Annotated in this window: 57 protein-coding genes, 1 tRNA gene, 1 pseudogene and 2 riboswitches (1 of these 61 running past the window's edge); of the genes and pseudogenes, 28 read left to right on the top strand and 31 right to left on the bottom strand. The window is 47.4% G+C overall.

Annotated elements, in window-relative coordinates; genetic code table 11:
• Positions 1-626: the 3' portion of a menaquinone biosynthesis protein gene (locus O3C58_07500; protein ID MDA0691697.1), read on the top strand. It extends 187 nt beyond the left edge of the window; 626 of the gene's 813 nt are visible here — the last part of the coding sequence; the start codon falls outside the window, past its left edge; it ends in the stop codon at positions 624-626.
• Positions 627-662: 36 nt separating this feature from the next.
• On the opposite strand, the gene O3C58_07495 is transcribed toward O3C58_07500, so the two are convergent.
• The 3 genes from O3C58_07495 to hisI all read right to left on the bottom strand — a co-directional run bounded on the left by O3C58_07495 (position 663) and on the right by hisI (position 3413).
• Positions 663-1991 (bottom strand): hypothetical protein, encoded by a 1329-nt coding sequence (locus O3C58_07495; GenBank protein ID MDA0691696.1) that lies wholly within the window; start codon positions 1989-1991, stop codon positions 663-665.
• A 133-nt stretch (positions 1992-2124) separates the two neighbouring features.
• Positions 2125-3003 (bottom strand): ATP phosphoribosyltransferase, encoded by an 879-nt coding sequence (gene hisG, locus O3C58_07490; protein ID MDA0691695.1) that lies wholly within the window; start codon positions 3001-3003, stop codon positions 2125-2127.
• A 38-nt stretch (positions 3004-3041) separates the two neighbouring features.
• Positions 3042-3413 carry a phosphoribosyl-AMP cyclohydrolase gene (gene hisI, locus O3C58_07485; protein ID MDA0691694.1) on the bottom strand — a complete coding sequence of 124 codons (372 nt, stop codon included), beginning with the start codon at positions 3411-3413 and terminating at the stop codon, positions 3042-3044.
• A 183-nt stretch (positions 3414-3596) separates the two neighbouring features.
• Here hisI and O3C58_07480 point away from each other — a divergent pair, with 183 nt between their 5' ends.
• The 4 genes from O3C58_07480 to dusB all read left to right on the top strand — a co-directional run bounded on the left by O3C58_07480 (position 3597) and on the right by dusB (position 7064).
• Positions 3597-4217 carry a hypothetical protein gene (locus O3C58_07480; protein MDA0691693.1) on the top strand — a complete coding sequence of 207 codons (621 nt, stop codon included), beginning with the start codon at positions 3597-3599 and terminating at the stop codon, positions 4215-4217.
• Between the two features lie 76 nt (positions 4218-4293).
• Complete coding sequence (locus O3C58_07475; protein MDA0691692.1) at positions 4294-4857, top strand: YqgE/AlgH family protein; 564 nt, start codon at positions 4294-4296, stop codon at positions 4855-4857.
• 67 nt (positions 4858-4924) lie between these two features.
• A complete protein-coding gene (locus O3C58_07470) occupies positions 4925-5824 on the top strand; it encodes an RluA family pseudouridine synthase (protein ID MDA0691691.1) in 900 nt (299 codons plus the stop codon).
• Positions 5825-5987: 163 nt separating this feature from the next.
• Positions 5988-7064, top strand: coding sequence for a tRNA dihydrouridine synthase DusB (gene dusB, locus O3C58_07465; GenBank protein MDA0691690.1), 1077 nt, complete (start codon positions 5988-5990; stop codon positions 7062-7064).
• Here dusB and O3C58_07460 read toward each other — a convergent pair.
• Positions 7055-8593: a response regulator gene (locus O3C58_07460; protein MDA0691689.1), complete on the bottom strand. Its 1539-nt coding sequence runs from the start codon at positions 8591-8593 to the stop codon at positions 7055-7057. The genes dusB and O3C58_07460 overlap by 10 nt on opposite strands.
• A 357-nt stretch (positions 8594-8950) precedes the next feature.
• Between O3C58_07460 and rlmB the strand changes: the two genes are divergently transcribed.
• Both rlmB and O3C58_07450 read left to right on the top strand, forming a co-directional pair.
• Positions 8951-9760, top strand: coding sequence for a 23S rRNA (guanosine(2251)-2'-O)-methyltransferase RlmB (rlmB, locus tag O3C58_07455; protein MDA0691688.1), 810 nt, complete (start codon positions 8951-8953; stop codon positions 9758-9760).
• Positions 9761-9784: 24 nt separating this feature from the next.
• Positions 9785-10210 (top strand): hypothetical protein, encoded by a 426-nt coding sequence (locus tag O3C58_07450; GenBank protein MDA0691687.1) that lies wholly within the window; start codon positions 9785-9787, stop codon positions 10208-10210.
• Here the strand turns inward: O3C58_07450 and O3C58_07445 are convergent.
• Both O3C58_07445 and O3C58_07440 read right to left on the bottom strand, forming a co-directional pair.
• Entirely contained in the window at positions 10207-10587 is a 381-nt protein-coding gene (locus tag O3C58_07445) for a hypothetical protein (protein MDA0691686.1), read from the bottom strand. The genes O3C58_07450 and O3C58_07445 overlap by 4 nt on opposite strands.
• A 97-nt stretch (positions 10588-10684) precedes the next feature.
• On the bottom strand, positions 10685-10975 hold the full coding sequence (locus O3C58_07440) for a twin-arginine translocase TatA/TatE family subunit (protein MDA0691685.1): 291 nt from the start codon (positions 10973-10975) through the stop codon (positions 10685-10687).
• A 152-nt stretch (positions 10976-11127) separates the two neighbouring features.
• Here O3C58_07440 and O3C58_07435 point away from each other — a divergent pair, with 152 nt between their 5' ends.
• The 4 genes from O3C58_07435 to O3C58_07420 all read left to right on the top strand — a co-directional run bounded on the left by O3C58_07435 (position 11128) and on the right by O3C58_07420 (position 14322).
• Positions 11128-12057: a bifunctional riboflavin kinase/FAD synthetase gene (locus O3C58_07435; protein MDA0691684.1), complete on the top strand. Its 930-nt coding sequence runs from the start codon at positions 11128-11130 to the stop codon at positions 12055-12057.
• Positions 12054-13109 carry a lysylphosphatidylglycerol synthase transmembrane domain-containing protein gene (locus tag O3C58_07430; GenBank protein MDA0691683.1) on the top strand — a complete coding sequence of 352 codons (1056 nt, stop codon included), beginning with the start codon at positions 12054-12056 and terminating at the stop codon, positions 13107-13109. Before O3C58_07435 ends, O3C58_07430 begins: the two co-directional genes overlap by 4 nt.
• A gap of 60 nt (positions 13110-13169) precedes the next feature.
• A tRNA-Leu gene (locus O3C58_07425) sits at positions 13170-13256 on the top strand.
• Positions 13257-13374: 118 nt separating this feature from the next.
• A complete protein-coding gene (locus O3C58_07420) occupies positions 13375-14322 on the top strand; it encodes a site-specific integrase (GenBank protein MDA0691682.1) in 948 nt (315 codons plus the stop codon).
• 502 nt (positions 14323-14824) lie between these two features.
• On the opposite strand, the gene O3C58_07415 is transcribed toward O3C58_07420, so the two are convergent.
• The gene (locus tag O3C58_07415) at positions 14825-15958 is read right to left on the bottom strand and encodes a cache domain-containing protein (protein MDA0691681.1); all 1134 of its coding nucleotides are present in this window, start codon (positions 15956-15958) and stop codon (positions 14825-14827) included.
• 945 nt (positions 15959-16903) lie between these two features.
• Between O3C58_07415 and O3C58_07410 the strand changes: the two genes are divergently transcribed.
• From O3C58_07410 to thiI, 6 genes are all read left to right on the top strand, one after another.
• Positions 16904-17062: a hypothetical protein gene (locus O3C58_07410; protein ID MDA0691680.1), complete on the top strand. Its 159-nt coding sequence runs from the start codon at positions 16904-16906 to the stop codon at positions 17060-17062.
• Entirely contained in the window at positions 17049-19358 is a 2310-nt protein-coding gene (locus O3C58_07405) for a methyl-accepting chemotaxis protein (protein ID MDA0691679.1), read from the top strand. The genes O3C58_07410 and O3C58_07405 overlap by 14 nt, the downstream gene beginning before the upstream one ends.
• Before the next feature lie 161 nt (positions 19359-19519).
• The gene (gene tmk / locus O3C58_07400; GenBank protein MDA0691678.1) at positions 19520-20140 is read left to right on the top strand and encodes a dTMP kinase; all 621 of its coding nucleotides are present in this window, start codon (positions 19520-19522) and stop codon (positions 20138-20140) included.
• Positions 20137-20691 (top strand): UbiX family flavin prenyltransferase, encoded by a 555-nt coding sequence (locus O3C58_07395; protein ID MDA0691677.1) that lies wholly within the window; start codon positions 20137-20139, stop codon positions 20689-20691. The genes tmk and O3C58_07395 overlap by 4 nt, the downstream gene beginning before the upstream one ends.
• Positions 20692-20696: 5 nt before the next feature.
• The gene (locus O3C58_07390) at positions 20697-21911 is read left to right on the top strand and encodes a cysteine desulfurase family protein (protein ID MDA0691676.1); all 1215 of its coding nucleotides are present in this window, start codon (positions 20697-20699) and stop codon (positions 21909-21911) included.
• Entirely contained in the window at positions 21908-23104 is a 1197-nt protein-coding gene (gene thiI, locus O3C58_07385; GenBank protein MDA0691675.1) for a tRNA 4-thiouridine(8) synthase ThiI, read from the top strand. The genes O3C58_07390 and thiI overlap by 4 nt, the downstream gene beginning before the upstream one ends.
• Here the strand turns inward: thiI and folK are convergent.
• The 21 genes and pseudogenes from folK to O3C58_07280 all read right to left on the bottom strand — a co-directional run bounded on the left by folK (position 23089) and on the right by O3C58_07280 (position 44481).
• Positions 23089-23586 (bottom strand): 2-amino-4-hydroxy-6-hydroxymethyldihydropteridine diphosphokinase, encoded by a 498-nt coding sequence (gene folK, locus O3C58_07380; protein MDA0691674.1) that lies wholly within the window; start codon positions 23584-23586, stop codon positions 23089-23091. The two genes, thiI and folK, sit on opposite strands and share 16 nt — an antisense overlap.
• A 241-nt stretch (positions 23587-23827) precedes the next feature.
• The gene (locus tag O3C58_07375; protein ID MDA0691673.1) at positions 23828-25069 is read right to left on the bottom strand and encodes an LL-diaminopimelate aminotransferase; all 1242 of its coding nucleotides are present in this window, start codon (positions 25067-25069) and stop codon (positions 23828-23830) included.
• A 124-nt stretch (positions 25070-25193) separates the two neighbouring features.
• Positions 25194-26258 carry a nicotinate-nucleotide--dimethylbenzimidazole phosphoribosyltransferase gene (gene cobT, locus O3C58_07370; GenBank protein ID MDA0691672.1) on the bottom strand — a complete coding sequence of 355 codons (1065 nt, stop codon included), beginning with the start codon at positions 26256-26258 and terminating at the stop codon, positions 25194-25196.
• A 3-nt stretch (positions 26259-26261) separates the two neighbouring features.
• The gene (locus O3C58_07365) at positions 26262-26657 is read right to left on the bottom strand and encodes a cytochrome c (protein MDA0691671.1); all 396 of its coding nucleotides are present in this window, start codon (positions 26655-26657) and stop codon (positions 26262-26264) included.
• 12 nt (positions 26658-26669) lie between these two features.
• On the bottom strand, positions 26670-27395 hold the full coding sequence (locus tag O3C58_07360) for a hypothetical protein (GenBank protein MDA0691670.1): 726 nt from the start codon (positions 27393-27395) through the stop codon (positions 26670-26672).
• Complete coding sequence (locus O3C58_07355) at positions 27392-27976, bottom strand: energy transducer TonB (GenBank protein ID MDA0691669.1); 585 nt, start codon at positions 27974-27976, stop codon at positions 27392-27394. Before O3C58_07355 ends, O3C58_07360 begins: the two co-directional genes overlap by 4 nt.
• Positions 27977-28895: 919 nt before the next feature.
• On the bottom strand, positions 28896-29450 hold the full coding sequence (cobO, locus tag O3C58_07350) for a cob(I)yrinic acid a,c-diamide adenosyltransferase (protein MDA0691668.1): 555 nt from the start codon (positions 29448-29450) through the stop codon (positions 28896-28898).
• An 8-nt stretch (positions 29451-29458) separates the two neighbouring features.
• Positions 29459-30868 (bottom strand): cobyrinate a,c-diamide synthase, encoded by a 1410-nt coding sequence (locus O3C58_07345; protein ID MDA0691667.1) that lies wholly within the window; start codon positions 30866-30868, stop codon positions 29459-29461.
• A gap of 10 nt (positions 30869-30878) precedes the next feature.
• Entirely contained in the window at positions 30879-31466 is a 588-nt protein-coding gene (locus O3C58_07340) for a hypothetical protein (protein ID MDA0691666.1), read from the bottom strand.
• A gap of 15 nt (positions 31467-31481) precedes the next feature.
• The gene (locus O3C58_07335; protein MDA0691665.1) at positions 31482-33395 is read right to left on the bottom strand and encodes a TonB-dependent receptor; all 1914 of its coding nucleotides are present in this window, start codon (positions 33393-33395) and stop codon (positions 31482-31484) included.
• Positions 33378-33554, bottom strand: a riboswitch (cobalamin riboswitch). (Overlaps the previous gene by 18 nt.)
• A gap of 13 nt (positions 33555-33567) precedes the next feature.
• Positions 33568-34518, bottom strand: a complete 951-nt coding sequence (cbiB, locus tag O3C58_07330) for an adenosylcobinamide-phosphate synthase CbiB (GenBank protein MDA0691664.1) — start codon at positions 34516-34518, stop codon at positions 33568-33570.
• 15 nt (positions 34519-34533) lie between these two features.
• Entirely contained in the window at positions 34534-35697 is a 1164-nt protein-coding gene (cobD, locus tag O3C58_07325) for a threonine-phosphate decarboxylase CobD (protein ID MDA0691663.1), read from the bottom strand.
• Positions 35694-36449 (bottom strand): 5,6-dimethylbenzimidazole synthase, encoded by a 756-nt coding sequence (bluB, locus tag O3C58_07320; protein ID MDA0691662.1) that lies wholly within the window; start codon positions 36447-36449, stop codon positions 35694-35696. The genes cobD and bluB overlap by 4 nt, the downstream gene beginning before the upstream one ends.
• Positions 36429-36938: pseudogene (gene cobU / locus O3C58_07315) on the bottom strand (bifunctional adenosylcobinamide kinase/adenosylcobinamide-phosphate guanylyltransferase). The gene bluB and the pseudogene cobU overlap by 21 nt, the downstream one beginning before the upstream one ends.
• A gap of 49 nt (positions 36939-36987) precedes the next feature.
• Positions 36988-37716, bottom strand: coding sequence for an adenosylcobinamide-GDP ribazoletransferase (cobS, locus tag O3C58_07310; GenBank protein ID MDA0691661.1), 729 nt, complete (start codon positions 37714-37716; stop codon positions 36988-36990).
• Positions 37713-39224 carry a cobyric acid synthase gene (locus O3C58_07305; protein MDA0691660.1) on the bottom strand — a complete coding sequence of 504 codons (1512 nt, stop codon included), beginning with the start codon at positions 39222-39224 and terminating at the stop codon, positions 37713-37715. Before O3C58_07305 ends, cobS begins: the two co-directional genes overlap by 4 nt.
• Positions 39221-40258, bottom strand: coding sequence for an iron ABC transporter permease (locus tag O3C58_07300; GenBank protein ID MDA0691659.1), 1038 nt, complete (start codon positions 40256-40258; stop codon positions 39221-39223). Before O3C58_07300 ends, O3C58_07305 begins: the two co-directional genes overlap by 4 nt.
• The gene (locus O3C58_07295) at positions 40246-41040 is read right to left on the bottom strand and encodes a heme ABC transporter ATP-binding protein (protein ID MDA0691658.1); all 795 of its coding nucleotides are present in this window, start codon (positions 41038-41040) and stop codon (positions 40246-40248) included. Before O3C58_07295 ends, O3C58_07300 begins: the two co-directional genes overlap by 13 nt.
• Positions 41040-42035, bottom strand: coding sequence for an ABC transporter substrate-binding protein (locus O3C58_07290; protein MDA0691657.1), 996 nt, complete (start codon positions 42033-42035; stop codon positions 41040-41042). The genes O3C58_07295 and O3C58_07290 overlap by 1 nt, the downstream gene beginning before the upstream one ends.
• 101 nt (positions 42036-42136) lie before the next feature.
• Positions 42137-42328: riboswitch (cobalamin riboswitch) on the bottom strand.
• Positions 42329-42428: 100 nt separating this feature from the next.
• Positions 42429-43085 (bottom strand): phospholipase, encoded by a 657-nt coding sequence (locus O3C58_07285; protein ID MDA0691656.1) that lies wholly within the window; start codon positions 43083-43085, stop codon positions 42429-42431.
• Between the two features lie 4 nt (positions 43086-43089).
• Positions 43090-44481, bottom strand: a complete 1392-nt coding sequence (locus O3C58_07280) for a hypothetical protein (GenBank protein ID MDA0691655.1) — start codon at positions 44479-44481, stop codon at positions 43090-43092.
• A gap of 91 nt (positions 44482-44572) precedes the next feature.
• Between O3C58_07280 and O3C58_07275 the strand changes: the two genes are divergently transcribed.
• The 8 genes from O3C58_07275 to O3C58_07240 all read left to right on the top strand — a co-directional run bounded on the left by O3C58_07275 (position 44573) and on the right by O3C58_07240 (position 52858).
• Positions 44573-45502, top strand: a complete 930-nt coding sequence (locus O3C58_07275; GenBank protein ID MDA0691654.1) for a glycosyltransferase family 4 protein — start codon at positions 44573-44575, stop codon at positions 45500-45502.
• Positions 45503-45620: 118 nt separating this feature from the next.
• Positions 45621-46358, top strand: coding sequence for a glycosyltransferase family 2 protein (locus O3C58_07270; GenBank protein MDA0691653.1), 738 nt, complete (start codon positions 45621-45623; stop codon positions 46356-46358).
• A gap of 223 nt (positions 46359-46581) precedes the next feature.
• Positions 46582-47238: a site-2 protease family protein gene (locus O3C58_07265; protein MDA0691652.1), complete on the top strand. Its 657-nt coding sequence runs from the start codon at positions 46582-46584 to the stop codon at positions 47236-47238.
• Between the two features lie 21 nt (positions 47239-47259).
• Positions 47260-48246 (top strand): tryptophan--tRNA ligase, encoded by a 987-nt coding sequence (trpS, locus tag O3C58_07260; GenBank protein MDA0691651.1) that lies wholly within the window; start codon positions 47260-47262, stop codon positions 48244-48246.
• Positions 48247-48329: 83 nt separating this feature from the next.
• Positions 48330-51128, top strand: a complete 2799-nt coding sequence (ileS, locus tag O3C58_07255; GenBank protein MDA0691650.1) for an isoleucine--tRNA ligase — start codon at positions 48330-48332, stop codon at positions 51126-51128.
• Positions 51129-51134: 6 nt separating this feature from the next.
• Positions 51135-51662, top strand: a complete 528-nt coding sequence (gene lspA / locus O3C58_07250) for a signal peptidase II (GenBank protein ID MDA0691649.1) — start codon at positions 51135-51137, stop codon at positions 51660-51662.
• Between the two features lie 33 nt (positions 51663-51695).
• Complete coding sequence (gene lgt / locus O3C58_07245; protein MDA0691648.1) at positions 51696-52478, top strand: prolipoprotein diacylglyceryl transferase; 783 nt, start codon at positions 51696-51698, stop codon at positions 52476-52478.
• A complete protein-coding gene (locus O3C58_07240; GenBank protein ID MDA0691647.1) occupies positions 52475-52858 on the top strand; it encodes a hypothetical protein in 384 nt (127 codons plus the stop codon). The genes lgt and O3C58_07240 overlap by 4 nt, the downstream gene beginning before the upstream one ends.
• A gap of 501 nt (positions 52859-53359) precedes the next feature.
• On the opposite strand, the gene O3C58_07235 is transcribed toward O3C58_07240, so the two are convergent.
• Positions 53360-53986, bottom strand: a complete 627-nt coding sequence (locus tag O3C58_07235; protein ID MDA0691646.1) for a hypothetical protein — start codon at positions 53984-53986, stop codon at positions 53360-53362.
• Positions 53987-54043: 57 nt separating this feature from the next.
• Complete coding sequence (locus O3C58_07230) at positions 54044-54364, bottom strand: antibiotic biosynthesis monooxygenase (GenBank protein MDA0691645.1); 321 nt, start codon at positions 54362-54364, stop codon at positions 54044-54046.
• Between the two features lie 117 nt (positions 54365-54481).
• On the opposite strand from O3C58_07230, the gene O3C58_07225 reads away from it, so the two are divergent.
• Positions 54482-55045, top strand: a complete 564-nt coding sequence (locus O3C58_07225; GenBank protein MDA0691644.1) for a DJ-1/PfpI family protein — start codon at positions 54482-54484, stop codon at positions 55043-55045.
• Here the strand turns inward: O3C58_07225 and O3C58_07220 are convergent.
• Positions 55042-55746 carry a lytic transglycosylase domain-containing protein gene (locus O3C58_07220; GenBank protein ID MDA0691643.1) on the bottom strand — a complete coding sequence of 235 codons (705 nt, stop codon included), beginning with the start codon at positions 55744-55746 and terminating at the stop codon, positions 55042-55044. The genes O3C58_07225 and O3C58_07220 overlap by 4 nt on opposite strands.
• 604 nt (positions 55747-56350) lie before the next feature.
• On the opposite strand from O3C58_07220, the gene O3C58_07215 reads away from it, so the two are divergent.
• Together O3C58_07215 and O3C58_07210 are read left to right on the top strand one after the other, a co-directional pair.
• Positions 56351-56806 carry a pentapeptide repeat-containing protein gene (locus O3C58_07215; protein MDA0691642.1) on the top strand — a complete coding sequence of 152 codons (456 nt, stop codon included), beginning with the start codon at positions 56351-56353 and terminating at the stop codon, positions 56804-56806.
• Positions 56807-56996: 190 nt separating this feature from the next.
• Positions 56997-57443: a hypothetical protein gene (locus O3C58_07210; GenBank protein ID MDA0691641.1), complete on the top strand. Its 447-nt coding sequence runs from the start codon at positions 56997-56999 to the stop codon at positions 57441-57443.
• The last annotated feature ends 228 nt before the right edge of the window (positions 57444-57671 follow it).

Here is a 57671-nt window from a genome sequence, read left to right as displayed (position 1 = left end):
AGGAGGCGGACCGTTACCGCCTGGCGGGTGTCTGTATTGCATCGCGAAATCGAGTGGCGACGGTTTTATTAATTTCAAAAGTTCCTGTTGAGGATATCAAGTCCCTGGCTTTGGACGAGCGTTCCCGGACCTCGGTGGCGCTTCTTAAAATATTATTTGCAAAAAGATTCAGCCCTGAGATTGCGTTTGATCCCTCGCCTCCAGATCCGGCGGCTATGCTCAAGACTCACGATGCGGCGCTTATCATCGGTGACCAGAATTTTTCTCTGCCGACCCTGCCAAATGGAATCGAAATCTATGATCTCAGTGAAGAATGGTTCCAAAAGACGGGAAAAACATTTGTTCACGCCGTTCTTGCGGTTCGGGAAGGGGTGACTTTGGGGAAGAATATTTGCGACGCCATCCAGTCCGCAAGGCGGGAGGGACTCTTAAATCTGGCATTCATTGCGAGCAATTTCGCCGGGTCCAAGGGTTTGGATTCAGCAATATGCGAAGACTATCTGCGGAATAAAATCATTTATGATTTAGGGCAAGAGGAACTGGAAGGGATGACGCTTTTTCAGCAATTGTGTTACGAGCAGGGTTTGATCGCTGAGAAATACCGATGCCAGTTTGTTGGGGATTGAACATCGGGAAACGATGCTGGTATTGCAGGCCTGTTCTTAACCCAGCACATCTTTCAGGGTGTCGCCGGATTTTCTGACTGCTGACTTGATGAATTCCCAAATTGTCTCGGCAGAGGTCTCGATGAAATTCAGATATTTCTGAACCGCCTCCGACCGCTTCGCTTTGGGGGCTTTGTGTTCCTCTTGAGCCGGTTCTACCACTTCAGCGACTTCAACGGGTGCTTCTTCAGTCATTTCCTCTTCGGCAGGCTCCGCAGGAGCTTCATGCACGGGTTCTTCCTCATGAACGTCTTCAGGTTCTTCTGCCGGGGCATGGGCGACTTCCGCTTCAGGTGTTTCTTCAGCATGAGTTTCGGCAGGTTCATCCTCAGCGGCCTCCTTCTCATGAGCGGTCTCTTCCTCTACAGGGGGTTCGACGGGCTCCTCCTGAGCAGCTTCTTCCTCATGATCGGCTTCCGCTTCTTTCGCAGGAGCCTGGGCGATTTTGGAATCGTCAACTTCTGCGGCCATTTCGGTTTCAGCGCCGGCTCCGCTGATATGTTCGCCGGTTGTTTCTTCTTCTTTTGGCTCCCCGGTTCCGCTGACGTGGTTCGCAGGAGCTTCCTCTTCAGTGTCATCCGTAGCGCCACTGACATGATTTTCTTCCGGTGCTTCGCCCTCAGCAGGTTCAGAAGCGGGCTCACTGATGTCTTTTTCCGGTGTTTTTGCATCTTCAGCAGGAGGAGGCTCTGGAGCTTCAGCGATCTCTACAGGAGCGGCAGGTGGAGTCGGTATTTTACTGGGTGTCGTCGCAGTTGTTGGGCGGCTGGAAGGTTGTTTCTCTTGTTGGGTCAGATTAAATATAGCAACTGCGGTGCCTGCGAGTAGCAGGAATAATATAAGGCCGACAAAACGGAAAGCGGATTTTTTCTGCTCCAGGGGCTTCTCTTCTTCGGTGCCAACAGGTTCTATATCGTCCTTGATTGCTTCGGAAGCCTTCGATGCGCTGGTGGTTTGCAACTCTTCGTCGGTCTCTCCCCCATAGGTCTCTTTCTGATAAGAAATCGATGCTCCGACTTTTTGGGCATCAGATTCCTTTTCATCGAGAGTCTTTTCTATCTCAGCGGGTGGAGCGGCTATTTCAGGTGATGCTTCTTCCTGGCTCGTTTCGGGTGTTTCTTCCTGGGCAGGGCTCTTTTCACTATCGTCCGGTTGCGATTCTTTCGCTAGCTGGGCCTGTTCTTCGGCAGTTTCCGCAGGTTCAGGGGATTTTTCCAGGTCGGTTACTTCTTCCAAACCGGGTTTCTCTTGTTCCTGCTGTTGGGAGTCTTTTTTAGGGTCGGCTGGCTTGGCGTTTGATTTGGATTTTTTTCTTTTGTTCGTCATATCAATATCACAGTGGTATGGCAGGCCGAATCAAAGCGGTCCGTTGTCGATAAATCAAGCGGGATTAAACATACAGAGAAACAGCACGCCGAATGTTCCGATGGATTGGGTTCGGGTGGTTTCAGCCCTCTGGTCAGTGAATAATTTTATTGAGAGGGTATTCAACGATATCTTCGGCGCCGGCCCGTTTCAAGTCGGGAGCGATTTCACGCACCATCTTTTCTTCAATAATAATACTCAGGTCCACCCAGTCTTTATCGGTCAATTCCGCGATCGTCGGCTTTTTTCCTTGCGGTAAAATTTTCATAACCGCATCCAGTTGGGATTTTGGGACATTCATCATCAGCCCAACCTGCCCATTGGCCGCCATGGCGCTTTTAAGCATGAGAACCAGCCGGTTGACCTTGTCCTGTTTCCATTCATCCTGATGGGAATCCTTATTCATGATGAATTTGGTGGTGGACTCCATGAGAGTGTCCACGATCCTCAGGTTATTGGCCCTGAGAGAACTTCCGGTTTCGGTGATTTCGACGATGGCGTCCACCAGCTTTGGCGGTTTGACTTCCGTGGCTCCCCAGGAGAATTCAACGTGCGCCGTGACCCCGTGTTTTGTTAGGTAATCGACGGTCATGTTGACCGCCTCCGTGGCGATGCGTTTGCCCTGCAGATCTTTGACCGAGTGAATGTCAGAGTCGTTTGGAACCGCGAGCACCCATCGAACCGGCTTTGAGGATTGTTTGGAATAGATCAGATCGGCGATTTCGACCACATCGGCGCGGTTTTCCATGACCCAGTCTTTACCTGTGAGCCCAGCATCCAGAACCCCATCGGCCACATAGCGGGCAATTTCCTGGGCCCTGATCAGCATGCATTCGATTTCGTCGTCATCGATGCTGGGGAAATAGGACCGGCTTGAGATTGTGATATTATAGCCCGCTTTCGCAAACAGCTTGACGGTGGCTTCTTCCAGGCTTCCTTTGGGTATTCCCAGCTTTAACACTTTGCCGCTCATGGGGGTCGACTCTTTTCTGGTTTGCAGTTGAGTTATGATTATTTTTTGTAAACTTTTTCAGGGTCAAAGACTCGTTCTTCGACCACCTGGACTTCGCCGTCAATTTTCCTGAAAAAACAGCTCGTGTACCCCTTGTGGCAGGCGGCCTTGCCCACTTGTTCTACTTTCAGGAGAACGGTGTCGTCATCGCAGTCTACAAATACTTCCTTGACGATTTGGACATTTCCGCTTTCTTCGCCCTTCATCCATTGCTTGTCGCGGGACCGGCTATAAAACCAGGCTTTTCCGGTCTCCAGGGTTTTTTCCCAGGCAACGGGGTTCATGTAGGCGAGCATCAGCACTTGCCCGGTTTCGGCATCCTGAATGATTGCGGGGACCAACCCCCCCATTTTGTCAAAATCCAACTTCATGATTGCTCCTGGTGAAACTGGGAAATTTAAATTATAATTGATTTTCTGTCAACCTTATAATAGCCTGATACCGCCTATAGTATAGGAAAACCATTTGGGCCGATAATTTTTTTTGGCCTTAATTAATTGATACCAGGGGGTTCGCTGTAGAGGAACCCCTTATTTGCTTTCCAGGGAGGATTTATGCCTTCAATATCCCATTTTGATATTTACAAGCCCGCAGAGCCTTGCAACCTTACCGGGGAGCAGTTGCGTGAAACGATGGACCGAATCGTGGTCGAATGCCTTTCCAAAGATGGAAAAGAGCTGAACCTGAAGGGGTATTGCGTTGGCAGTCAGGGCATGAGCGTAATCACCATGGATGACCGGGTAGCACAGGTCAAGCGCTTGAACCTTGGCGGCAACCGCATTGGCGACGAGGGGGTGAAGCTTCTGGCGGAGGCGTCCTTGTTTTCCAAGGTCACCTGGTTGGAGCTTGGGGGCAATGACATTGGGGCGAGAGGCATCAAGGCTCTGGTCAACTCCAAAGTGCTTGGCAAGGTCAAAACCCTCAATTTGTACCGCAATTTTCTGAAGGATGAAGGCGCTGTTGTTTTGGCCGAGGAGAACAAGTTGGCAAAGATCGAGGAAATGGATCTGGCGCAAAATGAAATCGCTGATAAAGGCCTTCTGGCGCTGGCTCACTCCAAGGCGTTTCCCAATCTGGTGGCGGCTTATTTCGACAATAACTTCACCTCAGCGGAAGCGAATGATGAGGCCCGGCACGCGCCTAATTTTAAAAAGTTGCAGTCCTTGAACCTGTAGCATGTGTTCTTGCACATGAACGGTCAAGAAACTTTAAGGGCAGGTTGCTGGCCCGCGCATTTCAGGGTGAATCGGTATGAATGACGACTACGGCAAGGGATATTTTTTGATTGCCAACCCGGTATTACCGGACCCCAATTTTTCCAGAACGGTGGTCTTGCTTTGCAATCACGACGAGCATGGGTCTTTCGGCCTGGTGGTCAATAAGGCGGCAGAGTTAGACCCGGCTGAGATATTCTCCCGTATGGATTTGCTCAGTTCCTATAAGGGACGGGTCTATATTGGCGGACCCGTTTCTCAGTCGCAGATGTTTTATATTTGCCGGTCCGAGGAACCCATCCCCGAACTGGATCAAATTTGCCAGGGAGTCCACTTGGGAATGGACTGGAATTTTTTAGAAAATATTCTTAATCGCATTACGAACCCGGAAGAGAATATCCGTTTTTTCCTGGGTTATTCCGGCTGGGCGGCGGGGCAGCTGGCAGGTGAGATGGAACAACGCAGTTGGCTGACTTGCGAGGCCACGGAGCATTTTGTGTTTGAAAATAATCTGGACCGGATCTGGCCGGGTGCTGTGAAGTCTTTGGGGAAGGAATACGAGTACCTGATCCATGCGCCTGTGAACCCGCAGTGGAATTGATAGTGGTCCGAAAGGGCTTCATGCTCAGGTTAAGCAAAACTCTTTTCACCGAACCTTTTCTTTTTCAATGACTCGACTACACACATTTCCTCCGTCGGAACAAATATACACGTCCCATGTTCCCGCCAAATATGATGGCTACCCCGTAGAAAAATATTTTGTTTCCCGTTTCAGTTACCAGACCGAACAACAATGGATCGCAGAAATCCGTGCGGGCAAGATCACGGTCAATGGCAAGACGGTACTGCCTGGAGCTGTGCTCCGCGAACAGGATCAAATTATTACCCGTGCCGGAATGCGCACCGAGCCTGCGGCCAACCGTAATCTGGAAGTCCTGTACTTAGACAGGCATCTGAGGATATTCAATAAGGCCGCGCCCATCCCGGTGCATCCGAGCGGTCGATATTTTAAAAACAGCATGACCGAGCTTCTCAAGGAAGTGTATCCAGAAGAAACCCCTCGCCCGGTACAGCGCCTGGATGTTGGAACCACCGGCGTGATCGTCTTTGCCCGCACGCGGCAAGCGGCGGGATTTCTGATGCACGAGTTTAAGGGCAAGACGGTGTTGAAAGAATATATGGCCATCGTTGAAGGCATTCCCGCACAAAAAAAATTTACGATCGACGCTCCTATCGGCAGACTGGATGGTTCCAAACGCGGGGTGGGGGAAACTTTGGCAGGCTCCAAACCGGCGGAAACAGAGGTTGAGTGGGTTCGTTCTTTTCAGGGACGGTCGTTATTGAAAGTTCTTCCGCTGTCCGGGCGCACCAATCAGATTCGAGTTCATCTCGCAAGCCGGGGGCTTCCTATCGTGAACGATGAGATTTATGGGAATGGAAAGCCAACGGATCTGCCGTTTTCGTTGCACGCGCACCGCATGCGCTTTAAATGTTTTGATCTCTCGATAGACGCGACTGCCGCCTGCCCGGATCATTTTCACTCGTATTTTGATAATGGACATTTCTAAAAATTAACAATGGCACCGAATCGCCAATTCAAAGAAGCGTCTTTTGTTTTAGTAGGACAGGCTTTCCTGCCTGTCCGCACGGGCTGGAAAGCCCGTGCCACTGATAAGAAACTTTTGCACATTATTCTATTTTCTGTGAAAACTAATTTTTAGAGACGGCCTAATGCCAGTTGAGAATGTGATGACACACCCTTCCATGTTGAAAAAAGAAGAGGGCAACGCTGAGTCCACCCGTTTGTCGGGTTTGATCTGCCGAGCGAGAAGCCCGTTCTGGCTTGCGCCGATGGCGGGCATCACCGATGTGGCGTTTCGCGAACTGATGGATGAAAATGGGGCGGGTGTCCTGATTTCCGAATTGGTATCGGCAAAGGGCTTGCTTTATAACTCGGGAAAAACTCGACAGATGATGCGTATCCATCCGCATCCGGGAACGCTGGTGGGCATTCAACTGTTTGGTGAGTCGGCGGAGGACATCATCACAGCCGCGCGCGTGGTGCAGGAAGAGGGCGCGGATTTTGTCGATCTCAATATGGGATGTCCTGTTAAAAAAGTTGTGAAAAAAGGCTGTGGCGCGGCGTTGATGCGCGACCCCGGGTACCTGGAAGAATTTCTTTACAAGATCAAACGGGGCATTGAGTTGCCGTTAACGGTCAAGATGCGTACCGGCTGGAGTGATGAGGAGCTGACGATTCATGAATGCACGCAAGCCGCTTATAATGCCGGCTGTGAGTGGGTGGCGATTCATGGCAGAACCCGTACGCAAGGCTATGCGGGCCTTGCCGACTGGGATCTCATCCGGGAAGTGAAAGCCCGTGCGAAGATTCCGATTATCGGTAACGGCGACATCCGCGATGCGGCACGAGCCAGACAGTGCCTTGAAGAGTCCGGTGTGGATGCGGTGATGATCGGTCGTGGCGCTTTGCGCAACCCCTGGATTTTTCTGGAATGCCAGGGAGGCTATGACCGCAAGACTTCAGCTGCAAACGAACTGCTTTTTAGGTACCTTGAAAAACTGCGCAGGTGTTACGACACCCGGATCACCCTGCTTCTGCTGAGAAAGTTTTGCACCTGGCTGGCTTTTGGCTATCCCGGCGCCGCCGCTTTCAGGCGGTCGATGTTTGAATTGATCACGGTTCAGGACGTGCTGGCTTGCGCCGACGCATTTTTCCAGAACGTCGCGCATCTCCCTCCCCCCCGGTTTGAGGAAGCGGAAGCCTTCATGATGGGTGGTCATGGATGAGGTTTTGAGTGGCCGTTTCCATTTGATATTGTTGGGAGCAATATTTTAAAGGTGGAGCCTTTGCCTTCCTCACTGACAACTTCTATCTTTCCCTGATGTTTTTCCACAATTTGCTTCGTTATAGATAAGCCTAGCCCGGTGCCTTTTTCTCCTTCGGTTCCTGATTGCGAGGTTTTTGAAAACATGTCGAAAAGGTAAGGGATTTTTTCCTGGGGGATGCCTATCCCCGAATCGATGATAGACAGGGCGACTTGCTTTTCTCCATAAAGCTCGACCCATACCTCGATGCTTCCGGCTTTGGGGGTGAATTTGATGGCGTTGGACAATAGATTGTTAAAAACGCGAATCAGTGCATTTTCATTGCCATCTACTTTTACCTCAGCGGAGATTTCGCTTTTTATCTGACTGTCGATGTTTTTTATGGAAAACATTTGATTGAAAGACTGTATGCAGGTTTCAATGACCCTGAGAACCGAGAGCGGTTCCATTTCCAGGTCGTCCGTTGCGGATTGCAAGCGCCCCAAATCCAGAATATCGTCGATCAGTGAAAGCAAAAAATTGCCCGAAGACTGGATGATGTCCAGAGACTCATTTTTTTCTTCATCCGTCAAGGATGAGGTCATCAATAGTTGAGTGAAGCCTAAAATACTGTTCAAGGGAGAGCGCAAATCATGGGAACAGATGGCCAGAAACTTGTCCTTCATCTGGCTCAATCTTTTCAGCTCCAGAACTTTGCCGGTGAGCTCTTTGTTCAGAAGGCGATTGTTGAGATGAACCTGCATTCGGGCCAGCAGTTCTTCCTGCGTAAAAGGTTTGATCAGGTAATCGGAGGCACCGGCTTTGAACAATTCCAGTATGTAGGATTGTTCCGAAAGTGTGCTCAGGAAAAGGATGGGAATTTCTTTCTGGTTCAATTGGGTTCTCACCTGCCGACACAATTCTTTCCCATCCATCACCGGCATGAAAAAGTCGGTGATGATGATATCGATTTCATTTAATTTGGAAGCGAGAAGATCCAAAGCTTCCTGACCATTTTCGGCTTCAAAAACCGTCATTCCCTGTTTGTGGAGGCTTTGCTTGACAATATGACGGGTGGTCGAACTGTCATCAACGACCAACGCGTTGAGGCCCTTAAAGCGGTTTTCCGGTTTGAGAATTCTATTGATAGAACTCAGCAGTTCTCCCGGTAAAAACGGTTTGGTGATAAAATCCCCGGCTCCGGCGTGAAATCCTTTTTCCCGTTCCTGCAAGGTGTCGTTGCTGGTAATAAATATGACCGGCAGTACGGAGGCGTCTTTTCTGGGGATGAGGGCGGAAAACTCATCGGAACGGAGTTGTTTGCAGGTTTCGTAGCCATTGAGGTTTGGCATTTCGACATCCAGAGTCACCATGTCAACGGGCATGGCACGGATGACATCCAAAGCCTCCAGACCATCTTTGGCTTCCAAAACTTCAAAGCCCCCTTTTTTCAATTCCTCGCAGGCTATTTTTCTAAATGTGGAACTATCATCGACGACTAAAATTTTCATATGAAAATATAAAGCAAAATACTTGCCAAACAGAAAACCTCTTACAGGCTTATGAAATGCTCTGTGAATTGGGGGCTTTCTATTGGTCCGGTCAAACCGGGGAACCAAAACTGGCGGATTTTCACCCATTCGCTTCGTTTATTTGTGCGGATTTCATGGCAATACTTGCAGGCAACTGTAAGCCGACGACTTCCATTCCATTGGAGTTAGGGGGATTATTTTGTTATTATAAAAAAGTTCCATTAATAGATGGGTTGAGTTTCGGTCCAAGCGGTTGGATGTGATGAACGATCCATTGATGAATATGACCAGACAGGTTGCGGTGTTTTGAATCACTCCGTGGCCGGAAAATTTTTTTTGCTAAAACGAACCGATAATAGAAAAGAAACTCCCGCCCCGAAAACCAGCCCTGGACGGCCCCGCGAGCGGGAATTCACGATTTATGGCTGGAACGCCTGCCTCGCGGCCTTTGAAAACCGGCCGGACGATATCCGGCGGGTATTTTTCAGCAAAGAGCGTTCGCCACGACTGGCGGCTGTGAAACGCTGGTGCCAACAACATAAGCTTCCCTACCGGGAGCTTGACACGGAATCCTTGAATAAAGTGGCGGCCAGCACCCATCATGAGGGTGCGGTGATGGTGGTTCGTCCCAAAACCATGCAACCGGTGCATGGTTTGATCCGCAACTCCCTGCCGCCGAACAGTGTGATAGTGGCTCTGGACCGGGTGGGGGACACGCACAATCTGGGCGCTATTTTACGATCCTGCGCTTTTTTTGGCGTGGCGGGAATGATCATAGGCTCCCACGAAGATCAGGCTCTGGTCACGTCGTCTGCCGCCAGGATGGCTGAGGGCGCCCTGGAAACGGTTCCGGTGCATCAAAGTTCGGATCTGGCTTCGGCGTTGCGGGATTTTAAAAAAAATGATGTTTGTGTCCTGGGCGCGGACATGGATGCCGAGCATTCTATCTACGATGCAAAGATTACTTTTCCCTGTGTGGTGGTTGTGGGGAGCGAAAAGGATGGCCTCTCGGAAAAAGTCAAAAAACGTTGCGATCTTCTGGTAAAAATACCGGGGCAGGGAGCCATGCAATCTCTTAATGTATCTGTCGCGACAGGCGTGATTCTGGCGGAGTTGAATCGCAGAAAGAGCAAGCTCCGAAAATGAAGAAATTAATTTTCGGATAACAGAATGTTTTTTGCCAAACTGCATCCCTTAATCGTTCACTTTCCCGTCGGTTTACTGGTCAGTGGCGCTTTGTTTGAAATCTATGGCAAGGTGGGCAAAGAAGAAGCGGTGCGGGTGGCGGGCAGGTTCAATGTTCGCCTCGGGTTCTGGTGTGCGCTTCCGGTCACGGGCGTGGGTTTTCTGGGGATGCTCGGTTTAGAGGACACGAAAAAATTCGAAGCATTTCTGGGCAACCATATCCTCAGCGTGTTTGCGACGTTGGTCTTCTTTCTCGCGGCGTTGTTGATCTCCCGGTTTGGCAGGGGTTGGTTGCGGGGCGGGTATTATGTCTTTCTGGGTTTGGGACTGGTGAGTGTTCTGGCAACCGGATATTTTGGCGGCGAGATGGTGCATCGCTTTGGTGTCTCCACCCTCAAAGGGATTCCCTAAAAAACCAGAAGATACCCGGAATACAGCGAGGCCCCCATTGCCAGGAGGCCCGAACCGTATAAAATGAAAGCCGTGCGGGAGAAGGGTTTGGTATAAGAATAGCCCACACAAAAGCCGTAAAGGACGGTGAACAGGAAGGCGTAGCCTTGATGCCCTTCAATTTCGACGGTCGATTTCAACCCCAGGTCAGCGGAAAGCATTCCCGAAAAATCAGCCATAACCACCGCCAGCAACCCCAGACTCCAATTGAATGACCCGGCCGCCTTGAATATCGGTTGTTCTTTTTTCCAGGCAAGGAATAACAAAGCCAGGCCCGCCACAAACAACGATGGGGGAAAATGAGATATAAATGGATGAAAGGAGACGGAGCTGATCATGCGCTGAAGGCAGACGCAATAGAAACGACTGCGGCGTCGTTCATGAGTTAGTAACCTCTCGCATGCGGGCTACCGGTTCGTGCCAGGTTGAGAGTTTTCAGAGCTTGTCCCGGTTGACCTGGAAATCTTTTGTGTCAAGGTCGAGGTTGACATCAACATCGACTTTGGTGGCGCTGGTCACATCCTGCTCCAGGGCGTCCATATTGATGCTTTGTTTCAAGCCCTCTGTCTCGTCCATGACTTCCTGCTTGAGGCTACCGAATGTGGTCTGAAATTCTCCCCAGCCTTTGCCAATGGCCTTGGCTAACTTTGGAAGATTTTTCGGGCCGACCACGACCACTGCAATGGCCATAATGATCATCAACTCAAAAAAACCTATGTCGAACATGGGAACGCTCCATGAAATGAAAAGTATTGCAAGGTTGGGATTGATTCTAGCAAACAATAGTCTTTATTTCTACAAGGATCCGAGGTTGACTTTGAGGCAGCACACCAGTTAACCTCTCGCCTTTTTACTCAGACAGGAAACGTCGTTTAAATATGAAAATTGTTCGCGGAACGAAAAATATCGTCAAGCCTGTTTCTTACCCGGTGGTGGCGATTGGCAATTTTGACGGAGTCCATATGGGGCACCAGATCATTTTCCGTAAAACCGCCGAAATAGCGCAAAAAAATACAGGAACTTCGATTGTCTTCACCTTCGAGCCACATCCTTTGAAAATCATCGCTCCAGAACGAGTCCCGCCGCTTCTGACCACCTTTCGCCAGAAAATGGAATTGATCGAAGGCTGTGGGATCGATCAGGTGATCTGCGCCGATTTCACCCGCCAGTTCGCCGACCAGCAACCCAGAGATTTCGCCAAGGATGTCCTCGTGGGCCTCATCGGCGTCCGGGAAATTGTCGTCGGATTCGACTATGCGTTTGGTCGCGGACGCGAGGGAACGATTCCCTATCTCAAAAAGATGGGAGAGGAGTTTGACTTCAAAGTTCACGTGGTGGACCCTATCAAGTTGAACGATCATCTGGTGAGCAGTTCCCATGTTCGCGAATTGATCGAAGAAGGCAATGTGAAAGCGGCCAGGGGGTTTTTGGGCAGGAATTACTCCATTCGCGGTCCGGTGGTGCACGGGCATCACACAGGGCAAGCCATCGGCTTTCCCACCGCCAATCTGGACACCACCAAAATGCAGATTCCCGGAACCGGGGTGTACGCAGTTCATATTCATTTTGAGGGCAACAGCTTTCAGGGGGCGGTGAATATCGGCTTCAACCCGACCTTTAACCGCGACCGGCTGAGCGTCGAGGTGCATATATTTGATTTCGATCAAAATATTTACGGAAAAGAGGTCGAGGTGACGTTTGTGGACCGCATTCGCAGTGAAATGGCTTTTCAGTCTGCGGAGGAACTGGTCGCGCAAATCAAACAGGACATCCAGACCGCCAAAGCCATTTTGGAGGAAGAGCTATGAAAACTGCCAGGAACCTCATCATCGGACTGGCCCTGACAGCGGCGGCGCTGTACTACACTCTGCGCAATGTTGCATTCAAGGACCTGGCCGATTCCTTCAAAACGGTAGACTATATTTACCTCATTCCGGCGGTTGCCATCCTGCTGTTGAGTTTCATGTTTCGCGCGCTGAGATGGCAGCTATTGGTCGCGCCGATGAAAAAAGTGCCGGTTGCCGGGTTGCTCGGTCCTTTGATGGTCGGCTATATGGCCAATATCGTTCCCGCCCGGGCGGGTGAATTCATCCGCGCTTACCTTCTCGGAAAAAAACACGACATCCCTTTCTCTGGAGCTTTTGCCTCCATCGTCGTCGAGCGGTTGTTCGACATCGTTGCCATCCTGCTGTTATTTGCCTGGGTTTTTGGCTTCAATACAGATTTATTGGGTTCCCATGCGGCCATATCCGGGGTTTCCCTGCAAACACTGGCCGTCCGCTTTGGTGAGTTGAGCGCGGTTCTGGTGGCGGCTCTGATCGGCTTTATTTATATGATGGTTGCCCACAAGCAAAAATTAATGACCTTCATCCACTGGTTCACCCGCCACCTTCCTGCAAAATGGCATGACAAGGTCGAGTATCTGGTCGAAGAGTTCAGCCTCGGGTGCAGGGTCACCAAGGATGTTTCCGCCTTGTTCAGGATCACCCTTTACACGGTTCTGGTGTGGGCTTCGATTGTTGCGAGCTATTATCCGTTTTACTTTGCTTATGATCTGGCCAACAAATCCCTGGAATCGGTGCTGGTGGTCACGGTGCTGGTGTGTATATTGATCGTGGTTCTGCCGACACCGGCTTTTTTGGGTTCTTTCAATGCGGCGATACTGATCGGACTGCACGACATCATGCATGAGCCGGAGTTGACGGCAGTGAGTTTCGGCATGGTGGTCTGGGCGGTGAATTTCGGAGTTATTCTGATTGCCGGGTTTTATTTTGTCCTGCACGATCATTTGTCGGTAAAAACTCTGGTCAAGGTGGAGGAAGGGGAAGAAATCGTCGAGGGATCGGGGCCGCCGCGTTAATATGGCTTGAAATTTTAAGAGATAGAATTCATAATGCTCCAAAAGATCAAACCCCGATATGCCGAAGTGGCGGAATTGGTAGACGCGCATGATTCAGGTTCATGTATCCGCAAGGATGTGGAAGTTCGAGTCTTCTCTTCGGCACCATCTCTAAGGAGCTTTATAACAAGCTCTTAGCCTAGATCTATTTTTCATCAAATTTTCAGTTATCAGTTTATTAAATCCTTCATGGTGCACTCTTGGTACATTTGTGGAGGATTTTCTTTTGGCTGCAATACAGAAGCGCACGACAGCAACCGGCAAGGTTCGCTACAGAGCCATTGTCAGGATCAAAGGTCACCCTTCCCAGTTCGCTACTTTCCACAAGAAATCTGATGCAGTCCTATGGGCACAGCAGAGGGAAGCCGGGCTCAAGTTAGGTAAGACTTTCACAGACGTCCTTCCTAACAATCACACACTCTCCAACCTCATTGATAAATACATTCTAGAAGTTCTTCCCCAGAAAAAGGATCAATGTCCGTTAAAGCAACTCAGGTGGTGGAACAGGGAGATGGGGAATCTGCCCCTAGATCAAATTACACCCGCTATGATTGTTGAGTGCCGAACCAAGCTGGCCCAAGGGAAGACACATTATGGAACCAAACGACTCCCATCAACGGTCAACCGATACCTAGCAATACTTAGTCATGCATTTACTGTCGCTTGGAAAGAGTGGCAGTGGACAGACCGAAATCCCGTGATGCAAATAAGGAAGCTTAAGGAACCGAGAGGGCGTGTGAGGTTTCTGGATGATGAGGAAAGAGCGCGACTGCTGGAGGCTTGCAGAGAGAGCCGAAGTCCCCACCTCTTCACCATAGTGGTTCTTGCGTTGTCGACAGGGATGAGAAAAGGGGAGATACTGGGGCTTATGCGAAAAGATGTCGACCTTAGGGGGAAAAGGATCGTTATACAAGAGACCAAGAACGGGGAGAGGAGGGTGGTCCCGCTTGTGGGCCCTGCCATGGAACTTGTGAGGCGTATCGTTGAACGTGGTTTCCAAGAATCAGATTCTTTTATCTTCCACCATTTCGGCCAACCAGATAAATCGATCTGCATCCGTACCGCCTGGGTGAACGCTGTTAAGAGGGCAGAAGTCGAAGATTTTACATTTCATGACCTGAGACATTCAGCCGCATCCTACCTAGTGTCCCGTGCGGTTAGTCATTTAGTCTAATTAGAGGATGCTTTATAATGGTTTTATGTCACGAACCATTGCAGAGTTTACAACGTCGAACAAAGAAAAAAGTTTACTGAGAGCTCTTCTCCGAAGGCAACGGCTTCCTCAAAACCTTGTTTTTCGCGCCCGCATAATCCTCTTGAGCGGATCGGGTTACTCTGCCCAGGAAGTGGCCGAATCGGAATGTTGTTGTGTCCCAACTGTTTACCATTGGCGCAAACGGTTTCGAATGGAGGGGGTTGAGGGCTTGGAAGACCGGCCTCGTTCCGGGCAACCTAAAAAGTTGTCGGAGAAAAAGGTTCTCGAAGTTTTGAGGATGACGGTGGAGAGAATCCCCAAAGAAGCCACTCAAGGGATATTCACTTCGACCCAGGACTTGCGAGATAAAATCAAGAGGTTTATCAAAGTTCACAATGCGCATTCAGCGAAACCTTTTATTTGGAAGAAGACCGCAAGATCGATTTTGCAATCTGTATCAAGGGCAAAAAAAAACAAGAAATTAACTAAGCCCATTAACCGCACGGGACACTAGAAGACCAAATAACAATCCAAACCACAGAGTCAGCGACCGCAAAGGTTTGAAAGCTTCTGCGGCATCCACTTCCGTGGCGATGGCAAAGTGATATTTCGGCACCCATTTCCAGGCGCCAACCACCGGAATTCCTCGATAATCGTTGTACCCTTCGACATTGAATCCGCTCTCCCCTTTGATGGCGCTGGCGGCCATCAAGGTGAACGGTTGCTGATGGCTGGGCAGGGCGGGAGATAGTCCCTCGGTCAGGTTGACTCCCGGATCACGGATCTCTATATTAAGAATGGCATGCCTGTCGGGTTGGTTTGGAATGAGACCAACCTGTCTCAGCTGATGTTCGAATCTGCTGGAAGATATCAGGAGTCCGTCTCGGTTAAAGAGATAGGTTTCTCCTGTTTCCCCAATTCGGCCTGTTTCCAATATCCGGGAAAAATTGTTCTCGGGTCGAATCCGAAGCCCCAGGACACCTGCGATCTCGCCATCATCATTGCGGATGGGAGTTGAGGAAAATATCGTCGAGGAATTGGACCGCCAGTTTCCGTTATCATCAGGAAGAGGGACCTCGCTGATAAAGGGATGAGACAGGACGGTGTCTCCCTGCATGGATCGGTAAAAGAAATCCGACAGCCCCACCAACTGTCGCTTCCCGACGGGTTCCTCCAGTAAGGCTCCCACCTGAAGCCCGGTATTGTTGAAAAGAACAAATCCGACGTAGTCATATTTTTTACAGGCGGCGCCCAAATGCTCGCGGAGCCATTTTAGCTCCCTGGATTGCTTCAAACTTTCAGCTGACACATTTTTTGAATCGGAAAGTTTAATGAGGGAGAGCATGTTTTTCCGAATTTCGGGTTGGGCGGCTAAAACCTGTGTGTCCAGTTTTTTATCTTCTATCCAGATTTCGAGGGATTGAAGATTGGCTGCCAGTGTGCTTTCGAGTGAATTTTGAATACCTTGTTTAATTTCCAATTCTACGGCGCGAAAACCTAACCACCCGATAACCCCCAAAACCAACAAGGAACTGATAATGTAAACACAGCTTCGACTTTGTCTCAGGTTTTTACAAAAATGAGTGATAGCAGTGAAGAATTTAGATTTTTCCACTTTCGTTATGTCCTTAAGCTGTCCAAGGGGTTTTTGGCTGGGGTTGAAACTAAAACCAATTTAAAAACATATACTTATGGTACCAGTGTCTTACAATAAGCTTCAATGTAATTTTTTATGTCGCGGAAAATCAAGCCTTTTGAGGGGAGAGTTTTTACAGTTTTATCGAAGGTGGGTAAAATTTCGCGGATTTTAATCAAAAGAATTCCTCGTAGCTCTGCTACGGGGTTTCCTTTCACATTCCCCTCCTTGCAAAGGAGACCTTTGCATAAGCACTGGTCATCTTTGTTAATGCCGAGAGTTTATAAATCCCCCCGGCCCCCTTCATGGAAGGGGGAGCACAGGTTCCCCCCTTTTTAAAGGGGGTTAGGGGGATTTTCCTGAAACTTCTTTTCCACCAAAAACCAATGGCATCCTCTGGATGTCAATAGCCTTCTTGCAAATATCCACTTATGCAAAGCTCTTCTTGCAAAGGAGGGGAATGTGAAAGGAAACCCCGTAGCAGAGCTACGAGGAATTCTTTTGATTAAATTATTGATATTATTACCTTAAAATTTAGGAAGGGTCTATAAAAAAATGGTTTTTAAATATTCGGAATGCCAATTTTTAAGTTGAAAATATCGGCGATCGGTAAATCATTCCCGAACGGTTAAAACTACCGAAATATGGCGGGTTGGTCGATAAGATTGACAGGTTAATATTATTGACTGGAGAAAGATTTATTGGGAAATTTGGAAGTCCTTTAAAATCTTATTAACCCAAAAACGTGTAATACCCTTATAAAACAATAATTTATATTTACAGAATTACATTGGTCGAATATTATATAAGTGTTCGGTATGGTCATTTGAACTGTTGCTATCGTTTGTACAAAAATCGTCTTTAGGTGATTCTATATACTTTTAAAATGGTTTCCGGCAAGTTCTATCAAAATGGAGAAGAGTAATGAGCGAAGAGTTTTTAAAGAAGCACATGGCAAAAATGATGTTTTCGGTCGTGGGTGTTCTGGCCTTCAGTATTGTTGGGCCTTATTATCTACATTTCGAATGCGAGCCTCCAAAATACCGAGGAAGGCAGCAAGCTGAATGCCTTGTCAATCATTGATCAGTTCAAAACTCTGAGAGCCTATTACGTTAAAAGCGTCATCAATAAGGTAAAAGGCAATAATACGGGTTTGAAGATCTCCTACGATCATAAAACCATGCCGGATGCGATTCCTCTGCCGGCAACCTTGATCCATGATATGAGCGAGTTGTTGAGCGAAAAGGGCGATGACAAAATCAAATTAAAACTTTATAGCGAATACCCATTTCCAAACCGTGCAAACAGGAAACTGGACGGTTTTGGTCAGGAAGCGCTGGCTTTTTTTAAAACCAATCCCGACCAACCCTTTGTGAAACAGGAAAACCTGGGTGGTCAGGAGGTTGTGCGTGTGGCGGTGGCGGATAAACTGGTTGCCGAGGCCTGTGTCAATTGCCACAATACCCGTGCCGATACCCCGAAAAATGACTGGAAACTCAATGACGTGCGAGGCGTTCTTGAAGTCATATCTCCTATCGATGCGCAACTGGCGGCAAACAGTTCCATGGTGAACAGTGTTATCGGAATCACGGCATTCTGTTTGATTCTGGTGGGTTTGATGGTTGCTGGAGTCTGGATGTTCATGCGTTCGATGAAAAGATCAGAAACTGAAACCGCTAAGATCGTTTCGATGATGGAAAATACGCCGCAAGGGACCATGTTTGCTGACAAGGATTGGAAGGTTCAATACCTGAACGCAGAATCCAAAATAATTATGAAAAAGCTTGAGAAGTACCTGCCGGTGGATGCTGAAGGTATCATCGGAAAATCTATCGATATCTTTCACAAAAATCCGGATCATCAGCGCAGAATTGTATCTGATCCGAAGAACTTACCCGTCAAGACATTGATTGATGTGGGGCCGGAAAAGGTAGATCTTGCCGTTAGCGCTGTCTACGATCAGAATCATGATTATCTTGGGCCAATGGTTTCCTGGGAAATCGTGACGGAGAAAATAGAAGCAGATAACCGAATGTCCCGTGTCGCTGGCATGGTGGAAAACAATCCAGGCAACATGATGTACGCAGATAAGGATCTTAACCTGCAATATGTGAATCCAGCGGGAACCAAAGTCCTTTCCGGGCTGAGCCAGCATCTTTCTGCCCCGGTGAAAGATCTGGTTGGGAAATCCATCGATATTTTTCACAAGAACCCGGCGAATGTACGCAAGATCCTTTCCGACCCGAAAAATCTGCCGCATCAGGCAACAATTCAGGTAGGACCGGAATTGTTTGATTTGTTGATCTCCGGAATTTATGACAAGGATCAAAATTATCTGGGACCGATGGTGACGTGGGAAGTTATAACGGAAAAGGTCGCCAATGAGAAAAAAACTCAGGAAATGGTAGAGCAAGATCAGAAACAGACCCAGGAATTGCGTGAGAAGGTCGACAGCATTCTTGGGGTTGTGAGCCAGGCTTCCCAGGGTGACTTGACCCAGGAGATCTTGGTTAAGGGAGAGGATGCTATCGGTCGGATGGGAGAAGGGTTGTCCGGGTTCTTCAAGAACCTGCGAAACAATATCTCCGAGATTGCGAATATGGCGCAGACGCTGGGCAGTTCTTCAGAAGAATTGACCTCGGTAAGCCAGACCATGGCTGGAAATGCGGAAGAAACGTCCGCCCAGGCCAATGTGGTGTCCGCGGCATCCGAGCAGATCACCAGAAACGTGCAAACGGTGGCAACCGGGGCGGATGAAATGAGCGCCAGTATCAAGGAGATTGCCCAGAACGCCAACGAAGCGGCCCGAGTGGCAAAATCCGCTGTTAGCGTGGCGGAAACCACCAATGCGACTATCGCTAAACTGGGTGCTAGCAGCGCAGAGGTCGGGCAGGTGATCAAGGTCATCACCTCCATTGCGGAGCAGACCAACCTTCTGGCGCTGAACGCCACCATCGAGGCGGCTCGTGCCGGCGAGGCGGGAAAAGGGTTTGCCGTTGTGGCCAATGAGGTCAAGGAACTGGCGAACCAAACCGCCAAAGCCACGGAGGATATCAGTCGAAAAATCCAGGCCATTCAGCAGGATACCAAAAGTTCCGTCGATGCGATTGGTGAAATCACTCAAATCATCAATCAGATCAACGATATTTCCAACACCATCGCCAGTGCCGTGGAAGAGCAGACGGCGACGACAGCGGAAATTGGCCGTAACGTCGATGAGACTGCCAAAGGGAGTGCGGAAATCTCTGAGAATATTTCCGGGGTGGCCAGGGCCGCTCAGGAAACTTCCACTGGAGTGGGTCAAACTCAGGAAGCGGCCACTGAGCTCTCGCGGATGGCTGTGAGTTTGCAGAAGCTGGTCAGTCAGTTTAAATACTGATTATTGGAAGTTTTAGTTTAAAAGATTAACTGGTTTGCAGGCCGTCCACCTTTATGAGGTGGGCGGCTTTTTCTTTGAGCACTCCTTTACCGGTTGTTTCCGTTGAGATTATCTAATAAACTCATTTGAAATAAGCTATTTAATCGATAAATGAGGGTAAATTGAAACTCAGCCGAGGGTATTTGATTGTTTTTGAGGGCATCGACGGCACCGGGAAAAGCACTCATTGCCGTTTGCTGGCAGACTATTTGGTGGCCAGGGGATTGTCCGTTTTAAAACTATTCGAACCCACCAAGGGCCCTTGGGGGCTGAAGATCCGCAAACTCCTGACGGAGGGTAGGGGCGAGGTAAGCCGTGAGGAGGAGTTGGCCTGGTTTATCAATGATCGTAAAGAGGATGTGGAAAAAAATATCCAGCCCGCCCTGCATCAAAATAAAGTCATTATTCTGGATCGCTATTACTATTCGACGGCGGCTTATCAAGGGGCATTAGGGTTGGACCCTGAGCGGATTTGCCGGGAAAATGAAGCCTTTGCCCCCAAGCCCGATCTGGTGTTTTTGTTCAGCGCCTCCCCGGAGCAATGTTTGCAAAGGATCGAGGCGTCACGATCGCAGAAATCTTCATTTGAAAAACTGGACTATCTGCAAAAGGTCCAGGAAATCTTTGATTCTTTTTCTGATCCCATCATCCGCCGCATCGATACAGCACCGCCTCCAGACGAGGTGCATGCCAAATTACGCACCGAGGTGGATGATTTGCTACTTTTGAAAGGTAAAGAATGAAACGGTTTGTGCTGGGAATAACAGGAGCGAGCGGGGCATGCTACGCCAAACGTTTGTTCGATTGTCTGCAACCGAAGGCGGAATTGCATGTCATCGTTTCCGGGCGGGGAGCGGAGCTATTGAACCTGGAGCTGGGTTTGAAAGTTTCTTATTTTGAAAAGGAGAATGTCACCGTTAACAAAAATTCCCGCATCAATACCTCGATCGCCAGTGGTTCGTTCCCGAGCGATGCGATGGTGATTGTTCCCGCCAGCATGGGCACGATTGGCAGAATCGCCTCCGGTGTTTCAGAAACCCTGATCGAGCGGGTGGCGGATGTGACCCTGAAGGAAAAAAGAAAATTGATACTGGTTCCAAGAGAAACTCCTTTCAGCACTATCCATTTGAAAAATCTTCTGGCTTTGGATCAGGCAGGGGCATTGATTTTGCCGGCGTCTCCAGGGTTTTACCAGGGCCAAAAATCCATGGAAGATCTGATCGACTTCATCGTTGCCAGGATCATGGATCAAATAGGCATGCCCCAGGATCTGGTGCGGCCCTACGATTCATAATTTGAATGGATATTTGCGCTGAAATGATTTATCTGGACAACGCCGCCACAACCCCAATGGACCCAGAGGTGATCCAAGCCATCGAAGAATCGATGCGGCTGGATTTTGCCAATTCGGGCGCTGTGTATCGGCTTGGCCTGGACGCTAAAAAACGCATCGAAAGTGCGTCGGAGGAAATTGCCGAGGCGCTTGGGGTGCCTGCAACGCATCGTCTGGTATTCACCAGCGGAGGCACGGAATCGAATAACCTCTTTATCAAGGGGCTTTGCTTCCCCGATAAAAAGGCCGCCTATATGGGATTGGAACATCCCAGCGTTGTGGAGACGTTGAAGTATTTTGAAAATTTTAGTAACGAGCCTCTTTGTTTATTGGAAGCGCAAAAAGAGGGAAGGCTGGATTTGCCCAGGGCAATCCCGCTGCTTAAAACTAACCGCGCTCGGCTTCTTTGTTTGTCGCATGTCAATAATGAACTGGGAACGGTTCATGATCCGGTTAATCTTATTGCGGCCGTGAGAAGCGGCTCACCTCAAACCCGGATTTTTCTGGATGGAGTTCAAGCCGTTGGCAAGCTTGTCCTGTCACCGGATATTTGGCCCGGCCTTTCTGGTTATTCCATCTCGGGTCACAAAATTAACGGACCTAAAGGAATCGGTTTGCTGGTTTACGATTCCCGGGTAGATTTGAAACCCCAGATGCATGGGGGCAAGCAACAGTTTGGTGTGCGCTCGGGAACCTTACCAGTGCCTTTAATTCTGGGGCTGGCGAAAGCCATCCAACTCGCTGTAGAACGCGTCCAGGAAACTCAGTTGCACCTTAAAAAACTACGATGCCATCTGATTGATGGATTGCAGGCATTGTCCGAACGGGTGCCGCATTTAAACATTCGGTTTAATTCCCTGGCTGGTGACGATGTGAGTCGGCAGTCACCGTCAATAGTCAATTTCAGTTTTCTGCCCGTTGAGGGAGAGGTGCTACTGCATCATCTGGAAGAAAAAAATATTTATGTGGGGTTGGGAAGCGCGTGCAGTGCCCACTCCAAAGAGCCTTCAAAAATCCTCACCGGCATTGGCCGGACGAAAGCAGAGGCCCGCTGTAGCCTGAGAATATCCTTTGGTCGCCAGAATACCATTGAAGAGGTCGATCGGTTTCTCGGTGAGTTTGGCGATGCTTATGAACACCTTTATCCAACTTTTAGAATGAAGAGAACGGCGGAAAAATGAATGAAGCCAGAACCCTGCTGATCCGCTACGATGAGATTGGCCTGAAAGGGCGAAATAGAAAATTTTTTGAAAACTGTCTCCTTGACAATATCAAGAAGGCTTTGCAGGGCCTGGAGGGGCTTCGTTTCCGGGTTCCCCGCGGTCGCATCGTGATCGATACGACTGCCGAACTTGCAGAAGAATGTTCTAAATGCCTTGCTTTTGTTCCTGGCATTGCTTCTTTCAGCATTGGCTATCCGGTGAATCCCGATTTTGAAGAGATGGCGGCTTTGGGGATTCAACGGCTCGAGACCCGTATGGAAGCCGGTAAAGGGTTTAAATTTTGTGTGCGGACGCAACGGAACAATAAATTGTTTCCTAAAACCTCTCCAGAAATTAATTTTGAGGTGGGGTCTCGTATCATGGCGGCCCTTTCTGATAAAGGCTTGACTGTCAGTCTAAATGAAGCGGAAGTGGTGATAGAAATTGAAATGGGGCAGAAGGAAACGGTTCTGTTCGACCATCGCATTCCTGGAATCAGGGGACTGCCCGTCGGCTGTTCCGGCGAGGTGTTGAGCTTGCTTTCAGGGGGCATCGACAGTCCGGTAGCCTCATTTTATATGATGCGCCGAGGATGCCGAGTGCATTTTATATTTTTCGACAATCAACCATTTTTGGGCAGGGGAGGGCACGACAAAGTTCTCAAGCTGGGAAAAATTCTCAACCGCTATCAGTCACGGGGGAGAATTTATGTGGTTCCCTTTCAGGATATTCAGGTGGCCATTCGCGGTCATTGTTCTCCGGAGAACCGGGTGGTCCTGTATCGCAGGATGATGTACCGCATCGGTGAGGCAATGGCTGAAAAAATTAAATGTCTTGGACTTGTGACCGGAGAGTCATTGGGGCAGGTGGCTTCCCAGACGTTGGAAAACCTGGCCGCCGTTTCCTCTGTCGTGACCACCAGTGTTTTCAGGCCGCTGATTGGCTTGGACAAGCAGTACATCATTGCTGAGGCGAAAAAAATTGCAACTTATCCGATAAGCATCGAGCAGCATCCGGATTGTTGCTCGGTTTTCATGCCTTCGCGGCCCGCTACCCGAAGCAAGAAAAAAAAACTGGAGAGAGATGAATCTTCTTTCCCCTGGAAGGACCTGATGCAGGAGGCGATGGATAAAACCGAAGTGGTTAAGCTGGACAGTCAGGTTGCGGAGTGAATTTTAAAAACTTTGTTTTCCTCCGGCAACTCGGATAAAAGTTGTTGAATTGTTTTTTTTGAGATGGGATGAATCGTATCAGGAGCCAGTTCACATAAAGGCGACAGCACAAAACGCCTTTGCGTCATTTCGGGGTGGGGGACTTTCAACCGAGGGGTCTTTAAAATCCGGTCTTCATACAGCAAAAGATCCAGATCAATGATTCGCGGTCCCCATTTTTCATTGCGGATTCTGCCCATCGCCGCTTCAATGGCCAATAACGATTGTAGCAGAGCCTCAGGTTTCAGTTCTGTGCTTATCTGGACCACAGCATTGAAAAACCACCCTTGGTCTGTCTTTCCGACGGGCTCTGTTTCGTAAAATGAAGAACGGGCAATGACATGAATGGCTGGATGCTCTGCAAGCCGGGTCGTGGCTTGCAGGCAATTTTCCAAACGCGAACCCAGATTGGACCCCATCCCTATATACGCGATGTTTTTCATGAAAGGGAACCGATACTAACAGGTTGCTGAAAAACTACTTTTGGGACCTTAAAATGTTAATTTCAAGTTTACTGTTAATTTAAGAAAACCAGTAGCACAGGCTTTCCAGCCTGTGCGCACAGCCTGGAAAGGCTGTGCCACTTAAAAGCAAAAACCTGTAAAACTTAACCCGCTGACGGATTTTTCTCTTTTTCAGCAACCTGCTAAAAGATCATCCGCATTACCTACCCTTTGGCCAAAATTAGAAAATAAATTTTACCGATGACAATCGGGTTTTAATTTCATTCATGATGCGGGTTTCGTCTGCCAATTCCTTGGCCGCAAACGTTGCTGAAAAACGCACATAATGTCCGGCGTCATCCCAGGGCACGGTGGAGATCAGCATTTTTTTGATCATAAACTGGGAAAAATCTTCAGCAGTTTTAAACTCCTGCCCGCCTTCGATTCCTTTTGGCGCTTTGACGTAAAGGAAAAAAGAACCCCCAGGAAGTTTTGCGTTGAACCCGACGGAGTTTAAGGCTTCCACCATCAGGGTCAATCGGCGGCGGTATTTTTCCAGGATCTCACGGCTGATCTCGGGATGGTTGAGGGCATAAACTCCCGCTTTCTGGATGGCCGCAAACTGCCCGGAATCGATGTTGTCCTTCACGTGGGCCAAGCCTTTAACGACCAGTTCATTACCGACGATGAATGCAATGCGCCAACCCGTCATGTTGTAAGACTTGGAAAGGGAATGAAACTCGACCCCGACATCCATGGCTCCAGGAACCGAAAGAAAACTCAACGGTTCATTGTTAAAGGACAATGCCGCGTAGGCCGCATCCTGGATAACGACAATCTGATTTCTTTTGGCGAACTCGACCACTTCCTCAAAAAACTCGCGGGTGGCCGTGGCGCCGGTCGGGTTGTTGGGGTAGTTGAGATAAAGCAGTTTCGTCCGTTCGACGATTTTGGGGTCGATATTTTTCAAGTCGGGGAGGAAATTATTTTCCTCCAGCAATGGGAGGTTGACAACTTCGCCACCCAGATAGGAAGCGTGGGTGCCCATGACGGGGTAGCCGGGAACGGTCATCAGGGTGACATCTCCAGGATTGATATAAATTGCAGGAACCATCGCCAGACCGGGTTTGGAACCAATGGTGTGATTGACGTGTTTGTTTGGGTCGAGGCCTTTCACCCCGAAAACGTTTTCCATATAAGTGACGGCGGCATCCTTGAATTCCTGAATCCCATTGTCGGTATAACCTCGATTTTCTGGTTTCTCCGCTTCCAACTGCAATGTCTTGATCACCCCCGGATAAGCCTTTTCGTCCGGCTCGCCGACACCCATGTCGAATAAATCCTTGCCTGGATTTTCATCCAGTGCCGCCCGTTTTGCGCGTTTGATTTTTTCGAATTTATAAATTTTTGTATCTTTGCCAAATTGATCTCCGCCCAGCCTTTGGGCGAAAAGGGATTGAATATAACTTTCATTGTCCGACATGGTGTTGTCTCTCCAGATACAAAAAATTGAAGTGGTGAAATAAAATAGGAAATTTGAATATAACCAACAAATTTAGCTAAAAACGGGGTTGGTGTCAAGGAAAGGCCGAATTATTACCTTGTTATCAAGAATCGACTTTGGAGGAGACCCCCGCTTCCTCAAAGGTAGCCATTTGCGAATAGATTTTGATGGAGGCATCCAGGATGCTCATGGCTAAAACGGCCCCGGTTCCTTCTCCCAGTCTCATGCCGAAATCAAACAATGGCGGTTGATCCAGCAGGTGAAATAAAATCTCGTGGCCGGGTTCCTGGGATCGGTGGGAGGTGAAGATATAGTCTTTAACGATGGGATTCAGCTTATAGGCGATGATGGCGGCGGCTCCTGAAATCAGCCCGTCGATGATGACGGGAGTCCTTTTGGATGCGGCGCCAAGAATGAGTCCGGCGATTCCTGCGATTTCGAATCCGCCCAACTTGGCAAGAACGTCAATGGGGTCCTTTGCATTGGGATGGTTTATTTTGATGGCCTGTTCAATCAGGTGGATCTTTTTTTCAAGGGTCGCCGAATCAATGCCCGTACCGTTTCCGGCAACCTGCCGGGGTGTTTTGTTGCCATAGACGGACATGATGGCGGCGGCGGGGGTGGTGTTGCCGATTCCCATATCCCCAGAAGCGATAACATCCGTTCCTTTGTCCGCCGAATCTTGTGCCAGCTCAATTCCTGTCTGCAATGCCTCTTCCGCCTGCTGGCGGGTCATAGCGGGCCCCGCAGACATGTCTTTCGTGCCGGGAGCGATTTTTTTGTGAGTCAATCCGGGGCAGTTCTGAAAATCGAAGTTCACTCCGATATCGACGACCACAATTTCTGCAGAGACGTGTTTGGCCAGAACATTAATGGCGGCGCCGCCTTGCAAAAAATTCTGTACCATTTGCGCCGTCACTTCAGGCGGATAGGCGCTGACTCCTGCCTTGGCAATGCCATGATCCGCAGCAAAAATAAAAACACATTTCTTTGTAATTGAGGGAGAGTCGATGCCTTTGATGGCGACATATCGACGAGCCAGTTCTTCCAGTCGTCCCAGGCTTCCCGGAGGCTTTGTCAGGGAGTCCAGCCGTCTTTGGGCTTTATCCAGGTCGCTGACGTCAACAGGCAGGATTTGGTCCAGGGTTTTCTGGATCGATGCTGGCATGAATTACTGAGGGCTCTCTTCTTCTAAGGTTTTTTCTTCATCACCTTCGTCCTCAGCAACGAGATTTGCAGCTTTCTGAGAGTAACGAAGGTATTTGATGATTTCTTTTATTTCCTCATCCGATACCTTGCTTCTTTGCGAAGGCATTTTATTGTCACCTGCAACGACGGTTTGGAAAATATCAGCATCGGAAAAACTTTCCTGAATATATTCAACATCAATGAGCCGGGGGGCCTCGGTGTGCTTGCCCATAGCGTCGGGCCCATGACAATTGGAACAAACTTTATGGAAAATTTTCTGCCCTGGTTGAAACTCAGCCGGAACCTCTTTGGTGGCTTGTGGCGCGCAGGAGGCAATGAATAGAATCAAAAAATAGATCAACCCCCGAAAAACTGTCATTATCAACTCCCGTTATTTGCGTTTGATCAAGTCTGTTATGCCGTCGTAATTTCTGTCCAGCTCCACACGCACCAGCCCGCCGTCAGGTTCAAAGTATTCCAAGCGATCAGCCTTCCCGTCAAAGTTGGTGTCATACTCAACCTTTTCCGGTTTCGTGGAATCCTTAAAGTATTGCCATTGATCCTGTTTTCCGTCTTCATTGGAATCGAAAGCGGCGGACTGAAGCAATTTTTCTCCTGCAAAATATTCCCAACGATCGATTTTACCGCTATGGCTGGAATCATACTCTATCCGAACCAAACTTTCGTTATCATTAAAAAATTGAAAAATATCCATATTGCCATCCTGATTTTCATCTATTTCAATGCGGGATATTTTTTGATTTGAATCGAAAAATTCTTTCCTGTCCACCTTACCGTTGAACTTTGAATCTTTTTCGATCCGCTCCAAGGTGAACTCCTTGGTATAAAATTGGAACTGATCCAGCGTTCCATCAAAATTGCGATCCAGTTTGGCAAGGACGGGTTTTTTATGGCCCTCATAAATATCGACCTGATCCAGTTTTCCGTCGCCATTGGTGTCGTATTCAATTTTGACCAATTTCCCTTCCTGGGACATTTCGTGCCATTGGTCCAATTTGCCATCAAAATCACCGTCGATCTGAAGAATTTCGCCATAGGCGCTGGATGTAAAAATCGTCAGCAATAAGAAAAATGTAATCTGTATTTTAGATTTCATCGCTCCTCCAGCATAAAGGAAATCGGTAAGTTGAATTTCATGGAATTTATTTTTAGAAGTTCTGGGATTGGGGGATAGGGGCTCGCGGATTTAACGGCGTCCAGAGCGGCCTCATCCAACAGTTTAAAAGGGGAAGGGTTCACAATAGAAAGTTCCAACAGTTCTCCTCCGTTTCCCAAGGTAAACGCGACCACGGGTTGTCCCTCGAACCCCCGACTGCGGGCAATGCGCGGGTAATATTTTACCTGGGCGATCCGGTTCCTAATCTTTGCGGAAAACCCATTTTTAATTTGGTTCAACAACGCAGACGAAAGGTCACTGATTCCGTCACTGAGGCGGGCCAGCTTTTCAATTGGCCTGGTACTAACCTCTTCATCCTGGTTGAGCTTTTCTTCGGAAAAACCGGGAGGAATGAAGGCTTCCTTTAGAAGACGGGTGCTTTGTAACGGCGAGGAAAAATTGCTTGCGGCGATCGGAATTGAAGGCTGGTAGTGAGCGACTGATTCCGAGTCTAAACTTTTTGAAGCCCGCGCCTGGGTTCCCACTGCTTGCCACGGCTTATTCAAGACTTGCGGTTTCATTACCTTGAGGGCAGTCGATGGGTTTGGTATCCCTGCAATAGACACACTATTTATTCCAGCTACCGGTTGATGGGTTGTTGGCATTCCAACAAGCGTAACAGGTAAAGGTTTTTGGATGGCTGTAGTTTTTAGCAGGAAACTATTTTCAATATTTAATTGGGCTGAAGCGAGGGAAGTGAATTTTTGAGAACTTTCATACTTCACTTCCGTAAAACTTTTCGCTTGAACGGTTGAATTAAGGGAAGCTGCTTTAGTGGAAGCGGAAGACTTTATTAACCTTGGAACGGGCTGAAAAGATTTGTTTTGGAAGTGTTTAATTAATGAATCATTCGTATCCTTCGACTGCATCGCCAGTTGCGTCAAAGGGACGGGTGTGTTCTGGTTCGGATGGGCCTCCCGGATCATGCGGGGAGACGGTAGAATTGCCTGAGAAATCTCGAGCGGGGTCGTCCTCTTATATTCCGCAACCGGGTGATTAACAGGAGTTTGTTTTAGAATCGTATTCACAGGTTGCAATAGTTTCTCTGAGTTGCGAATCGGCACAGGGTTTCTTTTTGCAGAATGGGAGAGTGGAAAAACTTCTGTGCTTTTTATTATAGCAGACTTCGGTATTCGGTTGGGGCTAACCATTGTGTGTGTGGGGGGCGGCGCAACCTTCTTTAGCTCAACTATTTTTTTGGATTCTGGGGAAACTTTCTCCTCAGAGGGTATTTTTTTCTCCAAAACATATTTTATTTTGATCAAATTGTCTTTGTCAAGTTTGGAAGGGCTGTCCCAGGTGGGAAAAAAATAAAAGGCTATTAAATGCACTGTCGCCGAGAGGGCGATGGTGTGTATAAGAGGGTGGGCCTTAAAATATTTTTTAAATACCGTGAGGTTCATAATTTGTTTTAAAAGTGCTTTCTCAGTTCTTGAATTTTTAAAATTCTATACCTTTTTGTGCAGGAATTCCCTGTTCCTTGAAAGGATGCTTTATGCAGCGCATTTCTGTCACCAAATCAGCAATTTCAATCAGCTCCTCCGGTGCGTTTCGTCCTGTACAAACGACATGGACATCGGCGGGTTTATTTTTGAGAGCTTCGATAAATAGCTTGTGGGGAAGAAAATTATAATGCAGGACATAATTGATTTCGTCCAGAATCACCATTTTATACTTCCCGCTATTCAATTTTTCAGAAGCAATTTCCCATGCCTTTCGAGCTGTTTCTCGATCTTGTTCAGGATTTTCAGTGTCCCAGGTGAAGCCATCACCCATTGAAACCATTTCAACGTTGGGTTTCAAAAGGTCGAACGATTTTTTTTCTCCCGCTTTCCATTTCCCCTTCATAAATTGCATGATGAAAACGTTCATTTTGTTGCCTGCGGCTCGAAGAGCAATTCCAAAAGCTGCAGTGGATTTTCCCTTACCATCCCCCGTATTGACGATAATCAATCCTTTTCTTTTTCGTTTGTCTGAAGCAGGCATTTTTCTCATAAATATATCTATAAATTGGGTTCTTTTATTGAGCTGGATTCAACTTTATTTAATATGTATTTCAACCACTCGGTGGAACTTCCCATATAAATATGGGAGTAAAATGCGAAACAATTTTTGTAAACATAGCCATCCTTAACTTCGACATTCTTTTTGCCATTTAAATATTGCATACGAGGCGTTTCGTTATTATTAACGAAACTGGAATAATGAAATTCATGCCCTTTCATGAGCAAATCTTTTTTTATTTCTTTCTTTTGTTTAAAACTTAGAATGCGATAACCCAGGGTCAATTTTTTCGGATTCATGGTTGTTGAAAAATCAAAAAGACCAACCATTGGGAACGAGTGATTTTTTTCATCCAGGATACTTTTTCCCAAATACATCAGGCCGCCGCATTCGCCGACGATTACTTTCCTGGAATTTCCAAAATCCCTTATGCATTGAATCATGGCTTTGTTTGCACTCAGCTTTTTGAGGTGCAGTTCTGGATAGCCACCGGGAAGGTAAACCCAGTCACAATTCTTGGGCAACTGTCTGTCTTTTATGGGGGAAAAAAAATGAATCTCACCTCCATAATGAGAGATAACATCCAATGTATCCTGATAACAGAATGCAAACGCCTCGTCCCTGGCAACGGCGACTTTAAATGTTTTTTTTGCTTGTTTGCCTGTCCAACGGGGAACCGGATTTAAAATTTCTCTAATGGGTTTTTTTTTAGATGCATTAATAGATTTTAGAATTTTTGGGATATTGAAATGTTGTTCTAAATGGTCGGCCCATTTGTCGTACAAACTATCCTGTTGTTCATGACTTTGAAATAGACCTAAATGCCGGGAAGGCAGGGTCAACTCTGGATTATTAGGTAAATATCCCAGGAATTTGGTTGTGGTGTATTTCTCTATGGCGGCCTTTATTATATTTGCGTGTCCGGGGTGGTTGACCCGGTTAGCGATCACTCCTAAAAAATTTAGCGCTGGATCAAAATTGACGAATCCCTGGACCAGAGCCGCCGCAGAACGTGCCGTTGCCTCTCCATTGAAAATCAAAATAATTGGGAGTCCTGTGAGTTTTGCTATTTCGGCGGTGGAGCCTTTGTCCTTAATTGGAGAGGCTCCATCAAACAGTCCCATCACGCCTTCTGCAATCGCAATATCTGATTTTCGGGAAACTTCGGAAAAAAGATTGCGAACGTATTTCGGAGGACACATGACTGAATCCAGGTTGTAGCTGGGTCGTCCGCATGCACGGGAATGATGGCCCGGATCAATATAATCCGGGCCAACTTTAAACGGACTGACGTTAAGCCCTCTACGGGTCAAAAGACGCATCAAGCCTAAGGTAACCGAAGTCTTTCCAATATCGGATTGGGTTCCGGCGATGATGAGGCCTTTAACATTTTGATGAGGGAATGTCATGAAGAAAACCTTATTTAGAAATATCCAAAGAAGTTCGTGCTGAACTTGATTTGATAAACTGCTCCAACCACCCTTTATATAGAAGCGCAGAACCAATGCTCACATAAAGGAAGGGCTTCATCAGATAACCAGGAAACCGGGAAATTTGCCTTTGAGCGTATTCCATGAAATTCATACTTTCATAAACCTCATGACCGGAAAGCGCGTAAAAGCTTCCGTTGGAAATCACGAAAGCTAGAGTGGTGCAAATCGCTAAAGTGATGGCCATTGAAGCCGCCTGGTTCCATTGGGTGATTTCAAGGGTTTGAAATCTCCGTCCTCCAAACCACAACGCCAGATAAGTTGGGATTAAAAAGCCATAGGCCGACGTAATGCACCAGGCGGGCTCTCTCTGGACGGAAAAATAATCGATGAGACCCGCGCAACCTATTAACAATGCCGGGAAAATATATTCCCTCAGATAGATACCGGCAATGAAGAAGATTGCCAACGTCGCACTTGGGAGACCGAGTGGACGAAAATGGATGTAGCGCGTCAAAACCATTAAAACAATCAATCCTAATAGGAGTTTTAGTTTAAAGGATGTATTAGAATTCATGACTTTCCTCATTATTTAATTGTTGGACGCAGGGTTGAAGTACCAGGTGAACCCGCCATAACCGGATATACCGGCAGTTCCAAATCCAAAGTTTTCTTCATATTCCTTGTCAAAAAGATTTTCTCCTCTAGCAGTCAATTTTAAATGTTTGTTGACCTTATAGCTGACTGCGGCACGCATGGTTGTGAAGCCGCCGGTTCTGTTAGTTCCGGTACTGTTTGAATGGGTATTGCTTCGTACCCGTACCCCCAACAATGTTTCCAGCTTTTCTTTCCAAGTGTGGGTCAAGTTAGCGGAAAAATTATGCTCGGCACGGCGGATCAGGGGCGCTCCATCGTCATCTCTTGCTTTCAGCCAGGTGTAATTGGAGGAAAGCCTGAAGTTTTTCGGTAAAATAATATTGAGGTAAGTTTCCACACCTTCTGTCGTGGCTTTAGCAACATTTTGTGCACGGTAAACATATCCTCCCAAATCGACAGTTTGGATGAGGTTTTCAAAATTCACATGAAAGTAGGTAATACCGATTTTTACTTTATCGTCCAGTAGATTTTGATCCAGACCTACTTCCCAACTTTTACTTTTTTCCGGTTTCAATGAAGGCGTTCCAAAGTCAGGAAAGAACAGCTCGTTAAGGGTGGGAGCGCGAAAACCCGTAGCATAAGCACCTCGAATTCTCGTATTTGTTTCAAGAATGCGGTAGGCGGCCTCAAACTTTCTGGTTGTAGGGTCTTCGAATACTGAATTGATATCATGACGGAATCCCGCCGTCGCAGTGATCCGCTTGCCGTACCGACCTTGGAGTTGAAGATAGAACCCATTATTCTTAATGGTTCTACGCAAAGCACTTGACTCATTGACTCCGTTTCGGACTTCATGCTCAAACCCAAAGGTTGTTGAAAAGTACTTGTTCAGTTCTACATTATTTTGAACATCCACCCCGTAAGTTCGATTGAAAATGTGGGAACTTTTTGTAGACCCTCCAGGGTCAAGAGTTTTTAGAAATTCATATGCATATGTGGGGTTAATTTTAAGATCCCATTTGCTGGAAAGCCCTTTTTGAATGGGGAGTGCCATGTAAAAAGAATCGGTTTTACTAAACCCTTTTTCATCTACGAAACCGAATGCATCAAACTCTACAATTCCTCTTGTAAAGCGCCCGATGAAATCCACTCGTCCATCATCCAAAAAGTTGCGGCCAAACCGGGTGGACACGGTGGTATTTTCATAGCCATCGTTTTCTGAGTTTCCCCGGCTTTCATTAGCGGCGGAGAAACCCTCGCTGTCTGTGCGCGAAACGGAAACAGAATAGTCGATAAAATCAAGATCGCCCCCACTGTTTAAGGTTTCCTTGAAAGTGCCGAAACTGCCTCCTTCAAATGAAAACGAATGCGTGGGTTTTCCTTTTCCGCGCTTGGTGATGATATTGACGACACCACCCACGGCGTCCGCCCCCCAAAGGGTGCTTTGAGGTCCTCGAAGAATTTCAATTTTTTCAATATTATCGGTAGTGAGATCGGAAAAACTAAAAGCCCCCGTCGTGTTGCTATTGACTTGCACTCCATCAATGAGAACCAGTGTGGAGTTTGACCCGGCTCCCCGTATGAAAACGCTTGTCGCTGTTCCCAAGGGCCCCGATTGAACCACCTCCATTCCAAGTTCTTCTCTAAGAATGCTCAGTACATTAATATACTGTTTCTTTTTTATTTCTTTCTCCGAAATAATGGTTAAGGAAGAAGGGATATCTTCAACTGCAGTCAATGATTTGGTGGTGGTTACCGATAAAGTTTTTAACTCCACAGTATCGTCTGCCGCATGAACTGTTGCGGTGCCTGAAAAAATTAGTAAAAGACAAAATAATGAGGTAACGCGCAAATATGTGCGATGCAAAAGGATTCCTTTTCTCTCGAAGGATTTTAAAATTACGTTCAAGCAAGGTTTTCTGACTTAGGGCGTCCTACTCACCGCGCCTTCCCCTCCGGCTAGAAAGTGGCACTAATGCGGTTTTCGTTCCCTTTACAGTTGCGGGACAGTGCCGGAATTTCACCGGGCTTCCCTTAAACTGGAACGTGTTTGGTTAAATTTTCTACAACTAAAAATGTTTTTAAATGTTTTCGATAAAACTCCTGAAAATAATTAACGCCAGCAGACTTAAAACGGCAGAGGCAAACATGATCTTGTGACTGTGAATAATATCCATTGCGTTGATTTCGTTTTCTGCGCTGCCTATATAGGGTTTTTCGACCAATTGATTGTTGTAAAAACTGTTTCCCCCCAATTGGATGCCCAAAGCCCCGGCCATTGCCGCCTCCGGTATGCCAGAGTTTGGACTTAAATGGTTGGCCCCATCGCGTTTGACTGTATTCCAGGAACGCTTGCCATTAAAGCCACAGAGTCCAGCTCCGATCGCCATGAACAATCCGCCCAGCCGGGCTGGGAGCCAGTTCGCCGCATCATCCAGCCGGGCCGGAACCTTTCCAAAATGGATATAGGTTTCGTTCCTGTATCCGAACATGGAGTCCAATGTGTTCACCGCTTTGTATGCCAGGGCTAAGGGCGCACCCCCCAGACAGGCAAAAAATAATGGCGCGATGATTCCGTCCACGGTGCTTTCGGCAATGGTTTCAACGGTGGCTCTTGATATTTCCTTATTATTTAAATTCGCCGTGTCCCGTCCGACGATTCTTGCCAGGCTCATTCGCGCAAGATCAATGCAGCCTGTATCTAAATGGCGAAAAATCGGACGACTTTCATCGTATAAACTTCGCACTGAAATACAGGTGTATATTAAAAAAATCGATCCCGCTGTTTCAGCAGTTGGGTGAATGCTTTGTAACCCCCAAAGTAAACTCCATACAAAAATATATGTTCCGCAAACCACGGTTGCTGTCGTCACCGCTCCCGCTGCGATCTGATTTGAAAATATTTCTCGCGTGTGCTCTTCCAGGCGTTTAGCAATGAAACCTATGATCCTGACCGGGTGCGGATAACCCTTGGGGTCTCCAATCAAAAGATCCATGATAAATGCCAAAAGGATCTGGACAGACAAATCCATGAAATTTCATGCCCCTTAGAGTTGAAAGTATTCGTGCACTCGGGATAGTAATAATTGATTGTCCTTTCTATTCCTTACCGCGAGGCGAAAGAAGCTTTGATCCAGCCCGATAAAATTTCCGCAATTTCTTAACACAATCCCTTGAAATAAGAGAGTCTCAAAAAAGTGTTTGGCCTGAGTTTCGTTTTCTCCAGGTAAGCGGAAGAGAATAAAATTTGCGTCTGATGCAAATACTTCGATAGCAGTTATTTCTTTTAAATTTTCATATAAGAAATCATTTTCCAGCTGGATATAATTTCTTGATTGCTCCGAAAATATTTTGTCCTGAGTAAGAGCCGAACCAACCGCCTGGGCCAAGCCGTTGACGGACCATGGAGGCTGGTGCGCCTCAATTTTTCTGACCCGCTCTGGATGCATTATTCCGTATCCCAGGCGAAGGCCGGGAAGCGAATAGAATTTAGTCATCGAGTGTATTAATATTAAATACTTGTTTGCTGCGCTATATTTTAAAAACGACTTGTCTGGAGTGGAAAAATCTATAAACGTTTCATCAATAAATAGAAAAATCCCCTGTCGTGCACAGAACTTACTGAGTGTTTTAAAAGATTCTTCATCCAATAGAGTCCCTGTCGGGTTGTTGGGATGCCCAATGACAATGCCGCCTAAATCAGGATATTGTTTGAGGTGGAAAAGAAATTTGTCTATGGGCAATGAAAACCCATTGGCCGGGTCCAGATTAAAGTGGCGCACTGAAATTCCGGCTTGTTGGAAAGCTCGTTCGTACTCGGAGAAACAGGGAGCCGCTATGAGAACTTCCTTGCCACGGTTTATTAAGTGAGGCAGTAGATAGATCAATTCCGTCGACCCATTTCCCACAGTGATCCAGTCAGGCGATACGCCTGTAGCATCGGCTAAATTTTTTTTCAATTCTCCGTAATGAGGATCTGGATATTCCTTGAGAAAGTCCAGCGATTGAGAACAGATATCCCGCACACAGTTGGGAGGACCCAGAGGGTTGATGTTGACGCTGAAATCGAGAAGATCACTCCGTTCCAAACCTGTCGTCCGGGTCGCTGCTGTCAGGTTGCCCCCATGAGGTGCGTGCATAAAGTGATCCTCAACTCCTGCCGTCTCATCCAAGTTGGCATCTATGGACCGGTTGTTGATTACAGTTTTCATGATTGAGGCGGTATTTGGACAGAGAACCCTTTCGGGCTTCCCTTCCATTTGTTGTAGTAAATGAGGCTGTCAAGAGGCGTTCTATTGGCCCATCCAGCTGTTTCCAGCATGGGTTCTTTATAAAACTCATCCGTATGTCCCAGGCACAGATAGGCGACAGGGAAAACGTGATCGGGAATTTCTAGATCCTTTTTCAACTGTTCCTGAGATAAGATACTAACCCATCCCACCGCCATGCCTTCAGCGCGTGCCGCCAGCCACAGATTTTGAATAGCACAGCAAGTGCTGAAAAGGTCCGTTTCCTTGATGGTGTCCCGCCCTAAAACGTTTGGGCCAAATCGGGTGCTGTCGCAGGTGACGCAGATGTTGATTGGGGAGTCCAGTATCCCATCTAATTTTAAGGACTTGTAAAGTTGTTGCCGGTCTCCAGAAAATTTTTTCGCGGCTGTGGCGCTGGCATTTTTAAAATTGGAAGCGACCTTCTCTTTTAGTTTTTGATCATTAATGATCAAAAAATTCCAGGGTTGCATGAATCCGACCGACCCGGCGTGGTGCGCCGCATCCAGAATTCTTCCCAACACAGCGGGGTCGATGGGACTGGAATTGAAATGGCGGATATCCCTTCTTTTATAAATCGCTTCATACAGACCCTGCTTTTTCTGAGGTGAAAATTCATGGGCTGATTCATCTGCAAGTTTTTCGGCGGTATCGCCCGATGTGGATTTGATGGTCACTGGAATTCCTGAAACCATGTGCACGACCTGATCGAATTTAGATGCGGCGATTTGATTGGCTTCTCCGGCAATGTCGCGAAAACTTCGGCTGAGGTTATTGTCCGGAACGATTCCGGCACCCACTTCATTGGTGATTAGAATGACCGTGCAATGAGCGCGCGTGCATTCTGTAATAAGCTCTTCCATTTTTTCCAGGATGGAGGTCCGATCCATATTTTTCATCATCATATTGCTGACCCATAGAGTCAGACAGTCCATGACGATGATTGCGGCTTTTTTGCCTTCCCGCTTTATAATTGCACCGGGATCGAGGGGGCCTTCCTGGGTGATCCAGTCTTTTCCGCGTTCCTGTTGATGCTTTGTTATACGTTCTTTCATTTCATCGTCCAGCGGCTCAGCGGTGGCAATGAATACTTTACGACCGGAGAACTTATCCGCAATGGACAGAGCCTGCCGGCTTTTGCCGCTCCGACAGCCTCCAGTGATAAGAATATTTTTCTTCAGCATGACTAAACCCTTTAAGGTAGGTACGATTCAATCCTATTTTGTACGTCTGCTAATGTCCAATGACCAATGCGCCTGTTATCAGAATGGCGGATTCTAATAATTCGGTCTGTGCGCCCAAAGTGTCCCCGGTGATGCCGCCAATCGCTTTTTGAAAAAACCAGAGCAGTAGAACTGTTCCTGTAGTGAATAAAAATAAAACCATCAGTCCGGTTTCAATCGAGATCCAAAAGGGCAGGGCGATAGGGAATATCGCGAACCCCAGTAGATGATATTTTCTCTTCTGAAAGAAAATTTGCGATTTACCACCTTCCTCCCGCGCATAATCCATGAAGACCAATCCGATGACCTGGCTGGTCCGCGCCAACGCCGGTGCCACAAACAACCAGATTTCATAACCGGGTCGGTTCAAACTTGCAAATCCTGCCATTTTTAGCAGCAAACAAAAAATGATCGCCAATGCTCCCATGACCCCTATTCTGGAGTCCTGCATGATCTCCAGAATGCGTTGTTTCGGGCGGTGGGAAAATAGCCCGTCGGCACTGTCTGCTAAGCCGTCCAGATGAAGCGCTCCGCTGATAACCGCTAGAAACAGGGCATCTGCGACCATGCGGATTTCCTGAGTCGCATACACAGCGCCCAACTTGTCCACTCCATAAAGGAGTGCTCCGATGAAAAGGCCCACCAGCGGGAAGTACATGATCTGCCGGCCATCGACTTTGAATGCTCTTGCAGGCATGGGGATGATGGTTAAAAACCCCAGAGCCGATAAAAAGTTCACCACGCACCATCGACGATTTCTTTTACTTGTTTCATATCGATGGAATCATTCACCAGTTTCGCCAGCCGGTTGAGATGTTGTTGACGAAACTCCTGGTAATTAAACTTCTTGTGCGGAGTCGGCAGACCTCGGAGAATTCGAACGTGATTGAGAAACGAATTTCTTAACAATTCGTTATCCAGCACCCCGTGTATATAAGTTCCCACTACCGTTCCTTTTTCGTTTGTGACGCCCAGATGGTGGGGATGGTCTCCATTGGAAATGTTGAAGAGAGGTAGATATTCTTCATTGAACTCGGTTACGCCCATGTGGATTTCGTAACCTTCAACAGAAAGACCTTCTTTAAATACAGGGCTTGCTAATGTGGTCTGTCGAACCTGGCGCGTCGTTTTTTCTTTCAATAAGGTTGTTTCAATATTAAATACTGAGAGACCGGAAATTTCTGCTTGGCGACTTTCCATGCTCTCCGGGTCCTTTACTGTCTTCCCCAGGATTTGAAACCCGCCGCAGATTCCTAGAAGTATGGCTCCCGATTCGTAACGTGTGCAAACGGCTTTCGCCAACCCATTGGCTTTTATGAATTTTAAATCGTCCAGGGTGTTCTTGCTTCCCGGCAAGATGATCAAATCGGGATTACCCAACTGTGACGGATTGGACACGTAGCGCAGAGAAACGGAAGGATCGGCGGCAAGCGGTGAAACATCCGTAAAGTTTGAAATTCGTGGGTACCAGATAACGGCGGCGTCCAGTTGGTCCTTTCCATTTTCGGTTGACGGATGATTCCAGGCTGGAATCGCGTCCTCTTCATCGACGAACAGGTCTCGGCAAAACGGGATGACACCGAGTATCGGTTTTTGCACGAGATCTTCAAACTGACGCAGACCGGGTGTCAATAGATCCAGATCGCCGCGAAATTTGTTGACGATGAATCCCGCCACCCGATCCTGCTCCTCTTTTGTTAACAGGTCATATGTCCCCTTCATCCAGGCGAACACGCCGCCTCTGTCGATGTCTCCGACGATGAGCACGGGAGCCTTGGCCATTTTGGCCATGGGCATGTTGACGAGGTCCCATTGTTTCAGGTTGATCTCGGCGGGACTGCCCGCACCCTCCAGAACGACCAGTTCGTATTCGCGGCTTAAATGATTGAAGGCGGTTTGCACTTCCTCTTTATGCTTGTTGTGATGGGAGTAGTAATTTTTGGCGTTGCGGTTTTCGGTAACTTTCCCCATGACGATTACTTGAGACATGTTGTCACCGGAAGGTTTCAATAGAATCGGGTTCATGTTGACGTGTGGTTTGATGCCGCAGGCTTCCGCTTGGTAGGCTTGGGCGCGTCCGAGCTCGCCTCCTTCTTCGGTGACGAAGGAATTCAGCGACATATTCTGTGCTTTGAAGGGGGCCACCTTCCAGCCTTCCAGAAAAAACTGGCGGCAGAATCCTGCGGTGATGATGCTTTTTCCAACGCCGGACCCGGTTCCCTGAATCATTAAAGTTTTTGCTGTCATCTTTTCACACCTGCCGCTTTCTTTTTGAGCAACCAGACAAAGAACGGGCCACCGATCATGGCAGTGATGACCCCTACGGGAATTTCTGTTGGGGCGATTACGGTCCTTGCCACGGTGTCGCATATGATTAGAAAACTCGCCCCGAACAGCATGGAAGCGGGGATCAATAGTCTTTGATCGGGCCCAATGAGCAAACGGACGATGTGCGGGACCACCAGGCCGACAAATCCGATGGGGCCACTGACCGCCACCACAGCGCCAGTAACCAGTGAGGCGCTGACCAACCCGATTTTTTGAATCTTGGGCACGTCCACCCCGCGACTCAGGGCGGACTGAGACCCGGAGCTGATCAAATTCAAATCTCTGGCGATCACCATCAGAATGAAGCTTCCTAATATCACCGGGAGGCTGACCGAAAATACGGTCTGGTAATCGGTGATGTCCAAACCGCCCATCAACCAGCGGACTATTTGGAACGATTGAGTTATATCTGAAAGGTAGTGAATGAGCATGACCATAGCCGCGAAAAAGAAATTAACCGTGACGCCAGCTAAAAGAACGATGGATGTTGGCAATTCCCCTTGCCGGGTTTTCACCAGATTGAAAACCAGAGTGACCGCCAGCATGGCTCCTAAAAAGGCAGCGAATGAAATGCTTGAGAACCCTAATACTGTGAATGATAGGCCCAGACTGATGGCTAACACCGCCCCGAACGCTGCACCGCTGGCAACCCCCAAGGTGATCGGGGCGGCGAGATCGTTGCGCAAAATGGCCTGAAACACGGCACCCGCCACGGAAAGGGATGCGCCGGTTATGGCCGCAAGCAGGATTCTTGGCAAACGTGCAAGAAACAGAATGTGGGCGTCCATGTTGTCGGCAAAATTGATTTCATTTGATAAGGCTTTTTCTAGGCTGATCCGCGTGGCTCCGATCAATGGGGCGATGGCCAGTGTTGCCAGGAAAAATACCGTGAACCATGCCAGGGTCGAAATATATCTTCTACGGTTTAACATGGGCAGGCTCAACGTATGCATGGCGCCTCCGGCGATATCATGATGCTCCCATCCTCAGGGTCGCGGATAACTTTCAATTGCACCCCGTAGACGCTTTCCAGGATTTCCTTTTGAAGGACCTCCTCTGGTGTCCCGTCTTTGACGATGTTTCCCTTGTCGATGAGAATCAACCGGCGGCAATACTTTGATGCCAGATGAAGATCGTGCATGGCCAGTAACATCGTCATGCCTTCATTGCGATTGAGCCGATGCAAAATATTAATAATTTCCAATTGGTATTTGATGTCCAGCGCGGTGGTGGGCTCATCCAACAACATCACCTTCGGTTCCTGAGTGATGGCGCAAGCCAGCATCACGCGTTGTTTTTCGCCGCCACTGATATCGGTGAATTGCCGTTCGGATAAATGCGTTGTTTCCGTGGTCCGCATCGCCTGGTTTGCGATATCAAAATCCCTTTGACTCTCAAACGACATGGGAGAGAGATAAGGATGACGGCCCATCAAAACAATTTCAGCGACACGAAAGGGAAATGCCATCGCATGTTCCTGCGGAAGCCAGGCGATCGATTGAGCGAGAATCTTTCTTTTATAATCATGAAGGTCTTGATCGCGGAACAAAACGTTTCCCGAATCTGGTTTAAGAATGCCGCCCAGCAATTTTAATAACGTGGACTTGCCCGATCCATTGGGTCCGAGGACTCCGATAAACTCCCCAGGTTCCACCTGCAGGGATATGGACTTAACGACGGGTTCTTCGTGGTAAGCAAAGGAGACGTCTTTTAATTGCAGGATGGCAGGGGTCATTATCGAGGGTGCTCCACTTTTTCGGCGACGGGCGATTTGTCTGAAGCTACTTCCGGATGGATGGCTTTTACGAAGAGTTCGATGATATTTACCAGCCGGGGTCCGGGAATGAGAATATAATCGGCGCCGATCATATGAATGTTCTGGTTTTTAACCGCTCGAATGGTGGAGAATTTTTGCCACCCCTGTCGCCTTTTTACCGACGACTCCTCGGTGAGTATATCCGTTCGGCCAATTTCAATGATGATCTCGGGAGATTCATGAATGATGAATTCTTTGGATACTTTTGGGTATTGCGCTTGCGTTTCGGCAAGAATATTTTTCCCTCCCGCAAGGGCCAGCATTTCGCCCAAAAATGTTTTTGGTCCAACTCCGTATAGTTCGCGCATCGCGTCGTTGCTGATTCCCAATAACAGTAAGACCGATTTTTGCGAGACACCCGCCAGTCGTTTGCGGTTGTAATCAATCTTTTCTTGCATGGACTGGATTAGTTCGTCCGCCGCCTTTTCCCTGTGAACCGCGTTGCCTATTTCCCTAATGGAATGGTAAATTTCGGCGAAAGAAAGCATCGCAATGGGTAAATTGGGAATGCTGAGGTTTTCAACAAAATTTTTGATCTTTTGTTTGTTGGGTTGATGGATGATGAGGTCGGGTTTTAGGGTGATGATCGTTTCATAGCTGGGATTCAGCAGGCCACCAACCTTGGGGAGCGATTTGGCTTTTTCGGGATAATTGCAAAACTCGGTGACGCCGACGACCCGGTCACCCGCGCCAATGGCGAATAGTATTTCGGTGACTCCCGGTGATAGGGAGATGATTCTTTGGGGTGGAGTGTCGTCTTTAATTTCGGTCCACCCCTGAACAGGGAAGCTCGCAAAGAGTACCAAGGAAAGAACGAATACGCTAATAAAGCGAAGCAGGAGGACCGTCAGGCGTAAATTAGCCCTATAGAAGCCGCTGGCTTCTTTCTGCAAAAAGGCATGATTTATTTCCATCACCGGAAAACCTCGTTCCAGTGAGAAGAAGGGCAAAAAAAACCATTCCGTAAGGAATGGGATCGGGTGACTTAACCCCTTTACCCCTCAATCCACGAAGAGTTAGCAAGGACTATTCAAACAGGTGTTCTGGCTCCCGGATCATCCTACCTCCTGTCCCTTCCCACTTGTAAAACAAGCAGTGGTATCGACAGGGTTCGTTCCCGGTTACAGCGGCGGGTCCGCAACGGTTTTTAACCGTTTTCCCTTTAACATTGAATAGTGTTGTGAAAATTTGGCTCAATCTTAACAGACTTGTGCGGTCTGTCAATTAATTACTTTTAAGCGCGGGAAAGAACACGGCGCCGAATAAAGTGAAAGAAATTTTTAAAAGTTTGGCCAGTCAATGTGAGTTTAGCTGTTAAAAAAATCCGTCAGCTCCTGAAGATTATCTTTACTGATCTCGTGACCTTGTTGGGTCTCTTTAGCGGTGAGTTGATGGCCTTTGGCTTTCATTTCATCCAGGGCATAATCGGCCAGAAAGGATGGAACGACCTCATCATTGGCCCCAAAGATTCCAAGGATGTCTACAGCTGGACGTTGAAGGACGGTATCGTCCGGGAGTTCCGGTAAAAAACCGCAAATGGATGCCACACGGTGCAAGGGATGCGACCCGAAAAGGGTGTAAACCAGAGATGCGGCTCCTCCTTGAGAAAACCCCCACAGGCAGATTCTCAAGGAAGATTCTGGTATTTTTTCGGAAAAGTGCCGATGGGCTTCATCGACTGTTTGCGAGGTATATTTTATAAATTCAGTAACGGTTTGTTTCTGCCGGGGGCCATCCTCCCACCAGCTCCACAAGCCCTTACCGGCATCGACCGGGCCTTCTGGATAGACCAGCAAGGCATTTTTCAGTTGCAGCCTGTTGCCATGAATCAGCATATTCTCCGGTGTGGAATCAGCGCCGTGAAAACCGATTAGAAGGTTGATGGGTTTCTCCATGTCCAGTTCGGTTTCGCCAATGATGACTTTTTCCCCCTGCCATTCGGTATTTTTATAATTTACAGCCATGTTGCTATTGAACCTGTTGAGTTTGGATGATTTTTTGCGCCAGCGTTTCGGCTTCACTTCTTGATTGGATCGTTCCCAGAATCCTGGCTTCCTCTACCCGGTCCAGAATGATCTGGAACAAAGGGGAGGGGGACAGTTTGAAACTCTGGATCAGGTCCTTTCCATCGAGAAGGGGCTTGCGATCCATCGCCGGTAAATACCGTTCAAAATAAAATTCGCCTATGCGGTGCGCCGCTTGATAAAAATTTTCCGTGTTTGGTCTGTTCTCGAAAGTAGATTTTATCGCGCAGGCGAGGAAGATGCCAGACATCAATTCGGATTCATTATTTTTAACGAATTGATACAATTTCGATTCGTCAATTTTTTCTCCGGCGAAATCCAGATTCGAATCCGTGGCCTCCTGTTGACAGAGAATGGTGCGGTAAATAAATTGAATATCCGCGTTGCTGGCGCGGAGCCTTTTAAGCAACAAAATAATTTTGGACTGTTCCTCCAGTTTTCTTTTTTCCGGAGAAAGGCCATTGGAAGACGAAGGCATCAGCCGATATAAAAGCCCGGAAAATTTCAACAATGCCGTTCGTTTGCCTGTCAGGAAGCTGAGAGGACTGTTGGCGGGAATGATTGTTTCCGGATTCGGTAATAGGCTTTCCAGAATTTTAAAAGTATCCAGGCTAGTGTGCCACGCGGTTGCCGGGTCAGCGTCAAGCTCTCGCAATTCCGCCGTTTCAGGAAGTACGCATTCCAGGAGACCGATCTGATCCATCACCTGCAACAGGTTTAATACCTGCTGACCGCCAAGGAAGAGAATCCATTCATAATAGATGCGCTCTGGAGCGGTTTTTTTGAGATTGGACTTTTCATTTACGATCTTGCTTAGAGTGTCCGCATCGATTTCAAAATGGAGCGTGCTGGCGAATCGAAACGCTCTCAGCATACGGCAAGGGTCAGAAGAAAAAATTGGACCTTGTTGCACACGCACTATTTTACTTTTCAAGTCCGACCGGCCCCGATTGATGTCAATGAACGTATCTCTTTCTTCCAGATAATCATTCAGGCGGATGGCCATGGCGTTGATTGTGAAATCCCTCTGAGCCAGGTCTGCTTCGATGCAATCGCCTTGCATTTCGGTGAAATCGAAATTGAATTGTTTTTCGATGATAATGCGAAAGGTTTCCCGACCGGGGGTGCTGTCTAGATTGACAAAAGCAGATTGGGTGTCGGAGGCAAACCGATGAGCGGTTTTTTTAATATTTTTGCCGGTAAAATCAAAATCGGAACATTCCTTCCCTAAAAGAGTATCCCTGACGGTTCCACCGACCAGGTAAAGGTCATGCCCGATTCTGGAAGTAATCTCTGAAAGAACCTGTAAATATTTTTTAATGGGAGCGCCCGGCATGAAGTTGTCAGATTAAAAGTTTACTGGAAATAATAAGGATTTGAATTTATTCTACCTTAGATAATTTGAAACACCGACAAAGGGCAATATTATGAAGTTGACATTTGTGATTTCATCCATGGAGGCGGGAGGCGCGGAACGGGTTCTCTCCATCCTGGCCAATCACTGGGCGGAAGAGGGATGGGATATTACCATTCTGACTTTTACCGATGCTCCTTCATTTTTTGATCTTCATCCTTCCATAAAATATACACCGCTGAGCATTCATTGGCGGGCCCGTTTTGCGATTCAAAGATTTCTGAACAATTTTAAACGGCTTTGGGTTTTACGGCGTGCGATTAAAAAAAGCGATCCTCAAGTCGTCATTTCCTTTTTGGTGGATATCAATATTCACACACTCGTTTCAACCATTGGTCTTGGACTGCCAATCATCGTTTCCGAACGGAGTGAACCCAATAAATATTTATACGGCAGCATCTGGGATAAACTGGGGCGATGGACGTTTCCCCTGGCAGCCAAGGTTGTGAGTGTTACCCAATCTGCGGACCACTATTTTGAATGGCTGCCAAAGGACAAAAGGCGCATCATTCCTAATCCGGTTATTTCCCAGGGGGCGCACACAGACGGATTTGAAGTGCCCAAAGGCGTTGACCCTGAGAAAAAATGGCTGGTTGCGATGGGGCGGTTGACTTATGTAAAAGGGTACGATCTTTTGTTATCCTCCTTTCAAAAAATTGCAAACAAGTACAATGATTGGCAATTGATTATTTTGGGGGAGGGGAGTCTTCGTCCGGAATTAGAGAACCTAAGAAGAACTTTGAATCTGGAAATCCAGGTTGTCATGCCTGGCCGCTTAAAAAATCCGTTTCCATTATTGAGCAAATCCCAACTGTTTGTGGTGTCTTCTCGTTATGAAGGGTTCGTCAATTCTCTGGGAGAGGCCATGGCCTGTGGTCTTCCTGTATTGAGTTTCGATTGCCCCGGTGGCCCGAGGGAAATCATTCGCCATGAAATTGAATGAATTATATTACCATATTCTAATAAAATGCAGAAAAATTAATCCCTTGGAGTCAGAAGGATGAATCTGTAAAATGCTTTTATTTTTCTGGTGTCCTGGTTGGGGGGATTTTGGTTATCTTATGGAAAAAATTTCGGTAACGATCATTACCCTCAATGAGGAAAAAAATATTGAAAGATGTTTACAAAGCCTGAAATGGGCTGATGAAATCGTGGTCCTGGATACCTTCAGTTCGGATCGGACTGTAGAACTCTGTAGAAAATTTACCGACAAGGTGTTTCAGGAAAAGTGGCATGGATATGGCCGGCAAAAAAACCTTTGCGCGTCCCGAACCAGTCACCGCTGGATATTGAATATTGATGCGGATGAAGTTGTCAGCCCGGAATTCGCTCAAGCCATTCAAAAAGAACTGCAAACCGGGCCAGGGCATCCTGTTTATCAGTTTCCGAGGAAAAATTTTTTCGGCGGACGCTGGGTGCGTTTTGGTGGATGGTATCCCGATAAAATTTCAAGGCTCTACGATAAAACCAAAGTATCTTTCAAAGAGTCGCAAGTGCATGAAAAATTGGACCCGGATGATGATTCTGGAGTCATTCACGAGCCTTTGTTGCATTACTCCTATCAAGGCTTTGAAGATTATATAGACAGGCAGAACCGTTATTCCTCCATTTATGCGGCAGAGAAGATGAAATCTGGCTGGGAAGCCAGCTGGACCCATCTTTATTTGCGTCCGCCGTGGGCATTATTTAAAAACTTCGTTGTGCGCCAGGGGTTTCGGGAGGGGTTTTTGGGGATGTTTCTGGCGTTATCGGCGGCTTTTTATACGTATCTGAAATACGCAAAGACTAAGAAAATTTGAGTTTGAATTTGAGAGTGTAACTGTTTTTGCAGGCAGAACAATTACTTCGGTGAGGCGTTAAAGGTTATGAATTAGATGGGATTTGCGCTAAAATAAGCTGAAGTAGATCAGTCTTTTTGAGGAAATTACCTTTCTTTATCTTCCCTGGTTCCTCCTGGGATGCCTACTGCAACCCCGATTTCAATTAATCATTAACCAATTCACCCATTTCCCAGAGGTTGTTTTGACCAAGACGCAATTGTTGATTTTAATGACCCCTGTCATTTTGATGTCCTTGACGGTGCATGAGTATTCGCACGGCAAGGTGGCTTCCCTGCTGGGAGATGATACGGCGAAACGCCTGGGGAGATTGACATTCAACCCATTGAAACATCTGGATATGGTAGGCGTTCTGTTTTTCTATTTTGTGGGATTCGGATGGGCCAAGCCGGTTCCTGTCGATTGGCGAAATTTTGAAAACCCCCGCCGGGACATGATGTACGTTGCGATTGCCGGCCCGCTGTCTAATGTTGCTCTGGCGGTGGTCTGCAGTGTTTTCATCCGCATGATCTCCCCGGAAGAAAACGTGATTGCCTTCGTATTGCTCAGTTTTGGAGTTTATATGAACGTGGCTCTGGCTATTTTCAACATGTTACCGGTAGCGCCTCTGGACGGAGGAAGCGTTATCAAGGGGCTGGTTTCTCATAATATGGCCGAAACCATCTCCCGGTACGACCGATTTGGAGCGGTGGTCATCCTGGGAATTTTTTTACTGGATCATTTTGCCCACACCGGTATTCTAGGCGCGATCCTGGGACTGCCGATCAACTATTCGGTGCTCTTTTTGACCCAGGAGGCTTTCCCTGTATTGCAACAGGTTTTGATGGCCAGTTTTAACTGATTATTGACGATTCAGGTGACGATGAAGCGGAAACGAATTCTAAGTGGAATGCAACCGTCGGGCAGGTTGCATCTGGGAAACTATCATGGCGCCCTCAAAAACTGGCTGACCCTCCAGGATGATTACGATTGTTTTTATTTTATTGCCGACTGGCATGCGTTGACCACGCTTTATGAGGAGCCGCATCTCATCAAACAGTTTTCGCTCGATGTGGCTGTCGATTGGCTGAGTTGCGGGTTGGACCCTGAAAAATGCACCTTGTTCGTCCAATCGGAAATTCCCGCACATGCAGAACTGCATTTGTTGTTGTCCATGATCGTTCCGGTCCCGTGGCTGGAACGCAACCCTACCTATAAAGAAAAACAGGTGGAGGTCAAAAGTGTAGACATGAGTTCCTATGGGTTTTTAGGGTATCCCGTTTTGCAGACGGCGGATGTGGTGCTCTACAAGGCGGATTTTGTTCCCGTTGGAATCGATCAGGCGCCGCACCTGGAACTTTCCCGAGAAATCGTTAGGCGCTTTCATAACCTGTACAAAAAAAAGGTGTTTGTGGAGCCTGCCGCTAAAATTTCGGAAATTCCCAAGCTCAATGGGGTGGATGGACGCAAGATGAGCAAGAGTTATAATAACGCCATCTATTTGTCGGACACTGAAAAGGAAATCGCCAAAAAAATAAAGGGCATGCTCACCGATCCGCAACGCGCCCGCCGTGAGGACCCCGGCGACCCGGACGTCTGCAACCTGTTTCCCTTCCACAAACTGTATTCGTCCAGGGAAATGCAGGAGGAAATCATCCCGGCCTGTCGCACCGCGCAAATCGGTTGTGGAGACTGTAAGTTGAAGCTGGTCGATTCCATGCTCGCGGGAATGCGGCCCATCATGGAAAAACGCCAGGAGGTCGTCGCCAAACCCAAGGAAGTGAAGGAAATATTGCGGGCCGGAACGGAAAAAGCCGGCAAGGTGGCCAATGCCACTCTTCAAGAGGTCAAGCAGGTTATGAAGATTTAGTTTTGCAAACTTCTTAAGGCCGAATCCATCTCAATCGAATGTTATTTTATTCTTAACTACAATTTACCTTATAAAAAAATCAAATGGACTATAAAGAAACGCTGAACCTTCCCAAAACCGATTTCCCAATGAAGGCCAACCTCACCCAGAGAGAGCCGGAGATTCTCGCGCAATGGGAAAAAGAAGACCTCTATGGAGAGATCCGCAAGCAGTTCAAGGGCAAACCCAAGTTTGTTTTTCACGACGGACCTCCCTATGCCAACGGGCATATCCACATGGGCCACGCTCTCAACAAGATCCTTAAGGATTTTATTGTCAAGTATATGACCATGCAGGGTTTTGATGCGACTTTCATTCCCGGATGGGATTGTCATGGTCTGCCCATCGAGCATCAGGTGACCAAGGCGCAAAAAGAGAAGAAGTTAACACCGAGTAAAAATGAAATCCGCAAACTGTGCCGGGAATATGCGGCTGGGTTTGTGCAGAGCCAAAAAGAAGAGTTTGTCCGGCTGGGAGTCTTTGGCGATTGGAACCGGCCTTACCTGACCATGGACTATTCCTATGAAGCGACCATTGTTCGGGAGTTTGGTAAATTTGTGATGAGCGGGCAGGTCTACCAGGGCATGAAACCCGTTCACTGGTGTACTTCGTGTAGAACGGCGCTGGCCGAGGCGGAGGTAGAATACGCCGACCGTTCGTCGTCGTCTATCTATGTCAAATTTCCTTTAAAGTCCAAGCTTCCGCCACCGTTTGCGGAACTGGATGCGGATAAAACCTTTTTCGTTATCTGGACGACGACCCCGTGGACGCTTCCCGCCAACCTTGCCGTCTGCCTGCATCCTGACTTTCAATATGTGGCGGTGGCAGTGGATGGGCAGATTTATATCGTTGCCGAAGACCGTTTGCCGGCCCTGGTTCTGGAATGGGACATTGCGGAATACAAAATACTTGCTACATGCGAAGGCAAGGACCTTGAAAATGCCGTGTGCCGACATCCTTTCATCGACAGGGATTCTTTAGTCATTCTGGGCGATCATGTAACTCTGGAACAGGGAACCGGATGCGTTCACACAGCACCCGGTCATGGTCAGGAAGATTATGTGGTGGGCAATAAATATGGACTGGAAACTTACAACCCGGTGGATGACGCAGGCGTGTTCGTTCCTGAGGTGGAGCATTTCGGCGGTCAGTTTGTGGCCAAGGCCAACCCGGCCATCATCGAAAAACTGCGTGAAGATGGTTTTTTGGTGGGGGCGTTTACCATCAATCACTCCTATCCTCACTGCTGGAGATGCCACCAGCCGATTATTTTTCGCGCCACTCGTCAATGGTTCATCTCTATGGATAAAGAAGGTCTTCGGGAAAAAGCTCTGGAGGCGATTCAGCGGGTGAAGTGGATTCCCAAATGGGGCAAGGAACGAATCTATAACATGGTTGAAAATCGCCCGGACTGGTGTGTGTCCCGGCAACGGGCGTGGGGCGTACCCATTGCTATTTTTTCATGCTCCGTCTGCGAAGAAATCCTGCTTTCCGAGGAAGTTTTTAAACATATCGTCGATCTGGTGGAACAACACGGAGCGGATTTCTGGTTTGAAAAAGAAGCCGATGAACTTTTACCACCGGGCGTGCGCTGTGCTTGCGGCGGTGAAAAGTTTGTCAAGGAAAACGATATTCTCGATGTGTGGTTCGATTCCGGCGTCAGCCATGCGGCGGTTGTGGAAAATAATCCCGATCTGCAATGGCCGGCGGATCTATATCTTGAAGGCAGCGATCAGCACCGCGGCTGGTTTCACAGTTCCCTGTTGGAGTCCGTCGGAACGCGTGGCAAGGAGCCCTATAAAACGGCCCTGACTCACGGCTATGTGGTCGATGGTAAGGGTAAAAAAATGTCCAAATCGGCGGGGAATGTCATCGCTCCGCAGAAGATTATCGATCAATTCGGTGCCGAAGTTCTCAGGCTCTGGGTGGCGTCCGAGAATTACCGGGAAGATATTCGTCTCTCACAGGAAATTCTCAAACGCCTGACCGAGGCGTATCGAAAAATCCGCAACACCTACCGTTTTTTGCTAGGCAACTTGAGTGACTTTGACCCTCAAAAAGATATGGTTCCCCATGAGCAACTGATGGAGATCGACCGCTATATTCTTCACCGATTCAAGTTGCTGGTTGATAAAATAATGAAAGCTTACGATGAATACGAGTTTCATGTGTTCTATCAATCCTTTTATAGTTTTTGCGTGGTGGACCTCAGCGCGTTTTATCTGGATATCATCAAGGACAGGCTTTACACCTATCCCCGAACTTCCAGGGAGCGCCGGTCGGGGCAGACGGCTTTATATATTCTGCTCAGGGACATGACGCGGTTGATGGCGCCGATTTTGAGTTTCACCGCGGAAGAGATCTGGTCTTATATGCCAGCGGGGGGCGTGACCGAAAAAAGCGTTCATCAGAGTTTATTTCCCGATGCATCCGAGTTGAATTTAGAGGATGATGTGATCCGTAAATGGGAGATGCTCGTCGTTTTGAAAGGGGAGGTGAGCAAGGCACTGGAACACTGCCGCCGGGAAAAAGTCATCGGTCATTCCCTGGATGCCGTCGTGCAACTTGTTTTGCCGAAAAATATTCGCACGCTATTGAATAACGATTTTGAGGAATTAAAATTTATTTTTATCGTTTCCAAGGTCGAGGTTGTGGATAGCCTGGATAATGAGAGCGGTGTTACTAAAAGTGATGTTTTGGAAGGGGTGCAGGTGCTTCCTAAACCCATGGGTGGGCAAAAATGCGAACGGTGCTGGAATTACTTTCTGGAAATTGTCGAGGGAACAGAACATACCAGCATTTGCCCCCGCTGTATTAAAAACCTCCAGGCAACGGTGGCATAGATTCCTTTGAAAATTAAATACCTGACTTTATTTTTACTTGCCAATGTCCTGATCCTGGTGGATCAATACAGTAAATTTCTCGTCATCACGCACCTGCCTCTTTATCACTCCATCGAGGTGATAGAGGGTGTTTTCAATCTCACCCACATTCGTAACCCTGGGGTGGCTTTCGGTTTATTCGCCGGACTAGAATCGCAATACAAGGCCTGGATCTTTGTTTTCATTTCTACAGTAGCCATTATTGCGATTCTGGTGATCTACCATCACACTCCCAAAGAACACCGGATGGTTCGGATCGCGCTAATTTTGATACTCAGCGGAGCCATTGGCAATGTCATCGACCGGATTGTTTATCAGGAAGTCATCGATTTTCTTGATATTTTTTATGAGGGGTATCATTGGCCTGCCTTTAATTTTGCAGACTCCTGTATTACCATAGGAGTTGGACTGATGATTCTGGATCTTTTTCAAAAACATCCGAAGCAATTACTTTCTTCCCATGCTACGAAAGAATCCTTGGACGACAGGCAGTAACAAACATTCCTAAATTTATTTTTCCAGGATCTTATGCATCCCATCCTTTTGGAATTTGGTTTCATTAAAATATTCACTTATGGCTTGCTGGTTGCGACCGGTTTTTTCGTCGCCATTCTTTTAGCCTCCCACCAGGCCAAAAAGGAAGGCTTGGACCCGCAGAAAATAATTGATCTTTGTTTTTATATTCTGGTCTCTTCCTTGCTGGGAGCGCGATTGCTTTACGTTATTGTGGAGTACCAGTATTTTGTCGCGCATCCGTTGGAAATTTTAAAGTTCTGGAAGGGGGGCCTGGTTTATTATGGCGGGTTGATTTTTGGCATGATCGTGGCCGTACTTTATTTGAAAAAGAAGGAAATGCCACTATGGCAGGTGGCCGACATTCTGGCGCCTTCTATTGCCATAGGGCAGGCCATTGGTCGCTGGGGTTGTTTTTTTGCCGGTTGCTGTTATGGAGTGAAAACCGATGTTCCGTGGGCGATCGTTTTTTCGGACCCCAATTCGCTGGCGCCGCAGGGAATTCCATTGCATCCGACGCAGATTTATCTTTCGATCAACGCAGTGGTTATTTTTTCAATTTTGGTGTGGCTCAGGAAACGCAAATCGTTTGACGGACAAATTATCTGGACCTATGGCGTTCTATATTCGATCGGACGATTCATCATCGAATATTTTCGTGGTGATGACCGCGGGGTTGCGGTCGAGAGTTTGTTTTCCACGTCGCAGTTCATAGGTATACTCATCTTTGGCATTTCCGTTTTTATGTTGATCGCTATGGGCCGAAATCGAACCGGGCCCACCCTATCTCAAAAATGAACGAGAGTGAAAATATCAATCAGCCGTTGTATACGGTGATGATCCGCCGGGGGAGCCGGGTAGTGAAGGGCATTCCCACTAAAATGCTGGTCCCCTATATTGAAGGTAAAAAATTACTGCGGACGGACGCTATTTCCGGGGATGGCGTGAAATGGACCCGGCTGGATAAGCATTTCCAACTGGCGAAGTATTTTCAGGATGAAACTTCTCCAAAAGTTCTAAGAGACGCCCCATCACCCTTTCCTCAGGATGACGAGGCCGAGCTTGAAGAGGACGCTCTTTGCGCTCCGGAAGACGATGACTGTCTACCTGCCAAACCTCCGCAATTTGATAATCAAATGGCCCAATTGACGGACCTGCTCAAGGACTTGAATCAATAATCCTTTCTCACCGCAGAGGATACGGGGAAAGCTGGAAAGCCAATCGGACAGGATTGACAGGATGATCCCAACCCCTTTTCTCACCGCAAAGACGCAGAGGCCGCAGAGAACCCTCAATCCAAAGCAGATGATCTAAATCCCTCGCCCCTTCGAGGGGAGAGGTTAGGTGAGGGGATGGTGGGTATCCGCATTTATCCTGTCGATCCAGTTCATCCTGTTTAGTATTTGATCGTCATCGCGAGCCTTTGAAAGAGGCGCGGCGATCCAGGGTCTCTGGATTTACCCCTTCGGGGCACGAGAGCTTAGGTAAAATATTACGCCTTCGTTACACTCGCAATGACGTTGCGGAGGGTTTTTGTTTTCTTTGCGATCTTTGCGTCTTTGCGCTGAAAAAGGATTCCCGGTGTTCTCAGCGGTGAAGGGGGCTGGGGGATTTGATTTCACCGCAACACCTACAGGGTAGCGGCTTAAACGGCGCGGAGGAATGAATACCATTGATGACTAATCAAAATACCTACGCATGCTTCTTTCTTTCAGGAATATATGGTCAGAAGTAAAAACTTTTTCTATAAATAAGTCGTGGTCAAAAATTGAATATTGTATTAGTTTTTCTGATTCATCATACCACGAGCGTTTAACCAGCATATTGTCCTTATAAATATGACTTTCCCTGTCTATTAATTTCCCTTTTTTATCATAACTCCGAACGTCATAAGCCTGCTTGTGGTAACTCCATTTGTACAGTATAGGGTCATAACTAGAATGGTCATGAAGATTCACTTCATGAAGAATAATACGCTCGTTACAATCAAATTCTAATTTTTCTGCAACGGGTGGAGGTTCCTCATCCAATTTAAGCTTATTAACTCGAATTGCATTTGTCTGCTTGCCTTCTTTATAATGAACTTCATAATAACCCCAGGCTTTTGCTAAATCACTGCTATCAACTTCCTGCCAAAATTTACATTTATCATCATACTTAAAAATCCCACAGTGCAACTTACCAAAATATTTCACCTCTTCGGCTTCCGCAATAGAAGAAACCAATAAAAATGAGCAGAAAAACAAACCCCAACAATAAAACCACTTTAGAGTATGTTGTTTAATCATGGATTTTAGTTTTCCCATTTCTGTCTCCACCGCGCTAGGAATTGATTTTTATTTTTTAAATACACTATAAAACGCTTACAAGTTGTGGTCCTCTGTAGCTTTAAATGCCACAATGTGGTGTTCCCCAAAATCCAGAGGTTTCAGGGTTTTAGGGTACACTGCATCCACGAACCGTTTTGAGGCAGGGGAACTTTGATGGATGGCCAGAGCGGCCTCATTTTCAAATATGAGGGTATGATGAAACCGCATGGGGTTCAAAATATCCTGGTGGGCCAGATAAAATAAAGTTCCCGGTTCGTTTAACTTTACATAGTTGACCAGTTCCTGGACGACCTTCTTGCACTCTTTGCTGAATTCAGGGCGCACTTCGTATTGCGCGGTGATGCAAATGGGCATGAATCCTCTCCTTTTTTATTTTGAGCAAAAATTATCCCATGAATTTAACTTGTTTTGGAACTGATTTTACTATCGGTATAATGAAATCGTGGATTTGATTAATTGTAGTGGGATACTATGGGCAATCTGTCCGGAAAAAATATTTTAATGGTGATTCCAAAGAATCAATTTGCGGAGGATGAGCTTTTTGAAACTCGCAAGTTTTTGGAAGCGGAAGGCGCTCGGGTCGTCGTTTTGTCCCCGAAGGGCCAGGAAGCGGTGGGGATGAATAAAACCCGTTTTCAGCCGCAGGGCATGCTCATCGACTGGAACAAACAGGCAGGCATTCACAGTAAATACGATGCTGTTTTACTGGTTGGGGGGAAAGGAGCGCCGAAATCGTTATGGAGTGATACGATTCTGCCGCAAATTTTGACCGATCATTATCGCGCGGGCAGGGTGGTCGGCGCACTCGGGTTGTCTGTTGCTGTATTGGCCAGGGCCTCCTTTTTAAATGAGAAACCGGCATCGGGGCCTGAGGATGCAGTTTTTTTACAGGAGCTGGAGGCCGGGGGAGGTTATCACTCAGAGGATCCCGTCACCTGCCACGAAAGAATCGTCACCGCCAGAGGCGGAGAAGCCGCACGGGAGTTTGCCGAAGCCGTCACCAGGGTTTTGCTGGAAGATGTCGATAAATCCTAAGATAGCTCGAAATCTATCATTTCATAGATTTGGAAAACCTTTTTTGAATAACGTTTGGGCTGATATCCGCGTTTTAAATATTTGTCCAACCGGGTAGGACCGTGATTGTACGCTTCAAGGGCTAAATTCAGATCTCCGAAGCGGTTCTCCAACTTGTTCAAGTAATAAGTGCCAAGAGCAATATTGATCTCTGGGTTATACAAAGTAGGGCTTCCTTTCCACTCCATCTCTTTTTCCGATGCCAACGCCACTCCCGTTCTGGGAAGAATCTGCATGAGGCCCATCGCTCCCCGGTTTGAACGAGCTTTGTTGTCGAATGAGCTTTCCGTGATGATCAAAGCGGTCACGAACATGGGGTCATACCCGTAAATTTTGCTTTCCGCGAGAATCATTCCTGGGATTTCCTCAAAATGCTGAGGGTCCATCCGTCGTTGGTATTCTGAAATCACTTTCCGAATTTTTTCTTTTATCTTCCTGTCGTAGCTTTGTTGAAAACTTACTTGCGCCGCCTTCTCCTTAACTTCCTTTCGCTTTGCCAGGTCCAATATTTTTACAAATACTGTTTCTTCGAATTGGATGGCTGCGGAATGGTAAGGGGAGAGCCCATGAATAGGCTGGGAAGTTTGGCCCATTAAAACCAAGGTAAACAGGGATACCGACAAAAGGGGAAATAAGTATTTTATCTGGTTTGATTTAAACATGTCTTTTTGATCCGCCGGGTTTATTTCATTTAGACAAAATTAGCTTTTGCATTCATCGCCGCCTCTGGACGGATTTTTTTTGTGCAATCACCTCATGGTGAGAAATTGAGGGATTGGATCAGAGTGCCAAAGGATCGTTAAAAATAGGTCACGGGATTGTCACGGCTTTGTCAAGATTGGAGAAACTGGAAATTTGTTACGGGGAATAGACTATAAATCAATGAGGTAGGGATATTCTGAAATGATTTTTGAGGTGAAAATTGCAGGTTATATTGATTTTGATCGGCCTTTTTGTACGGACGGTTGTTCGATTGCGGATTGCATAAACCCAGCATTCCATCTTTCTTGCGGTGTTGCCAAATTGTGACTTGAGCTTCACAGTTCCTTGGCTTCTCAATCCTATACTTGTTGAGATGGAGGGCGGCCCGTTTTCTTCCTCCTCCCTGGACAGATAGCAATTTTATTAACCATATTCTTTATACGAAGACCTATGAATTTAATAAAAAACAGCCCAATACATGTTGAAAAATCCTAACCTCGATTAAAAACGCGCTATTCATTTGAAGATGATCTGAGTTATAAGGACCTGCGGGGGCGTAATCTGGTGGGTTCAAAATTAAGTGGAAAGGACTTGAGGGGGGCCAATCTGAGTAACGTCAATCTGGCTTGTGCTGATTTAAGAGAGTCCAATCTCCGCTGGGCAAAAATTAACAACGCTAAGCTGATCGGCGCTAATTTAATAAGTGCCGATTTAAGAGAGGCTCAGCTTAACGAAACGGATTTTATGAGCGCCAATATGGTGATGGCCAACCTCAGTAGAGCTGATCTTATCGGGGCAAATTTGAGCATGGCTAAACTGACGCAAGCCAACTTGCGAGAAGCCAACCTCTGGAGAGCTAATCTGTCTGGAGCCAACCTTTGGGGAGCCGATCTTGGGGAAGCGATTTTACTCTCTTGTCAGCAATTGCACTCTGCTTTGATAGACCGGGAAACGGTGCTTCCGGATTATATAAATATCAGTTGGCTTTCCGATGACCAGTTTGAATGCACCCGATTGTAGGCTCCTGGGTATTTGCATAAACTCGCCGCTACCTTCCGAAAACCCAGGATTTTTAAAAATCTCTTCAACGAAATAAAAATCAATCAATTGACAATTTTCTTCCGCTGAAATAGGCTGGATTGAGGGGCCTATTATTCCGAATCCTGAAACCCCAGGGTTTTGTGTCGCCATACGGGAAGCGAAGGTGAAATTGAACTTTTTATCGAAGTCAAAAATCTGCAGGGTGGCGATTATTTTAACGATCTCCGCTTTCGCGTGTTCTTTGAAGCCCACGCCTCCTGAAAACTGGGAAAATCGATTCGTTGTGTATAAAAGTCTGGCCTCTGATACAGGGTTTGCCGGATATTATGTCTCTTTCCATGACAAGAAATTTTTAACCTTCGGGCAGTTTCTTTCCACCATCAGGGATAAAAAGGAATGGCGGGAGGAAGGGGATATCTGGGTTTTAACCCTGGAACGATTTGACACGGATATAACGGATAATGGCCCCATTGACATGTACTTTAAGGAAGAAAAAAGTCCTTCGGGAAATATAAACGTATTGCTCTTCAAAGTGGTCACCAAAGATTACGAGGTTCCCTGGGTTCTGTTGGATCAAATTGTAGTCAAGGCCGGGGAAATGGTGAAGGAGTTTTGAAAATTATAAATCAGGCGACCGGTGGGACGATTTGAATGCAGATGGCACACCTCATTATTAGGTGTTTTGTAAAAATTGGGGGACGATTGCTGAGGGGGTTTTCAAATTCTCTATAGCTCCCGACTACCGTTAATAAAGATTTCTTGGCCGGGAAAATAACTGTAGGGCATCTCTAAAAATAGACTAAATGTTCCTAATCGTTAATTTAAGGAGATGGCTTTGTTTTAG

It is taken from the genome of Nitrospinota bacterium (assembly GCA_027619975.1).
GTDB lineage: Bacteria > Nitrospinota > Nitrospinia > Nitrospinales > VA-1 > JADFGI01.
The sequence above is the reverse complement of the archived record's forward strand: the minus strand, read 5'-3'. Positions and strand labels throughout refer to the sequence as shown.

What these genes read in the sequence shown, in the direction of transcription:
- O3C58_07495 (MDA0691696.1), bottom strand. Translation starts at nt 1,991, where the DNA reads ATGACGAACAAAAGAAAAAAATCCAAATCAAACGCCAAGCCAGCCGAC.
- hisG (MDA0691695.1), bottom strand. Translation starts at nt 3,003, where the DNA reads ATGAGCGGCAAAGTGTTAAAGCTGGGAATACCCAAAGGAAGCCTGGAA.
- hisI (MDA0691694.1), bottom strand. Translation starts at nt 3,413, where the DNA reads ATGAAGTTGGATTTTGACAAAATGGGGGGGTTGGTCCCCGCAATCATT.
- O3C58_07480 (MDA0691693.1), top strand. Translation starts at nt 3,597, where the DNA reads ATGCCTTCAATATCCCATTTTGATATTTACAAGCCCGCAGAGCCTTGC.
- O3C58_07475 (MDA0691692.1), top strand. Translation starts at nt 4,294, where the DNA reads ATGAATGACGACTACGGCAAGGGATATTTTTTGATTGCCAACCCGGTA.
- O3C58_07470 (MDA0691691.1), top strand. Translation starts at nt 4,925, where the DNA reads ATGACTCGACTACACACATTTCCTCCGTCGGAACAAATATACACGTCC.
- dusB (MDA0691690.1), top strand. Translation starts at nt 5,988, where the DNA reads ATGCCAGTTGAGAATGTGATGACACACCCTTCCATGTTGAAAAAAGAA.
- O3C58_07460 (MDA0691689.1), bottom strand. Translation starts at nt 8,593, where the DNA reads ATGAAAATTTTAGTCGTCGATGATAGTTCCACATTTAGAAAAATAGCC.
- O3C58_07450 (MDA0691687.1), top strand. Translation starts at nt 9,785, where the DNA reads ATGTTTTTTGCCAAACTGCATCCCTTAATCGTTCACTTTCCCGTCGGT.
- O3C58_07445 (MDA0691686.1), bottom strand. Translation starts at nt 10,587, where the DNA reads ATGATCAGCTCCGTCTCCTTTCATCCATTTATATCTCATTTTCCCCCA.
- O3C58_07440 (MDA0691685.1), bottom strand. Translation starts at nt 10,975, where the DNA reads ATGTTCGACATAGGTTTTTTTGAGTTGATGATCATTATGGCCATTGCA.
- O3C58_07435 (MDA0691684.1), top strand. Translation starts at nt 11,128, where the DNA reads ATGAAAATTGTTCGCGGAACGAAAAATATCGTCAAGCCTGTTTCTTAC.
- O3C58_07430 (MDA0691683.1), top strand. Translation starts at nt 12,054, where the DNA reads ATGAAAACTGCCAGGAACCTCATCATCGGACTGGCCCTGACAGCGGCG.
- O3C58_07410 (MDA0691680.1), top strand. Translation starts at nt 16,904, where the DNA reads ATGAGCGAAGAGTTTTTAAAGAAGCACATGGCAAAAATGATGTTTTCG.
- O3C58_07395 (MDA0691677.1), top strand. Translation starts at nt 20,137, where the DNA reads ATGAAACGGTTTGTGCTGGGAATAACAGGAGCGAGCGGGGCATGCTAC.
- O3C58_07390 (MDA0691676.1), top strand. Translation starts at nt 20,697, where the DNA reads ATGGATATTTGCGCTGAAATGATTTATCTGGACAACGCCGCCACAACC.
- thiI (MDA0691675.1), top strand. Translation starts at nt 21,908, where the DNA reads ATGAATGAAGCCAGAACCCTGCTGATCCGCTACGATGAGATTGGCCTG.
- folK (MDA0691674.1), bottom strand. Translation starts at nt 23,586, where the DNA reads ATGAAAAACATCGCGTATATAGGGATGGGGTCCAATCTGGGTTCGCGT.
- O3C58_07375 (MDA0691673.1), bottom strand. Translation starts at nt 25,069, where the DNA reads ATGTCGGACAATGAAAGTTATATTCAATCCCTTTTCGCCCAAAGGCTG.
- cobT (MDA0691672.1), bottom strand. Translation starts at nt 26,258, where the DNA reads ATGCCAGCATCGATCCAGAAAACCCTGGACCAAATCCTGCCTGTTGAC.
- O3C58_07365 (MDA0691671.1), bottom strand. Translation starts at nt 26,657, where the DNA reads ATGACAGTTTTTCGGGGGTTGATCTATTTTTTGATTCTATTCATTGCC.
- O3C58_07360 (MDA0691670.1), bottom strand. Translation starts at nt 27,395, where the DNA reads ATGAAATCTAAAATACAGATTACATTTTTCTTATTGCTGACGATTTTT.
- O3C58_07355 (MDA0691669.1), bottom strand. Translation starts at nt 27,976, where the DNA reads ATGAAACCGCAAGTCTTGAATAAGCCGTGGCAAGCAGTGGGAACCCAG.
- cobO (MDA0691668.1), bottom strand. Translation starts at nt 29,450, where the DNA reads ATGAGAAAAATGCCTGCTTCAGACAAACGAAAAAGAAAAGGATTGATT.
- O3C58_07345 (MDA0691667.1), bottom strand. Translation starts at nt 30,868, where the DNA reads ATGACATTCCCTCATCAAAATGTTAAAGGCCTCATCATCGCCGGAACC.
- O3C58_07340 (MDA0691666.1), bottom strand. Translation starts at nt 31,466, where the DNA reads ATGAATTCTAATACATCCTTTAAACTAAAACTCCTATTAGGATTGATT.
- cbiB (MDA0691664.1), bottom strand. Translation starts at nt 34,518, where the DNA reads ATGGATTTGTCTGTCCAGATCCTTTTGGCATTTATCATGGATCTTTTG.
- cobD (MDA0691663.1), bottom strand. Translation starts at nt 35,697, where the DNA reads ATGAAAACTGTAATCAACAACCGGTCCATAGATGCCAACTTGGATGAG.
- bluB (MDA0691662.1), bottom strand. Translation starts at nt 36,449, where the DNA reads ATGGTTTCAGGAATTCCAGTGACCATCAAATCCACATCGGGCGATACC.
- O3C58_07305 (MDA0691660.1), bottom strand. Translation starts at nt 39,224, where the DNA reads ATGACAGCAAAAACTTTAATGATTCAGGGAACCGGGTCCGGCGTTGGA.
- O3C58_07300 (MDA0691659.1), bottom strand. Translation starts at nt 40,258, where the DNA reads ATGCATACGTTGAGCCTGCCCATGTTAAACCGTAGAAGATATATTTCG.
- O3C58_07295 (MDA0691658.1), bottom strand. Translation starts at nt 41,040, where the DNA reads ATGACCCCTGCCATCCTGCAATTAAAAGACGTCTCCTTTGCTTACCAC.
- O3C58_07290 (MDA0691657.1), bottom strand. Translation starts at nt 42,035, where the DNA reads ATGGAAATAAATCATGCCTTTTTGCAGAAAGAAGCCAGCGGCTTCTAT.
- O3C58_07285 (MDA0691656.1), bottom strand. Translation starts at nt 43,085, where the DNA reads ATGGCTGTAAATTATAAAAATACCGAATGGCAGGGGGAAAAAGTCATC.
- O3C58_07280 (MDA0691655.1), bottom strand. Translation starts at nt 44,481, where the DNA reads ATGCCGGGCGCTCCCATTAAAAAATATTTACAGGTTCTTTCAGAGATT.
- O3C58_07275 (MDA0691654.1), top strand. Translation starts at nt 44,573, where the DNA reads ATGAAGTTGACATTTGTGATTTCATCCATGGAGGCGGGAGGCGCGGAA.
- O3C58_07270 (MDA0691653.1), top strand. Translation starts at nt 45,621, where the DNA reads ATGGAAAAAATTTCGGTAACGATCATTACCCTCAATGAGGAAAAAAAT.
- trpS (MDA0691651.1), top strand. Translation starts at nt 47,260, where the DNA reads ATGAAGCGGAAACGAATTCTAAGTGGAATGCAACCGTCGGGCAGGTTG.
- ileS (MDA0691650.1), top strand. Translation starts at nt 48,330, where the DNA reads ATGGACTATAAAGAAACGCTGAACCTTCCCAAAACCGATTTCCCAATG.
- lgt (MDA0691648.1), top strand. Translation starts at nt 51,696, where the DNA reads ATGCATCCCATCCTTTTGGAATTTGGTTTCATTAAAATATTCACTTAT.
- O3C58_07240 (MDA0691647.1), top strand. Translation starts at nt 52,475, where the DNA reads ATGAACGAGAGTGAAAATATCAATCAGCCGTTGTATACGGTGATGATC.
- O3C58_07235 (MDA0691646.1), bottom strand. Translation starts at nt 53,986, where the DNA reads ATGGGAAAACTAAAATCCATGATTAAACAACATACTCTAAAGTGGTTT.
- O3C58_07230 (MDA0691645.1), bottom strand. Translation starts at nt 54,364, where the DNA reads ATGCCCATTTGCATCACCGCGCAATACGAAGTGCGCCCTGAATTCAGC.
- O3C58_07225 (MDA0691644.1), top strand. Translation starts at nt 54,482, where the DNA reads ATGGGCAATCTGTCCGGAAAAAATATTTTAATGGTGATTCCAAAGAAT.
- O3C58_07220 (MDA0691643.1), bottom strand. Translation starts at nt 55,746, where the DNA reads ATGTTTAAATCAAACCAGATAAAATACTTATTTCCCCTTTTGTCGGTA.